Consider the following 51654-nt stretch of genomic DNA (forward strand, 5'->3'; position numbering starts at 1 on the left):
CCTGGAGCGGGACCTCGCCGGCAACCCCCACCAGGTGCTCGTCTCGGGCGACTTCAACGCCGGCGCGTCGATGCGCGACCTGGACGGCCTGCGCGCTCCCGTCGGGTCTGCGCCCCGGGGGCCCCACCTCCGTGATCACCCCCACCCGGCTGGTCCTGCGCGCCTCGGCCTGACCGGCCTCGGCCGGACGGGCTGGACCTGACCGGCGGGCACCTGACCGGCCGGGGCCTGGGCGGTCGGGCGCTTCGCTGTCCCGCCGGAGTAACCCTTTCCACCCCCGCGTTCAAGGCCTGAACGCGGGTCGACGATATCCCGGAGATTACGTTCGGGTTTCGGCCTCTTGACCATCGCGCCGCCCGCACGGCACTCTCCTCTCAACGCACTGAGAGCGCTCTCAAGAGCGCTCTCAGAACCCGTTCGACGCACCGCCCCGCGCCCCTCGTCCGCGCACCCCCACACCCCCGCTCGCCCCGCGCCGCCCGAACCGCACCCCACCCGCCCCGCCAGGGAGTCCTCATGCGCCGCTCCGCCGCCGTGCTCGCCAGCACCGCCCTCGCCGCCACCCTCCTGCTCACCGCCTGCGGCAGCTCCGCCGGATCGGCCGACGCCGCCGACGGCAAAGTGACCATCACCGTCGACCTCTTCGGCACCTTCGGCTTCAAGGAGAGCGGCCTCTACGAGGAGTACATGAAGCTGCACCCCAACGTCACGGTCAAGCAGACCGACACCCAGGACGAGGGCCAGTACTGGCAGGCCCTGCAGACCAAGCTCGCGGGCGGCGGCGGACTGGCCGACATCCAGGGGCTGGAGGTCGGCCGGGTGGCGAGCGTGCTGCAGAAGCAGGCCGACAAGTTCACCGACCTGAAGACCCTCGGGCTCGGCTCGGTCAACGACGAACTGGTGCCCTGGAAGGGCGCCGCGGTGAAGACCGCCGACGGCCGGGTCCTCGGGGCCGGTACCGACATCGGCCCGGAGGCGATCTGCTACCGCACCGACCTGTTCAAGGCGGCCGGCCTGCCCACTGACCGCACCGAGCTGGCCCAGCGCTGGTCGACCTGGCAGGGCTACCTGGACCTCGGCAAGCAGTACGTGGCCACGGCCGGCGCCGGCAACACCTGGACGGACAGTGCGGCCGGGCTCTTCACCGCCGAGGTCGGCCAGCAGAAGGTGCGCTACGCCGACGAGAGCGGCAAGCCGGTCTTCGACAGCAGCCAGGCCGTGCGGACCGCCTGGGCCGACGCCGGCCGGCTGGTCGCGGACGGGCTGAGCGCGAAGCTCCCGCAGTGGACCCCGGAGTGGAACAAGGCCTTCAGCACCGGGAAGTTCGCCACCCTGAGCTGCCCCGCCTGGATGCTCGGCTACATCAAGGGCCAGGCGGGCGAGGCCGGTTCGGGCAGCTGGGACGTCGCCCCCGGCCCCGGCCGGACGGGCAACTGGGGCGGCTCCTACCTCGCCGTGCCCAGGACGGCCAAGCACCCCAAGGAGGCCGCCGCGCTGATCGCCTGGCTGACCGCCAAGGAGCAGCAGACCACCCTCTTCACGAAGCAGGGCTCCTTCCCGTCGTCCACCGGCGCGCAGGCCGCCATCAAGGACGTGACCGACCCGTACTTCAACAACGCGCCGATCGGCCGGATCTTCAGCGAGTCGGCGGCCGCCATGCCGGCCCAGGTGCTCGGCGTGGACGACGGCGTGATCGGCAAGGCCTTCACCGACGCCCTGGGCGAGGTCGAGCGGACCGGCACCGCCCCGGACACGGCCTGGAAGCACGCGATGGACAACATCGCGAAGGCCAACGGAAACTGACGAGGTATCGGCAGATCACCACGATGGCCATCACCTCCGCCGCCCGCCTGCCCGCGGCCGACCCGGCGAAGCCCCGGGCCCGCCGGGCCGGCCGGCTCGCGCCCTACGGCTTCCTCGCCCCGTTCTTCGTCCTGTTCGCCGCCTTCGGGCTCTTCCCGCTGCTCTACACCGCCTATGTCTCGCTCCACCGGGTCGAGTTGCAGACCACCGACCGGATGGACTGGGTCGGCGCGCAGAACTACACCCGCCTGCTGGCGGACCCGTTCTTCTGGAACGCGCTGCGCAACACCTTCACCATCGGGGTGCTCTCCACCGTGCCCCAGCTGCTGATGGCACTGGGCCTGGCCCACCTGCTCAACTACCGGCTGCGCGGCCGGTCCTTCTACCGGGTCGCGATGCTGCTGCCGTACGCGACCTCGGTGGCGGCCGCCACGCTGGTCTTCGCCCAGCTCTTCGGGCGGGACTACGGCCTGATCAACTGGGTGCTGGGCCAGGCCGGCCTGAGCCCGGTGGACTGGCAGGCGGGCACCTGGGCCTCGCAGTTCGGCGTCTCCGCGATCGTCACCTGGCGGTGGACGGGGTACAACGCGCTGATCTACCTGGCCGGCATGCAGGCGATCCCCGGCGAGCTCTACGAGTCGGCGGCGGTCGACGGGGCCTCCCGGTGGCAGCAGTTCCGCCACGTCACCGTCCCCGGCCTGCGCCCCACCATCGTCTTCACCGTGGTGGTGTCGACCATCGGCGCCACCCAGCTGTTCGGCGAACCGCTGCTCTACGAGGGAAACGCCGGCGGCGGGATCTCCCACCAGTACCAGACCCTCGGCCTCTACCTCTACGAGCAGGGCTGGAGCTTCTTCCACCTCGGGCGCGCGGCCGCGGTGGCCTGGGTGATGTTCCTGCTGATCGTCGTCCTCGCCCTGCTGAACGCGGCGATCGCCGCCCGGCGCAACCGTACGGACCGGTGACCCGCATGCGACCGAACCCGCGCTCCCCGCTGCACGGCGGCCCGCTCGTCCACGTGGTGCTGATCACCGCCACCCTGGCGTTCGCCTTCCCCTTCTACTGGACGCTGGTGGCCGCCAGCCGCTCCAACGCCGAACTCAGCTCGGCCTCACCGGCACTGACCCCCGGACCGAACCTGCTGCACAACATCGGCGCGGCGCTGGAGCAGGCGGCGATCGGCGACGCGCTGCTGAACTCGCTGATCGTCGCGGCCACCGTCACGGCCGGGGTGGTGCTCTCCTCGACGCTGGCCGGCTTCGCCTTCGCCAAACTGCGCTTCCGCGGCCGCGGCCTGCTGCTGGCGGTCACCGTCGCCACCATGATGATCCCGCCGCAGCTCGGCGTGATCCCGCTGTTCATGGTGATCGTCCGGCTCGACCTGCAGAACACCCTGCCGTCGGTGATCCTGCCCTCGCTGGTCTCGGCCTTCGGGGTGTTCTTCATGCGGCAGTACCTGGTCCAGGCGCTGCCGGACGAACTGGTCGAGGCCGGCCGCGTCGACGGCGCCTCGCTGCTGCGGATCTTCCGTTCGATCGTGCTCCCGGCCGCCCGCCCGGGCATGGCGGTGCTGGGCATGCTGACCTTCATGGCCACCTGGAACGACTTCTTCTGGCCGGTCGTCGCCCTCAGCTCGCAGAACCCCACCGTGCAGGTCGCGTTGAAGTCCCTGGGGCAGGGGTACGTTCCCGACCAGTCGATCGTCATGGCCGGCACCCTGATCGGCACGCTCCCCGTCCTGCTGGTCTTCGGCGTCCTCGGCCGGCAGATCGTCGGCGGCATCATGCAGGGCGCCGTCAAGGGCTGACCCCGACCCACACCACCGGAAGGTGACATGACCGACCACGCCCGACCCCTCGTGTTCCCCGCCGACTTCCTCTGGGGCGCGGCCACCGCCGCCTACCAGATCGAGGGCGCCGCCGGGGAGGACGGCCGCACCCCGTCCATCTGGGACACCTTCAGCCGGACGCCCGGCAAGGTCCGCAACGGCGACACCGGTGACATCGCGACCGACCACTACCACCGGTTCCGCGAGGACATCGCGCTGATGGCCGAACTCGGCCTGCCCGCCTACCGCTTCTCGATCGCCTGGCCGCGCGTCCAGCCCGGCGGCAGCGGCCCGGTCAACAAGGCCGGGCTCGACTTCTACGACCGGCTGGTCGACGGGCTGCTGGAGCACGGCATCACCCCGGTGGCCACGCTCTACCACTGGGACCTGCCGCAGGAGCTGGAGACCCCGGCCGGTGGCGGCCCCGCCGCGGGCGGCGGCTGGACCGACCGGTCGACCGCCCGGCGCTTCGCCGAGTACGCGGCCCTGGCCGCCGCCCGGCTGGGCGACCGCGTCGACTCCTGGACCACCCTGAACGAGCCGTGGTGCAGCGCCTTCCTCGGCTACGGCAGCGGCGTCCACGCCCCCGGCCGCACCGACCCGGCCGCCGCCCTCACCGCCCACCACCACCTGCTGCTCGCCCACGGCCTCGCCGTCGGCGCGCTGCGCGCCGAACTCCCGGCCACGGCCCGGGTCTCGCTCACCCTCAACCTGGCGGCCGTGCGCCCGCACCGCGACGACCCGGCCGACCGCGAGGCCGCCCGGCGGATCGACGGGCTGGCCAACCGGATCTTCCTCGACCCGGTGTTCCACGGCCGCTACCCGGCCGACGTGCTCGCCGACACCGCCGGCGTCACCGACTGGTCCTTCGTCCGCGACGGCGACCTCGCCGAGATCTCCCGCCCCCTCGACGCGCTCGGCATCAACTACTACACCCCGACGGTGGTCGCCGCCGACGACCCGGCCGACCCGGCCCCGCGCCAGGACGGCCACGGCGGCGAGCGTTCTCCCTGGCCCGCCGACCACGGCATCCGCTTCCTGCCGGCCGAGGGCGAGCGCACCGCGATGGGGTGGCCGGTCGACGCCGAGGGCCTGTACGAGCTGCTCACCCGGCTCCGCGACGAGCTGCCCGGCCTGCCCCTGCTGATCACCGAGAACGGCGCCGCCTACGACGACTACGGCGACCCCTCGGGCGCGGTGCGCGATCCCGAGCGGATCGCCTACCTGCGGTCCCACCTGGCCGCCGTCCACCGCGCGATCGCCGCCGGCGCGCCCGTGCGCGGCTACTTCCTCTGGTCCCTGCTGGACAACTTCGAGTGGGCGTACGGCTACGGCAAGCGGTTCGGCATCGTCCACGTGGACTTCCCCTCGCAGCGCCGCACGCCCAAGGACAGCGCCCGCTGGTACGCGGAGGTGGTCCGCACCGGCGAGCTCCGCGCGGCCGACCCGCCGGCCTGAGCCCCGCCCGCCGTCCTGGGTCCGCGCCGTGACCCGGCGCCGGTGACCCCGGCGCCGGCGCGCCGGGAATGCGGTCCCGGACGGTGGTGGTTGCCGCTGAGGTGACTACTGCCGCGCCTGCGATCCGCCTCTCGGTGCTCGACCGTTCCCGGACGAGACGGGGGGAGGAGCCCGCGCGGGCGCTGCGGGACACGGTGGCGTTCGCCCGGCACGCCGAGCGGCTCGGCTACCACCGGTTCTGGGTGTCGGAGCACCACGGCGTCCCCGGCGTGGCCGGGTCGGCGCCCACCGTGCTCGCCGCGGCGGTGGCCTCGGCCACCGACCGGATCCGGGTCGGCACGGGCGGCGTGATGCTCCCCAACCACCAGCCGCTGGTCGTGGCCGAGCAGTTCGGGGTGCTCGCCGCGCTCTTCCCCGGCCGGATCGACATGGGGCTGGGCCGCTCGGTGGCCTTCACCGACGGCGTCCGGCGGGCGCTCGGCCGGGACAAGGACGCCGCGGACCGCTTCGGCGAGCAACTGGCCGAGCTGCTCGGCTACTTCGACGGGTCGGGGCGCACCCACCGGGACGTCCACGCCCGCCCCGCCGAGGGCCTGGACGTCCCGGCCTTCGTCCTGGCCACCGGCGCGGGCGCGGACATCGCCGCCGAGGCCGGGCTGCCGCTGGTCATCGGGGCCGTCCGCGGCGAGGACCGGATGCTGGCCGCGATCGACCGCTACCGCGCCCGGTTCCGCCCCTCCGCACAGGCGGCCCGGCCGTACGTGGTGGTCTCCGGCACGGTGGCGGTCGCCGGAACGGCCGAAGAGGCCGAGCGGCTGCTGGTCGCCGAGGCCTGGGCGAGCGCCCACGCCCGGACCCACGGCGAGTTCCCGCCGCTGGCCCCCGCCGAGGAGGTGCTCGGCCGGGAGATGGGCCCGCGCGAGCGTGCGGCCTACCAGCAGTCGCTGCGCGGCCACATCGCCGGGACCCCGCCGCAGGCCGCCGCCGAGCTCGCCGCGCTGGTGGCCCGCACCGGGGCCGACGAGTTCCTCGTCACCACCAGCACGTACGACCGCGCGGCGCTGTTCGACTCCTACCGCCTGCTCGCCGAGGCGGTCCGCCCGCGCTGACCGGCGCTCCGCCGGGGAGGCGGCCTCACCCCGGACCGGTCAGTGCTGGACGGTGACGGCCTCGACCCGGCTGAAGTCGGCGGCGGCCAGGTCCTCGTCGCGGATGACGTAGTAGAGCGGGCACCCGGTGAACTCCGGGCGGCCCGCCGCGAGCAGGATGCGCTCCGGACCGCGGCCGCGCGGCGGTACCACGTACTGGTCCGTCTCCGGATCGGGGCCGAGCAGCACCATCCAGGCACCGTGCCGCGGCGCGACGTCCAGGGCGGCGGACGGCAGCGCGGTCAGCCGGTCCACCGCCTCCTCCGGGAGGTCGACCGGGGGATCGTCGTGGAACCGCACGGCCTGCGCCAGCATGGCCTTGCCGGCGGCGTACAGCGGCGCGGGCGGCCCGGTGAACTCCCACGGCGGGGCGCCCCAGCCCGCCTCGGGATCGGCGAACGCCGGATCGGAGGCCACGTCGTAGGGCGCGGTGCCGTCGGCGGTGGCGTCCGGGAAGTGCAGCACGGTGACGGCGTCCCGGCCGCCGAAGCCGTCGTGGCCGGGGAAGAAGAAGTAGAGCAGGCCGCGGGGCGGCAGCAGGTGGTTGGCGTCCGCCGGCGCGACCTCCGCCAGGTCGATCTGGGCGACGAAGCAGTCCGGCAGCGCGTCCGGCCCCGGCTCCGCCCCCGGCCAGACGAAGCCGGGCGGCACGGCCGGTACGCCGCCGCACCGGGAGAACGGCTCCGGCCCCCGGTGGCCGGCGGGGCGCGGGCCCAGGGCGATGCCGTGCTCGGCCAGCCCCATCAGCTCACCCTCCCAGGGTCCGAGGCCGGCGTCGCCGATCAGCCGTCGAAGCGTCCGGCCGTCGTCGGCGGTCACAGGATTGGGGCGCGTCATGGCGCCACTCTAGAAGCAGCCGCCGACAGCCGGGATCGGGGCCCGGCCCCGACCCCGGGGGCCGGGTCGGTCCAGGCCGGCGGGGTGGCCGACAATGGCAGCGTGAACGACATGGACTACCAGCTGCTCCTCCAGGAGGCGATGGAGGCGGCCCGGGGGGCGCCCGCCCGGGGGCGGGTCGCCGACTACATCCCGGCCCTCGCCCAGGCCGACCCGACGGCCTTCGGGATGGCCATCGCCACCGTGGACGGCGCGGTGTTCGGCGCCGGGGACTGGGAGCACCCGTTCTCGATCCAGTCGGTGTCGAAGCTGTTCACCCTGGCCCTGGCGCTGGCGGACGGCGGCGACGAGCTGTGGCGCGGGGTCGGCCGCGAGCCGTCCGGCAACCCGTTCAACTCGCTGGTCCAGCTGGAGTCCGAGAACGGCATCCCGCGCAACCCCTTCATCAACGCCGGCGCGCTGGTCGTCACCGACCGGCTGCTGAAGCTGACCGGCGACGCCGTCGGCGCGGTCCGGGACTTCCTGCGCGCGGAGTCCGGCAACCCGGCCGTCGCGGTGGACGACTCGGTGGCGTCCTCCGAGGCCCAGCACGGCCACCGCAACGCCGCGATGGCGCACTTCATGGCCAGCTACGGCAACCTGCGCAACCCGGTCGACAGCGTGCTCGCGCACTACTACGCGCACTGCGCGATCGAGGCGAGCTGCCGGGACCTCGCGCTGGCCGGGCTCTTCCTCGCCCGGCACGGGACCCGCGCCGACGGCTCGCGGCTGCTGTCGCGCAGCGAGGCCAAGCGGATCAACGCGGTGCTGCTCACCTGCGGCACCTACGACGCGGCAGGGGAGTTCGCCTACCGGGTGGGGCTGCCGGGCAAGAGCGGGGTCGGCGGCGGCGTGCTGGCGGTGCTGCCGGGCCGGGGCACGGTCTGCGTCTGGGGCCCGGGCCTGGACGCGGCCGGGAACTCGGTGCTGGGGGTCGCGGCCCTGGACGCGCTGACGACGGCCACGGGCTGGTCCGTCTTCTGACGCCGGGCACGCCGGGCATGCCGGATCCGGTCGCACCGCCGGATCCCGCCGCGTCGCCGGATCCGTTCGCGTCGGCGGCCGGAGTGAACGATCGGCCCCCGGGAGCGCCCGGTCCTGTGGTACTGATCGACGGGTACCGGTCACCGGGGGAGCGGCCGCCCGCTCGCCCGCCCAGCAGGGAGGAAGCCCCAGCATGGCGCCGCGCACCACCTCGCCCTCCCCGCCGCCCGCCCACGGCGCGCCTGACGGCCCGTCCGCGAACGCCCCGACCGGCCCCGGCGGTTCGTCGCCGCGGCCGTGGGACGAGGTGGTCGCCCTGGCGAGCGACCTGATCAGGTTCGACACCACCAACACCGCGGACGCGGGCGGTTCGGGCACCGAACGCCCGGCGGCCGAGTACGTGGCGGCCAAGCTGGCCGAGGTCGGCTACGACGTCACCTACGTCGAGGCCGGCGCCCCGGGCCGGGGCAACGTCGTCGTCCGGCTGCCCGGGGCGGACCGGGAGCGCGGCGCCCTGCTGATCCACGGCCACCTGGACGTCGTCCCGGCGGACCCGGCCGAATGGCGCGTGCACCCGTTCTCGGGGGAGGTCGCCGACGGCTACCTGTGGGGCCGGGGCGCGGTCGACATGAAGGGCATGGTGGCCATGATGCTGGCCGTGGCCCGCGGTCACCGGCGCGACGGCGTCCTGCCGCCGCGCGACCTGGTCTTCGCCTTCGTCTCCGACGAGGAGGCGGGCGGCTTCCAGGGCGCCCGGTGGCTGGTCGACCACCGGCCGGAACTCTTCGAGGGCGTGACCGAGGCGGTCGGCGAGGTCGGCGGATTCTCCGTCAGCTTCGGTGACGCCACCCGGGCCTACCTGATCGGGACGGCGGAGAAGGGGGCGGTCTGGCTGCGCCTCAAGGCGCGGGGCACGGCCGGCCACGCCTCGCTGCTGCACGACGACAACCCGATCGCCAGGCTCGCCGCCGCCGTCACCCGGCTGGAGTCGCACCGGTTCCCCGTCGTCCTCACTCCCGCGGTGCGCGAACTGCTCGAAGGGGCCGCGGAGATCACCGGGGTGCCGTTCGACGAGAGCGACCCCGAGGCGGCGCTGGCCCGGTTCGGGCACGCGGCCCGGCTGATCGGGGCCAGCCTGCGCGACACCGCCAACACCACCCGCTTCGATGCCGGCCACAAGGCCAACGTGGTGCCCTCCACCGCCCACGCGGAGATCGACGCACGGGTGATCCCGGGCCGGGAGGAGGCTTTCCGGGCCGAGGTCGCCGCGCTCCTGGGGCCCGGCATCGAGCAGGAGTGGAACAGCCTGCCGGCCGTCGAGACCGCCTTCGAGAGCCGACTGGTCGACGCCATGGCGCTGTCGCTGGCGGCCGAGGACCCGGGCTCCCGGGTGCTGCCCTACATGCTGTCCGCCGCCACCGACGCCAAGTCGTTCCAGCGCCTGGGCATCCGCACCTTCGGCTTCGCCCCGCTCCGGCTGCCCCCGGGACTGGACTTCGCCGCGCTGTTCCACGGGGTCGACGAACGGGTCCCGGTGGAGGCCCTGGAGTTCGGCACGCGTGTCCTGGACCGCTTCCTGCGCCACTGCTGACGCCGGGCGCCCGGGCGGTCCCTCAGGCCGGCGGCGCGGCGGCGAGCCGCTCGGTCAGCGCCGTCAGGGCCGGTCCGAGCGGGAGGTCGACCAGGATGTCGGCGCGGTCGTCGCCGCGCGTCGAGCCCTGGTTCACGATCGCGACGGGCTTCCCGGCCCGGGCGGCGTGCCGCACGAAGCGCAGACCGGACATGACCGCCAGCGACGAGCCGAGGACGAGCAGCCCGCGCGCCCCGTCGACCAGGTCGAAACAGTGCCGGACGCGCGGCGTGGGCACGCTCTCGCCGAAGAAGACCACATCGGGCTTGAGGATCCCGCCGCACGCCCCGCAGGCCACCACCCGGAAGGACGCCACCAGGGCGTCGGGCAGCTCGACGTCCCCGTCGGCGTTGCGCAGGGCGCCGTCCTCCGGGAAGGCGCCGTTCAGGGCGCGCAGGCGCCGGTCGAGGTCCTCCCGCGCGCTGCCCCGCCCGCAGCCGAGGCAGACCACCCGGTCGAGCCCGCCGTGCAGTTCCACCGCGTCCACGGTGCCGGCCGCCCGGTGCAGGCCGTCCACGTTCTGGGTGATCACCGCCGACACCAGGCCGCGGCGGCGCAGCTCCTCGACGGCCAGGTGCCCGGCGTTGGGGCGGGCCCCGGCGATCGAGCGCCACCCGGCGTGGCTGCGCGCCCAGTAGCGGCGCCGGGCCTCGGGACTCCCGACGAACTCCTGGTAGGTCATCGGCGTCCGGCGGCGCAGGCTACCGGTGGGGCCCCGGTAGTCGGGGATGCCCGACTCGGTGGACAGCCCCGCGCCGGTCAGCACCGCCACGCTCCGGCCGGCCAGTAGCCGGGCGACCTCGCCCAGGGTGTCGTCCGTCGGGTCGGCCGCGCCGACCGCCGGCGGCTCGGGCAGCGGATCCAGGGGCATGCCCACAGCCTAGCGACGCGGCCGGGGCGGTGCGGGGGGACACCACCGCACCGCCCCGGCCGGCCGGGTCAGTGTCCGGGGGTGGGGACGGCCGCCACGTCGGCGCGCAGCGCCGGCAGGTCCGCGTACATCGTGCCGCCGGGGCAGTCGGTGGCCAGCCAGTCGCGGTGGCCGCTGATCATCTCGACCGGCTTGGTCACGCCGTTGACCGGGTTCACGAAGGTGACGTGCGCCTGGGGGTCCAGGTTGTGCGCGCGGGTCAGCACGGCGAGCAGCGCGGTCAGCGACGCGCGGGCGGGGGCGGTCGGCGCCTGGCTGCTGAGGGTGCCCAGCAGGGCGATGCCGATGTTGCCCGAGTTGAAGCCGGCGGTGTGGAAGGCCGTCACGGCGTTCCCGGCCGCGTCGTGCGCAGGGATGCCGTCGTCGCCCGACCAGCGGCCCTCGTAGATCCGTCCGGCCTCGTCGATCAGGAAGTGGTAGCCGATGTCGCCCCAGTCGTTGGTGATCGCGTGGTACTCGTAGATCGCCCGCACGGTGGCCGCCGGGTCCGGGTCGGCGTTGGCGGTGTCCGTGTGGTGCACCGTCAGGGTCTGCAGCGGGTAGTACTTCGCGGGGGAGTTCTCCACGCCGTTCTTGAAGCGCTTGGACTCGTCGGCGCCCCAGGCCGCGCGGGAGAGGTACTCGACCCCGCAGAAGGTGACGGGCGTCGTCGGGGCGAGCGAGACCGTGCGGGCCGGGCCGTGCACGGTGTCGATGGCGGCGGAGCGGACGTTGGCGGCCCCGTCGGGCAGGCGCAGGTCGTAGCCGGGCGCGCCGTCGGCGGCGATCAGCGCGGTGGCGGTCCCGACCGTGCGGTCGGCGCCGTCCGGGCCGCCCGCGCAGCCGGCGGGCAGCGGCTGCCACGCCCCGCGGGTCGCGTCGTCGCGGTGCAGCCGGATGGCGGCGCCGCGGGCGGGGCCGTCCCAGCTGACGCCGACGTAGCGGATCGGGAAGTCCGCCCGCACGGTGGTGGCCTCGCGGCCCACCGCGGACAGCGCCCGGGTCTCGGGGACGCGGGCCGTCCGGGCAGCGAGCGGCTGGGCCCCACCCGCGCCGGTGCCCGCGGCGTTGCCGGCGCCGGCGCCGCTGCCGGCGGCAGCCGACGCGGCGGGGGTGACGGCGAGCGCGGCGGCGGTGGCACCGATCGCCGTGACGAGGGTGCGCCGGGTGACGGCGGGCTTCGGGTGGGGCATGGGCGGTCCTGTCTCGGGCGTGTGCGGGAACGGAGGGCCCGAGGATCGGCCCCGGATGCAGCGCCCCCCGCTGACAGAAGTTCAGTCAATGCCGAATGTACACAATTGACCGTGTCCATCCTGACGATCCGGGGTGATCTTTGCCCGAAAGTGCAGGTCGGACCGGGGATCGGCGGCCGGGGGCAGCCGCGCCGACCGCCGATCCCCGGCCCGTTCCCCGTGCCGTCGAGGCGGCCCCGGCCCTCTCGACCGCGGCGTCGAACCGGCCTGTCATGAGGTCCCCTCCGAGGGGGTGTGCGGGTGACGTCCCGTCACCGTCACGGGCGGGAAGGGCGATGACGCCGGGCGCGGCCTTGCATAGACTCGGTCGCCATTCGTCCGGGCGAGTCCAGGAGAGTCAGCGCATGACCAACCCGTCCCCCAGTTCCGCCGTCGGCACCTCGGCCACGCCCCTGCTGGACGACACCATCGGCGCGAGCCTCGACCGCGCGGTCCGCGCCTTTCCCGGCCGGGAGGCCCTGGTCGACCTGCCGGCCGGCCGTCGGTGGACGTACCGGGAGCTGGCCCAGGAGGTGGACCGGGTCGCGCTGGGGCTGCTGACGCTCGGCGTCGGCCGGGGCGACCGGGTCGGGATCTGGGCGCCGAACTGCGCGGAGTGGGTGTTCACCCAGTACGCCACCGCGCGGATCGGCGCCGTCCTGGTGACCGTCAACCCCGGCTACCGGGCGCACGAACTGGAGTACGTCCTACGGCAGTCGGGCATCCGCACGATCGTGGCCGCGGCCGCCTTCAAGACCTCCGACTACGCGGCCATGCTGGCCGAGACCGCCCCGCGCTGCCCCGCGCTGAAGGACGTCCTGCTGATCGGCTCGCCGGCCTGGAGCGACCTGCTCGCCCGGGCCGAGCACGCCGACCGCGGCCCGCTGCACGCCGCCGCCGCGGCGCTGGGCCCGGACGACCCGATCAACATCCAGTACACCTCGGGCACCACGGGCTTCCCGAAGGGCGCGACCCTGTCGCACCGCAACATCCTCAACAACGGCTTCTTCGTGGGCGAGTTGTGCGGTTACTCGGAACACGACCGGATCTGCGTACCGGTGCCGTTCTACCACTGCTTCGGGATGGTGATGGGAAACCTCGCGGCGCTCTCGCACGGCGCCTGCGTGGTGATCCCGGCCGCCGGGTTCGAGCCCGCGACCACCCTGCGCGCGGTGGCCGCCGAGCGCTGCACCTCGCTCTACGGCGTCCCGACCATGTTCATCGCCGAACTCAACGACCCGTCCTTCGCCGAGCACGACCTCTCCAGCCTGCGCACCGGGATCATGGCCGGGTCGCCGTGCCCCACCGAGGTGATGAAGCAGGTCGTCGAGCGGATGGGCATGCGCGACGTGTCGATCTGCTACGGCATGACCGAGACCTCCCCGGTGTCCGTCCAGACCCGGACGGAGGACCCGCTGGAGCGCCGGGTCTCCACCGTCGGACGGGTCGGCCCGCACCTCGAAGTGAAGGTCGTCGACCCACGGACCGGCCGCACGGTGCCCCGCGGCACCCCCGGCGAACTGTGCACCCGCGGCTACTCGGTGATGATCGGCTACTGGGAGCAGCCCGACCGGACCGCCGAAGTCCTGGACGCCGACGGCTGGATGCACAGCGGCGACCTCGCGGTGATGGACGAGGAGGGCTACCTCACCATCACCGGGCGGATCAAGGACATGGTCATCCGCGGCGGCGAGAACATCTACCCGCGGGAGGTCGAGGAGTTCCTGCACGCCCACCCGGACGTCCTCGACGCCCAGGTCATCGGCGTCCCCGACGCCACGTACGGGGAGGAGCTGATGGCCTGGATCCGGCTGCGCCCCGGCGCCCCCGAGCTGACCGCCGAGGGGCTGCGCGCCTTCTGCGCCGGCCGGATCGCGCACTACAAGATCCCGCGCTACGTGCACCTCGTCGACGAGTTCCCGATGACCGTCACCGGAAAGATCCGGAAGGTCGAGATGCGCGAGCAGGCCGTCGTCCTGCTGAACCTCGCCGCGGCGGCCGCCGAGGGGCACGCCTGACGGACCCTCGGCCCGGATCGGACGGATGTCCGCCCCAAGGGTGTGGAGCGGCGCGTCCGGGGCAGCCGGGGTGCGAGGACGCGCCGCCCGGGACGGTCCGGGCGGCACCGAGCGGAAGGAATCCGGCATGAGCGACACGAGCGACATCGACATCTGGGCGTTCCGGTCGACCTCCGGCCACGTCGCCGACGGCGACCTGGTCGGCTTTCACGTGGAGGCGACCGACGGGCCGATCGGCAAGGTCGACCGGCACTCGCCGGACGCCGGCTCGCAGTACCTCGTCGTCGACACCGGCCCGTGGATCTTCGGCCGCCAGGTCCTGCTGCCGGCGGGCACGGTGCTGCGCGTCGAGCAGGACGAGAAGAAGGTCTACGTCGACCGGACGAAGGACGAGATCAAGAACGGCCCGACGTTCGAGCCGATCGGGTACGACGAGGACATCGCCTACCTGGAGACCTTCGGCGCCTACTACGGCCCGTACTACGGCGGGCGGTACTGAGCGCTCCACCGCGCCGCACGCCCACCCGTCGCCATCCCGGACGAACCGCACGACACGTCTCGGTACCACCCGACACGTCTCGGTACCACCCGACACCACCCGACGACACTCCGAAGGGACGGAGTCAGCGCCATGACGAACATCGCACATCTGCCCGGGGCCCTCGACCACCGGTGGGACTGGCAGCGGCACGGTGCCTGCCGGTCCGCCGACAGCGGTCTCTTCTTCCACCCGGTCGGCGAACGCGGCGAGGCCCACGACTCGCGTGAGAGCGCCGCGAAGGAGGTCTGTGCCGGCTGCCCCGTACGGCGCGAGTGCCTGCGCTACGCCCTGGAGGCGCACGAGCGGTACGGGGTCTGGGGCGGCCTCGGCGAGGGCGATCGCCTGCGCCTGCGGCGTCAGGCCCGGAAGGTGCGCCGGTAGGCGCCCGGCGGCACGCCGATCGCGGAGTGCAGGTGCTGGCGCAGGGACGCGCCGGTGCCGAAGCCCACCCGCTCGGCGATCCGGTTGACCGGTAGGTCGCTGCTCTCCAGCAGGTGCCTGGCCAGGTCGACGCGCTGCTGGGTGAGCCACTGGCCCGGGCTCAGCCCGACCTCGGCCCGGAAGCGCCGGGTGAAGGTGCGCCGGCTCATGCCCGCGTGGCCGGCGAGGTCGGTCAGCTGGAGCGGCTCGTGCAGCCGGTCGAGGGCCCACGCCCGGGTGGCGGACGTCCCGGCGTCCGTGCTCTCCGGGACGGGCCGTTGCACGTACTGGGCCTGGCCCCCCTCGCGCTGCGGCGGGACGACGCAGCACCGGGCGACCAGATTGGCGACGGCGCTGCCGTGGTCGGAGCGGATCAGGTGCAGGATCAGGTCGATGCCGGCCGCGGCGCCGGCCGAGGTGAGGATCCGCCCGGTGTCGACGAACAGGACGTCGGGGGCGAGGTCGACCTCCGGGTAGAACCGCCGGAACCGGTCGGCGTGCCGCCAGTGGGTGGCGGCGGCCCGGCCGTCGAGCAGACCGGCCGCGGCGAGCACGAAGGTGGCGATGCAGATCCCGGCGATCCGTGCGTCGGGGCGCAGCAGCGCCAGTGCCTCGGCGACGCGCGGCGGCAGGGAGTCCCGGTCGACGATGCCGGCGAACTCCTCGGAGGCCGGGATCACCAGCGTGTCGGCCCCGGCGAGCGCGCTGCGGTCGTGTTCGACGCTGATGGAGAAGTCGGCGGAGGTACGGACGGGCCGGCCGTCGAGCGAGCAGGTGACCACCTCGTAGAGGGGCCGGCCCTCGGTGTCCGTGGCGGCTCCGAAGAGCCGGGAGGCGAGGCTCAGCTCGAACGGGATGACTCCGTCCAGGGCCAGGACGACGATGCGGTGCATGGCCCAATTCTTGCACAGCATGACCTTCGGGCCGCTATCCGCGCTGGTCGGGGCTGGAGCATCCTGGATGCATGAGCGCCATGAAAGCCATCACCCAGTACACCTACGGCGGCAGTGACGTCCTGCGCGAGGTCGAGACCGAACGCCCGGAGCCCGGTCCGTCGGAGGTCCTCGTCCGCGTCCGGGCCGCGGGCATGAACCCCACCGACTGGAAGCACCGCCAGAACCCCGGTTTCCTCGACCGCCTCCCGCTGGTCCTCGGCTGGGACGTCTCCGGCGTCGTCGAGGCGGTCGGCCCGGGCGTGACGATCCACCGCCCCGGCGACGAGGTCTTCGGGATGCTGCCCTACCCCTACGGCGTCGGCGCGTTCGCCGAGTACGCGTTGGCCCCGGCCCGCGCGCTGGTCCGCAAGCCGGCCGGGGTCGACCACGTCCAGGCGGGCGCGATCCCGCTGGCGGCGCTGACCGCCTGGCAGGTGCTGGTCGACGCGGCGGGCGTCCGGCCCGGCGAGCGCGTCCTGATCCACGCGGCGGCGGGCGGTGTCGGCCACCTCGCCGTGCAGATCGCCAAGACCCGCGGCGCGTACGTGATCGGCACGGCCAGCGCCCCCAAGCACGCGCTGCTGCGCGAACTGGGCGCCGACGAGCTGATCGACTACCGCACGGAGGACTTCACCCGGATCGCCCCGGTCGACCTCGTCCTGGACACCATCGGCGGCGACACCGCGATCCGCTCGCTGGACACCCTGAAGCCGGGCGGCCGGATGATCAGCATCGCGCTCGGAGCGCTGCCCGCCGACCTCGCCGAGCAGGCCGCGGCCCGGGGCGTCGAGGCCGTCCCGCTGCTGGTCGAGGCCGACCAGGCCGGTATGCGGGCGATCGCCGGGCTGGTCGAGGCGGGTGAGCTGCGGGCCGTCGTGGAGGCCGTCTTCCCGCTCGCCGACGCCGCCAAGGGGCACGACCTGGGTGACACCGGCCGGGTCACCGGGAAGGTCGTGCTGACCGTCGGCGAGTAGCGCCCGTACGCACCGCCGGCCGTACGCACCGCCGCCCGGCCCGGCCCGCCCCGACACTCGGGGCGGGCCGGGCGGGCGGCATCGCGCCGCCTCGCCGCCGGTGAGCCGCCCCTGTGAGAGGCTCGCCCCATGGAACAGCGTGTACTCGGCCGCACCGGCCGACCCGTCTCCGTCGTGGGGCTCGGTACCTGGCAGCTCGGCGCGGACTGGGGTGACGTCCGCGAGGAGGACGCGCTCGACGTCCTGGACACCTCCGTCGAGGCCGGCGTCACCCTCTTCGACACCGCCGACGTCTACGGCGACGGCCGCAGCGAGCAGCTGATCGGCCGCTACCTGAAGGGCCGCCCGGACGCCGGGGTCTTCGTCGCCACCAAGTTCGGCCGCCGGGCCGAGCAGCGCCCGGAGCACTACAACCTCGCCAACTTCCTTGCCTGGTCCGACCGTTCCCGCTCCAACCTGGGCGTGGACCGGCTCGACCTGGTGCAGCTGCACTGCCCGCCGACGCCGGTCTACTCCGACGACGAGGTGTACGACGCCCTGGACACCCTGGTCGCCGAGGAGCGGATCGCCGCCTACGGCGTCAGCGTGGAGACCTGCGCGCAGGCCCTGACCGCGATCGCCCGGCCCGGTGTCGCCAGCGTCCAGATCATCCTGAACGCCTTCCGGCTGAAGCCGCTGGAGCTGGTCCTGCCCGCCGCCGCGGCCGCCGGGGTGGGCATCCTGGCCCGCGTGCCGCTCGCCTCGGGGCTGCTCTCCGGCCGCTACACCGCGCGGACCGCGTTCGCCGCGGACGACCACCGCACCTACAACCGGCACGGCGAGGCCTTCGACCAGGGGGAGACCTTCTCCGGCGTCGACTTCGCGACCGGCGTCGAGGCGGCGGCGGAGTTCGCCGCACTCGCGCCCGGGGAGGCGACCCCGGCGCAGACCGCACTGCGCTGGATCATCCAGCAGCCGGGCGTCACGACGGTGATCCCCGGTGCGCGCAACCCCGAGCAGGCCCGGGCGAACGCCGCCGCGGCCGACCTCCCGCCGCTGCCCGGGGCGACCCTCGCCGCCGTCCGGGACCTCTACGACCGCCGGATCCGCGCCCAGGTCCACGAGCGCTGGTGACCTCCCGCGCAGGGGTGTGCCACCCGACCGGGCGGCACACGCCTGCGCGGGAGCCGCGCCTCAGCGGGCCTCCAGGCCCTCCAGCATCGCCGGCAGCTCCCGGCTGTGCACGACCCCGAGGCTCTTCGTCGCGCGGGTGAGGGCGACATAGAGGTCGTTCCCGCCGCGGGAGTGCGCCGCGAGGATCTCGTCGGGCTCCACGACGAGGACGGCGTCGAACTCCAGCCCCTTGGACTGCGCCGCCGTCATCAGCACGACCGGCGAGTCCAGCGACGCCGGGCCGTCGGCACGCGCCACACCGGCCAGCCCGGCCAGCTCGTCGACCAGCTCGACCGGGAAGCCGGGGGCGTGCAGGATCGCCATCCGGCGGCCGTCCAGCTCCGCGATCTCCCGCTCGACGACGGCGCGCAGGGCCGCGCCCCGGTTCTCCTCGGGGATCCGCAGGCTCCACGGAACGGTCCCGCCGGCGCGCACCGCGGTCGGGGCGGTGAGCGCCGGGTCGACCGCCCGCAGGACGCCCTCGGTGACCCGCATGATCTCGGCCGGGGTCCGGTAGTTGATGGTGAGTTCCACCGTGCGCCAGCGCCCGGCGGTGTACTCGTCGAGCGCCTCGCCCCAGGAGTTCAGCCCGGCCGGGGCGCCGGTCTGGGCCAGGTCGCCCACGATCGTCATGGACCGGCCGGGGCAGCGGCGGGTCAGCAGCCGCCAGGCCATCGGGGAGAGCTCCTGCGCCTCGTCCACGATGATGTGCCCGAAGCCCCAGGTCCGGTCCTCGGCCGCGCGCTCGGAGAGCGGCCGGAACTCGCCCTCGCCCTGGTACTGGCGCGTCAGCAGCTCCGCGTCGATCTCGGCCAGCCCCGCGCCGAAGTCCTCCAGGACGACCTTGGCGAACTCCAGCCGCTCGGCCTCGGCGGCGGCGTCGGCCCGGCGGGTGACGGCGCTGCCCGGCAGCGGGCCGAGGAGTTCGGCGGCCTCGTCGAGCAGCGGCACGTCGTCGGTGGTCCAGGGAGCGGCCGGCTCGTCCGGACCGGGCCGCTCGCGCAGCAGGGCGGCGCGCTCGGCCTCGGAGAAGTCCGGCATGGCGTCCGCGAGCAGCTGCGGGGAGGCGAACAGCGCGGTGAGCAGTTGCTCCGGACCGAGCAGCGGCCACAGCTTCTCGGCCAGGGCCTGGAAGTCGCGCTCGACGACGAGCGCGTCGGCGAGGTCCACCACGTCGTCCAGCGCCATCTCACCGCCCCGGTCCCTGGCGATCCGCAGGGCCAGCTCGGAGGAGAGCCGCTCCACCAGGGCGGCCCGGGCCGCGTTGTGGGGCTCGCCGGTCCGGTGCGCGGCGGCGTGCGCCCGCTCGCAGAGCGCCCGGCCGATCACGAGCTCCTCCTGGTGCGGCGAGCTGCGGCCGACGGTGATGGTCCAGGGCTCCTCTTCCTCCGGGAGCTGCCGCAGGCCCTCCAGCGCGGTGGCGAGCACCCGCGCCATCCGGGCGTCGCCCTTCACGGCGGCGGCCTCCGGCGTCTCGGTGTCCGTCCCGGTCACGCCCGGGTAGAGGGCGCCGATGCTGCTCAGCACGACCTCGCTCTCGCCGAGCGCGGGGAGCACCTGGTCGATGTAGCGCAGGAACGTCCTGTTCGGCCCGATGACCAGCACACCGCGCTTGGCCAGGCGGTCGCGGTGGGTGTAGAGGAGGTACGCGGCGCGGTGCAGGGCGACCACGGTCTTGCCGGTGCCCGGGCCGCCCTGGACGACCAGCACGCCGCTCAGCTCGGAGCGGATCACCCGGTCCTGCTCGGCCTGGATGGTCGAGACGATGTCCCCCATCCGGCCGGTCCGGGCCGCGGTCAGCGAGGCGAGCAGGGCGCTCTCCCCGCTGAGGCCGGAGCCGTCCCGGCCCTCCAGGGCGCCCATCGCGAAGGCGTCGTCGTCGAAGTCGACGACGGTCCGCCCCTTGGTCCGCAGGTGCCGTCGCCCCGTCACCCCGCCGGGCGCGGCCGGCGTCGCGCGGTAGAACGGCTCCGCGGCCGACGCCCGCCAGTCGGTGAGCAGCGGCTCGTGGTCGTCGTCCGCGAGGGCGATCCGGCCGATGTACTGCCGCTCGCCGTCGGCGGTGTCGAGCCGGCCGAAGCAGAGCCCGTACTCCGCGGCGTACAGCTCCGCCAGCCGGCGGGTGTGGTGGAGCTCCATGGTGTCGCGCTCCAGGCGGGACTGGAGCGTGCCGCCCTGCTCCTGGCGGTGGACCGCGCGCAGCCGGGCCGTCGCGAGTTCGCGCCGGCTCTCCAGGCGGTCGTAGAGCCGGCCGACGTAGGCGTTCTCCGCCCGCAGCTCCCGGGCCCGCCAGTCGTCGGAGGGCAGGGCGGCGCGGCCCGCCCCGGTCCCGGCTCCGGCATCGACACCGGCGGGACGTTCGGACGAGGACGACGACGTGGGGACCATGGCCAGCTCCATTGACTCAGGGGTCCTCGACCGACCGGGCGACCGAGGGTGGCGGTGCGAGGACCGCCGTGTGCGACACGGGAAGGCCCGGGGCCGGGGCCTGCGCTCGGCCGGCGGCCCGGGACGGGGACACTCAGGATAATGATCTTGGGAAACGGCGGACCCGGAAGCCGGTGCCGCCGAGCGCCGCGGGGGCGCGAATCCGGGCGGCTGCGCCTCCATATCCGCAGGTCCCGGCCTCGGCGGACAATTCTGCGGTACGACGGGGGCCTTGCCGCAAGCCCCCCGGTGCGCTATACGTTGGGAGTGGAAAGGAGTGGGTCGACCTCCTTCCCGTTTATCGTCCGCAGTGGTCGGACACCCCCGTACGAAGCGCGGTGAGCCCGCGTCCGCCCGTGCCGTCCGTTGCCGCCGCGCCGGTGCCGCGCCCGTCCGGACGGGTCGGCCGGGGGCATGCCGGAGTCCCCCGGAGCCTCTCACACTCCGCGGCGCGGGTGGGCGGCCCCGGCCTGCCGCCGGGCACCGCGGGCGGCCCGGGATGCCGCCGGTGCGGCGGAGCCCGGTACCAGAGGCCTCCGCCCCCCGCCCATAGGTTGGCTCTATGAGGTCATAGCTCCGGACCCCCTACAGCAGTGCAGACTGCAGAGGTTTGCTACGAACGTCCGTCTGCCGCTCGCCCGTCCGGAGGAACGCCCGCCATGTCCCGCCCGATCCGCATCGCGATCGTCGGAGCCGGCCCCGCCGGCATCTACGCCGCAGACGCCCTGCTCAAGTCCGACGCCGCCCAGGCCCCGGGCGTCTCCATCGACCTGTTCGAGCGGATGCCCGCGCCGTTCGGCCTGATCCGCTACGGCGTCGCCCCCGACCACCCCCGGATCAAGGGCATCGTCACCGCGCTGCACCAGGTCCTGGAGAAGCCCGGCATACGCCTGTTCGGCAACGTCGACTACCCGAACGACCTCACCCTGGACGACCTGCACCGCTTCTACGACGCGGCGGTCTTCGCCACCGGTGCGACGGCCGACCGGGCACTCGACATCCCCGGCGTCGGCCTGGACGGCTCCTACGGCGCCGCCGACTTCGTCTCCTGGTACGACGGGCACCCCGACGTCCCCCGGACGTGGCCGCTGGAGGCCCGCAAGGTCGCCGTGCTCGGCGCGGGCAACGTGGCGCTCGACGTGGCCCGCATCCTCGCCAAGACCGCCGAGGAACTGCTCTCCACCGAGATCCCGCCGAACGTCCACGCCGGCCTGACGGCCAACCAGGCGCTGGAGGTGCACGTCTTCGGCCGACGCGGCCCGGCCCAGGCCAAGTTCAGCCCCATGGAGCTGCGGGAGCTCGACCACTCCCCGACCATCGAGGTCGTCGTGGACCCCGAGGACATCGAGTACGACGACGGCTCGATCGCCGAGCGCCGCGCCAGCAAGCACGCCGACATGGTCGCCTCCACCATCGAGAACTGGGCCATCCGCGATGTCGGCGACCGCCCGCACCGCGTCCACCTGCACTTCTTCGAGTCGCCCGTCGAGGTGATCGGCGAGGACGGCCGGGTGAGCGGCCTGCGCACCGAGCGCACCGAACTCGACGGCACCGGCAACGTCCGGGGCACCGGCCGGTTCACCGACTGGGACGTCCAGGCCGTCTACCGCGCCATCGGCTACTACTCCGACGAGCTGCCGAAGGTGCCCTTCGACCCGATCAGCGGCACCGTCCCCAACGAGGCCGGCCGCGTCCTGACCGCCGACGGCTCCCACCTCACCGCCACCTACGTGACCGGCTGGATCAAGCGCGGCCCCGTCGGTCTGATCGGCCACACCAAGGGCGACGCCAACGAGACCGTCGCCTGCCTGCTGGCCGACCACGCCGCCGGCCGCCTCCCCGGCGCCGTCGCGCCCGAGCCCGACGCGGTGGTGGCCCACCTGCGCGGCCAGGGCGTCCGCTTCACCACCTGGGACGGCTGGAAGGAACTTGACGCGCACGAGCGCGCCCTCGGCGCGGCCGAGGGCCGCGACCGCGTCAAGGTCGTCGACCGCGAGGAGATGCTCCGCCAGAGCGGCGCCTGACGCCCCGCCCGGGGCCGGCATGCCGGGGGTGCCGGCCCCGGCGCACATGTTCCTGGCCCCGGCGGACCGCCGGACTCGACGGCGGCGGGACCGCGGGCGGGTGCGGCGCCGCGCAAGCGTCGGCCTTCGGACCGGGCGGCGGGACCCGGCATCCGGGTCAGCCGGTCGGGGTGGCGAGCGCGGCCGTGAAATGGGCGGGCAGGCTGCCGGCGGTGAGGGCGGCGGCCAGGTCCTTGGCCTCGTCCTCGGTGAAGGTGCCGCTGATCACGGCCGATCCACCGGTGATCGCCTCGGCGACGTAGGGGGCCGAGAGGACCGTGCCGTCCACCGTGACGGCCATCTGGTTGGCGGGCTCCGGCTGCGGGGCGATCCTGCCGGTGAGGGCGGCGAAGGCGGTGCCGCCCTGCGGGGTGAAGTCCACCTGGACCTGCCAGCGGCCCACGGTCTGGCTGTCGAGCACTGCCGAGGCCTTCGCGACGTCGCTGCCCTGGAGGGCGGCCGGGGCCAGCGCGTACTTCATCACCACCGGGGCCGCCTTGGTGGCGGTGCCGCAGATCGCCACGGTGGCGCCCGGATCGACGGTGGCGGGGAGGGCGGCGGCCGGTGCGCCGCAGCTCAGCGCGGCGAACCCGGCGGCGAGTTCGGGCGGCACCGTGCCGGTCGGGGCGACCTCCGCCGCGCCGGGAGTCGTAGCAGCGGCCACCGCCACGGCCAGGACCGGGCGGAAGTCCAGCGCGGCCCGGCGGCCGAGCGCCGCGAGGCGGTCCCCGGCGACCTGTCCGGCGACCGAGAGCCGCAGCGCGGCGGCCGCCGGCTCGACCCGGGCGTCCAGCAGGCCGCGCGCCTCGGCGCGCTTGCGCAGCAGTTCGGCCGCCTGCTTCAGCTGCCCCTCGTCCAACGGGTGGTCAGGGGTGTAGACGGCGACGGTCCGGCCGGTGGGCGTGGCGGCCGACGGGGCGGGCGGCGGACCGGGCCGGGAGTCGCCGCCGGAGGAACACGCGGTGACGGCCGCCCCTGCTAGCAGGAGCGCGGCCGCCGAGAGGAACGCGTGGGAGCGGTGCCGGACCGTCGCGGAGGTGGTTGCCATGGCGTCAGTCTGCCAGCACGGCCGACGCGCCGGGGGCGAACGGCCGGGCGGGCAAAAGGCGTTCCGCTCCGCCGTGCCCGACCGCCGGTCGCGCCGGACCGCCGGGACCCCGGTCGGCCCCGGTCAGCCCGTGCGGTAGGAGAGCACGAAGTCGTCGAAGGCGTGCCGGCCGGGGCGGGCGGCCGCCTCATCCAGGGCGCGCCGGATGTCGTGGAGCTGGGCGACCGTCATCTGCAGCGGGGGCTCGTCGGGTTGGTAGGTGTACCGGATCGGGTAGTCCACGCCTGGCCGGTCGGTCATCTCGATGTGGCAGCCGAGCACGTGGCTGACCGGGTGGTCGGCGGCGAAGGCGATCAGCCGGTCGATCGTCGCGACGTAGGCGTCCCAGTCGGCGATGTAGAGCCGCCCCGGGTAGACGGTGTCGCCGGTGAGCAGGAAGCCGGTGAACGGGTCGTAGTAGGTGATGGCGGCCTCGTGGTGGCCGGGACTGGTCAGACAGGTCAGCGTCCGCCCGCCGAGGTCGAGCCGGGCCGGGAGGTCGGGATCGTCGCCCAGCCCGAGGAACGCCCGGACGGTGTCGGCGGCCGCGTCCACCACGACGGTGTCGGGCCGGTCGGCGAACTGCGCGTCCCCCGCGACGTGGTCGCCGTGGCCGTGACTGTGCAGGACGAGCAGTCGGTAGCCGGTGCGGGGGTGGCGGGCGAGCCACCGCGCGACCAGCTCGTCGACCACGCGGCGGAGCGGGAAGAGCTCGGGGGACGCGGTGGCGCCGGTGTCGATCAGTACCGCCCGCTCGCTGCCGAAGAGCAGGAAGAGGAACGGCGCCTCGTAGTTCACGGCCATGTTCTGCCGGAGGATCACGGTGTGCTCGTCGTAGTGGTGAACCTGGAGTTCCGGGTCGGTGTTGTGCTTCGCCGACTCCGAGCCGTGGATCCAGCGCACGTCCAGGGAGCGCCCGGCGGCGTGCTCGGCCAGGTTCGAGAAGTCGATCGGGGCCGAGAAGTCGATCGGGGCCGGGGGGCCGACCGGGGCCGGGGGCCGGCCGGGTCCGTGCAGGCGGTCGGGTGCGGGCCGGAGGTCATGCGCTCTCCCGTGGGTGTCGTTCGCACCGGCCGGGCGCGCCACCCGCCCCGTCCGGCGTCGGCTCGACCGGGAGCCGCCCTCGCGAACCTAGCAGCCGCCCCCGGCTCCGGGAGCCGGGCGGGCCCGGTCAGAAATCGTCGGCGCCGTTGCGCAGCTCGTACGTCCAGTAGCCGGTGGCCCAGGCCGCCGGGTCGACGGCGATGCCGCCGTTGCCGGGGGCCTTGACGGTGGCCGGGCCGCTGCCGCCGTCGAGGGCGACGGAGAAGGCGGTCACCGGCTCGTTGTTCTCGTGCACGCCGCCGTCGGACAGCTTCACGAGGGCGTAGGCCGGGGCGCCGGCGGTGAGGACGACTGGCGCGGCGGGCCTGCTCTTGGCCACGGCGGGCACGTTCTCGCGGTGGCTCTCCAGGAACCGGATCCGGGGGTACTCGCTGAGCCGGCAGCTGTGGCCGGAGGTGTTCTTCGCGGTCAGGACGAGATGCGTGTAGGGCGGACCGTCCTGGAGGGCGGCGCTGATGGCGACATCCTTGACGGCGCAGAGCGGCGCGGACGCCGCCGCCGGATCGGCGGGTGCCAGCGTGGCACCGGTCGGCCGCGCGGAGGGGGTGCTCGTCCCGGCGCCGGCGCCGGTCTTGGCACCGGAGGGGGCGGCGGTGTTCGGCGCGGTGCCGGCGGAGGTGGTGGTGGCCCCGGTGGCGGCGGGCGTGGACTGCGCGGCCGTCGTGGGCGCCGGGGCGGCGGCGGTCCCGCTGTCCGCGGGATTCCCGCCGCAGGCGGTGAGGACGAGGGCGAGCGCGGCGGTGCCCGTCGCGGCCAGGGCGGTGGTGCGTCGGCGGTGAGTGGTGCGCATGGGAGGCCCCCGGTGTCTGTGGTGCGGTGCGGAACCCGGTCTGCCGGGTCTGGGCTCGACCTTGGCCCGGGGGCCGTTCCGGCCGCCAGGGCCTGCCGCTGATTCGGGACGCTGGAACGTTCTTCGGCCTCTGACCTGCGTGAACGTGGCGGCCTGGAACGGCCGCGCGGAACGGCCGGGTCGGGCGGAGCGGCTCGGGCGGGGTGGGGGGAGGAGGATCGGCGCCGGCCGGGAGAAATACCCCCTCGGGTATATTCGGGAGGGCGGCCGGTCCGGCCGCCCCGAAGAAGAAGGAGGGCGTCATGTGTCGACGCGTCGTCTGTCGGTCCTGCGGAAAGCCGGGCTACGCCGGGTGCGGCATGCACGTGGACCAGGTGCTGGCCGGGGTACCCCGGGCCGACCGCTGCGCATGCGGGAAGGACGGCGGCCGGGCCGCCGGAGGCTGGCTGGGCAAGCTGTTCGGCCGCCGCTGACCGGCCCGGCGGGGCGCGGCCGAAGGGGCGAGGCTCGGCCGCGACCGGTGGAGCCGTGGGGTGCGGTGGGGAGCCGCGGTCAGGGGGTGCGGAGCGGGAGGGTCCGGAGGTGGCCGCCGAGGTTCCCGTCGTCGGTGCCGAGCACGGTGTCGCTGGTGTCGGGCAGGCACTCCACGCCCTCGACCGTGCGCCCCGGGAAGGCCGCCAGGACGGTCGGTGAGGTGCACCGGCGCGGCGGGCGTCGCCGCGCTCCTCGCCGGGTAGGGAATTCCGGGGGTGAGTCCATGCGGGGTGCGGCGGGGGCGTCGTTCGTGGTGGTGTCGGGGGTCTGCTGGCTGGTGCCCGCGGTGCTGAGCGCCTGGGGGATCCTCGAACTGCGGGACCACGGCCCGGCGCTGGTGGCCGCGGGCTGCTTCGCGGCGGTCGTGCTGGGCTGCGTGGCCGCCGTGGTCCGGTTGGCCAAGGGGAACGCGGAGCGGACGGCGGCCGCCCTGTTCGGCCTGCTGGCCTCCTGGATCGGCCTCCTCGTCTGCGGGTTCGGCATGCAGGAGCAGCAGCTGCTGCACGACCGGGGGGTCACCTCCGAGGCCGAAGTGGTCCGGACGGTCGTCGGCTCGGACCCGATGGCCGGTCAGGGGCCGGCCGTGACCGGGGTCGACGTGCGGCTGGCCGACGGGACCGAGGTCACCGGCATCGGGACCGGGGGCAGGCGCGTCGCCCTCGGTGACCGGCTCCAGGTGACCGTGGACCCGCGAGGCACCGTCGACCCCCGCCTCGGCCCGCGCCCCGATCCGGCGGACCGCACGGTGGCCGTCGTCCTGCTGGTCGTGATGGCCGGGCTCGCCCTCTTCGGGGGTGCCTCGATGGCCGACGAGCTCTGAACCGACGAGCCCTGAGCCGGCGAGCTCTGGGCCGGTGAGCTCTGAACCGACGAGCCCTGGGCCGACGAGCTCTGAACCGACGAGCTCTGGGCCGACGGGGTCGGCCCGGGGGGATCGGCGGAATCAGCGGGGGGCCGGCCCGATCTCGGTCGACCCGCCAGCGCACGGGGGAGCGGCGCGCCGGCACTCCCGGGGCGGGCAGTCCGCGACGGGTGCCGCGGCCGGCTCGTGGCGGGTGAGCAGGGACCAGAGCACCCAGCCGGTGACCCCGGTGCGGATGACCGCGACCTGGCCCCAGCGGGTGCCGAGCGGTGAGGTCCAGGTGTCCAGGACCTCGACCCGGTCGCCGCAGTGCGTCAGGCCGAGCACCGTGTCGTTGACCGAGTGGTCGCGGCGGACGTTGGCGGCGCCCGCCGCGACCTCCCAGCCGGTGCGGCCGTTCTCGGGCGGCCGGGCCACGGGGTCCGCGTCGGCCGGCCGGTCGCCGCCGGCGGCCACCGCCGGGAGGACCAGGATCGTCAGGGACAGGACCGCCGAAGCGGTCCGTCCGATCAGGCGCACCGGGACCCCGGTGGATCGGTCTGTGTGGGCATGTACGGCAGAACGAGCGAGCGATGCGTGTGCGGACCGTTTCCGCCGCGCGCCACCCGGACGGCGGCCGCCGACTCGGTCGATCGGGTGGCGTCCCGTGTCCCGGCCCGGCGGGGTGCGGGGTCCGGGGGGCGCAGCAGGCCCGGTGGGCCGGGGTGCCGGGGGCCGGTCAGCCCCGCGGTCGCCGGCCGACCCGCAGGGCCCACAGGATCAGCGGCACCTGGAGCGGCAGCCGGGCCACGGCGAGGGCGGGCAGCGGGGCCGGCCGGTGCCGCCAGTCGTAGGCCATCTTCACGTTGGCCGGGAACACGGCGGCGAAGAGGCCCGCCGCGGCCAGGGCGCCGACCCGCCGGGTGCGCGGTACGGCGACCGCCGCGCCGATGGCGAGTTCGGCGACGCCGCTCGCGTACGTCCAGCCCCGCCGGCTGCCCGGGAGCCGCTTGGGCACGATCGCCTCGAACGGGCGGGGCGCGGCGAAGTGCAGCACCCCGGCGCCGAGCAGCAGACCGCTCAGGAGCCGGGTGGAGAGTCTCGATCGCTTCACGGTCACTCCTCGGACGATGTGATGCCCCGGGCGCGGTCGGCGGGGCGTGCCGGGAGCCGCGCCCGGCCATGGTTACCGAACAGTAGCGTCCCGTCGTCCGGGCGGGAAGGCGCCCCCGGGACCGCCGGTGTGCCACGCGCCGTCCGGGAGGCGGGTCATTGACAGGCGGTGCCGTGGCTCGGTGTAATCCGGAACGCAGGATGACGGGCGGTGCTGGTTCGACCACCTGCCGGGCCCTCGGGGAAGGCGGGACGTCGTGGACGCGGACACCGGAGCGGCCCCGGCCGGGGAGTCGGCGATCGACGCGCTGTACGCCCGGGACCGGGCCTGCCACGCGCTGGGCATCACCCTCGACGAGGTGTCCGCCGGACGGGCGCTGATGCGCATGCGGGTCGGCCCGGACATGGTGAACGGCCACGGGACGGCGCACGGCGGCTTCCTGTTCCTGTTCGCCGACGCGGCGTTCTCCTACGCGTGCAACAGCCACGGCCCGGTGACCGTGGCCCAGGCCGCGCAGGTGACCTTCCTGGCCCCGGCCGAGGCCGGCGACGAGCTGGTCGCGGAGGCGGTGGAGCGGGCCCGCGCCGGGCGGCAGGGGATCTACGACGTGACCGTCCGGCAGGCGACGGGCAAGGTCGTCGCGGAGTTCCGCGGGCAGAGCGTCGTCATCGCCGGTCGGCCACCGGCGGGCTGACCGGCCCGCCCGGCGGCCCACCAGCGACAGACCGGCGGCCCCGCCCGCGGCGCTGAGTCCCGGGGCCGCCCGTGCTGCTCAGTCCCGGGGCCGCTCGTCCACCACCTGACGGAGCTTGCCCGTCCGGGGGTTGGTCGCCAGCTCGGCGCGGGGCACCCACTCGACGGCGAGGTGGTGGATCGCGCCGGACGCCACCTCGGCCGGGTAGAGCGGCACGGCCGCGTACACGGCCGCGACCAGCCGTTCACCGAGCCCGCCCGGCGCCGCCGGCGGCGGCCCGGTGTACCCGAGGCGCAGCACGAGGCCGTCCCGGCCGTCCCAGCGGCGCTGCACCAGCTGCAGGCCCGAGATGACCCGGTCGGGGTCGGCGGCGAGCAGCACCGCGCGGATCTCCTCGGTCGGCAGGGCCACCGTGCCCACCCGGGCGCCCTCGTTCGACCGGCCGACCAGCCGGAACGTCCCGCGCTCCGGGTCGACCCACTCGGCGCGGTCCCCGGTCGGGTACCGGAGGATCGGCATCAGGGTGCGGAACAGATTGGTGACCACGACCCGGCCGGGCACACCCGCGGCCGTGACCGGCTCGCCGGTCACCTCGTCGACCAGCTCCACCACCGTGCGGTCCGGGAAGGCCTCGTGGACGCGGACGTCGTCGCCCGGCACCGGCGCGCCGACCAGGCCGGCGTCGTTCGAGGCGTAGCCGACCGAGGAGACGGCCGCCTTCGGGAAGGCCCGGGACAGGATCGGCCGCAGGTCGGCGAAGAGCAGGTCGCCGCCGAAGAGCAGCAGTTCCACGGAGTCGGCGCTGCGCCCGCGCCGGACCAGGCACTCGGCTACCGCGCTGAGCTTCATCGGCTCGCCCGCGAGGACGTGCACGCCGAAGCCGGTGATCAGGTCGACCACGTAGTCGTCCGGCGCGGCGCAGCCGACCGGCAGGCGGACGTTCTCCACCGGCGCGTGGTGCAGCGCGTTCTCGATGTAGAGGAAGCCGCCGTAGAGTTCGCCCGCGCAGAACAGGTTGGCCACCCGGTGGCCGGGTTTCAGACCGGCCCGGACCATGCCCGCGCCGAAGGCGGTGACGGAGTCGGCGTGCTCGGTGCGCGACCAGGGGGAGAACTTCGGGACGCCGGTGGTGCCCCCGGTCTTGTAGACGCCGGCGTCGGTGAGCGGGCCGGTCAGCAGCCGGTTGTCCGGCCAGGTGTTGGCGGCCCAGAACGCGGTCTGGTCGATGAGGGGAAGTTCGGTGAGGTGCGAGATCGTCCGGGGGACGTCGCGGTACGCCTCCGCGTAGAACGGCGAGTGGCCGCGGGCGAAGTCGACCAGCTCCTGAAGCGGTTTCGCGGGCACTGCTCCTCCTGTCGATCGGTGGTCCGGAAAGCTGCTGATGGTCCGTCAATTCGGTGTCAGGCCGGGAGGTGCGGGTACCCGATCCAGCTGTGGGCGAGGCGCTGCACGGTCGAGCCGTCCCGGTCGGCGAGCTTGTGGTCCAGGTGGGCGGCGGACCACGCGTTGGTGGGGACGCGGAAGGCCGGACGCTCGGCGAGCAGGGTCCGGACGACCACCTCGGCCACCTCCCGGGCGGGCTGGCCGGCGGCCTCCCAGCCCTGGGCGCCGAGCCGGTCGAGGTAGTCGGCGAAGGTGCCCGCGTACGGGCCGGAGGCGGCCAGCAGGGTCGAGCGGTCGATGTCCGGGAACACGCCGAACTCGGTGTCCGGGACGAAGCCCGGTACGACCACCGACACCCGCACACCGTGCGCCGCGGCGACCGGGGCCAGGCTCTCCATGAACCCCTCGACGGCGAACTTCGCCGCGCAGTACGCCTCGTTGAACGGCTGGCCGACGACGCCGTGCACGCTGCCGATCGTGACCAGGCGTCCGCAGGCGGCCCGCAGCAGCGGCATCGCGGCCCGGCTGACCGCGACGACGCCGAAGAAGTTCACCTCCAGGTTGGCCCGCAGCGCGGCCGCGGTCGACATCTCCAGGGTGGGATCGGAGTTGGAGACACCGGCGTTGTTGACCACCGCGTCCAGCCGGCCGTACGCCCCCCGCACCTCGTCGAGGCAGGTGGTCACGGAGTCGGCGTCGGTCACGTCGAGGCGGCGGACGTCCACCGCGACGCCGGCGCGGTCGGCGGCCGCGCGCAGGGCGTCGGCCCGGCCGGGCTCGCGTACGGTCGCGACCGTGCGGAACCCGGCCCCGGCCGCGGTCACGGCGGTGGCCAGCCCGATGCCCGAGGACGCCCCGGTGACCAGCAGGACACCCCGGTCCGGCGTCATGAGGTCTGCTCCGCCGGGGCGGGCGGGGTGGCGGTGGCCGGTCCGGCGTCGGCGGGCGGCTCCTGCGCCCCTTCCCGCTCGGTCGCGTCGAGCAGCGGCTGGATGCCGAGTGCCGGCAGGAAGGAGAGCGCCGCCAGCAGGGTGCCGCCGGCCATCACCGTCCGGGCCGCGTCCAGGATCCCCAGCGGACCGGTCAGCAGCGAGACGGCCAGCCCGCCGGCCAGGGCGGCGAGCGGGATCACCCCCCAGGTGACGGTCCGGAAGGCGGCGTGCATCACCCCCTGGTGCCGCGCCGACATCCGGGACTGCCGGGTGGGGGCGCTGCAGACGTTGATGCAGGACATGAAGAAGCCGTAGCAGCCCATCGTCACGGCGATCACCGGTCCGGCCGGCAGCGCGGGCGCGGCGAGCACCCCGAGGCCGACCAGGCAGTGCAGCAGCAGCGACCAGGCCAGCGTGCGCCCCAGGCCGAGGCGTTCACTGATCCTCGGGGCGACGACCGCGCCGGCCAGCGCGCCCACCGCGGCGACCGACATGGCCGCGCCGAAGACGCCGACCGAGACGTCGAGGCCCCGGTAGGCGAGCACGGGCAGCACCGTGACGAAGATCGGCCCGCCGCAGTTGAGGGTCACCGCGGCCGCCACCACCCGGCGCAGCACCGGGTCGGCCCGGTTGAGCCGGAAGCCCGCCGTCAGCCGTTCCCGCACGGAGCCGGTGGCGACCGTCCGTTCGCCCCAGGCCGGCATCCGGCGGAAGCAGGCGGCGGAGACCAGGTAGCTGGCCGCGTCGACGAGCAGGGCGGCGACGCCCAGCGCGCTGTAGAGGCCGGCCGCGATCGACGGCCCGGCCACCTCCGACACCGAGCCGCTGCCCTCCAGTCTGGAGTAGGCGCGGACGAGTTGGTCCTTCGGCGCGACGGCGGGGACGGCGACGAGGTAGCCGACGTTGAAGAAGATCGTCGCGCCGCTGATCACCGCCACGCAGCCCACCAGCAGTGGCGTGGAGAGCGCGTCCAGCCAGTACGCCAGCGGGACGGCCGCGACGGCGACCAGTCGGACGAGGTCGCAGACCAGCATCGTCCGGCGTTTGTCCCAGCGGTCGACCAGCACGCCGGCGACCGGGCCGAGCAGCGGGATGCCCAGGTACTGGGCCATCGCCACGACGCCGACCTGGAGGGCGCTCGCGTGCAGCACGAAGATCATCAGGGTCGGGACGACGAACACGGTGACCCGGTCGCCGACCGTGCTGACCGTCTGGCCGGCCCAGAACAGGTTGAACCCGCGCCCGAGCGAGACGGGCCTGCGCGGCTTCACGGGCCCTCCCGGTTTCACGAGCCCTCCCGGACGACGAGGCCGGCCGTCTTGCCCGTCCGGCCGTTGCTGACCAGCTCGTCCACCCGGCGCACCCGGAAGGACTCCGGATCGTGCTGGAAGGCGGTGCTGAGCGTGAAGGTCGCGGACAGCACGGCCCTGCGCAGCCGCTCGGTGTCGGGCGGTCCGCCCGGGCCGGCGAGCAGCAGCAGCTCGACCGTGGCGGCCCGGCCGTGCTCCTCGGTGATCACCACCTGGGCCCGGGACACCCCCGGCTCCCGCTCCGCCCGTGCGATGACCTCGTCCACGTGCAGTCCCAGCCCGCGGACCTGCACCACGCTGTCCCGGCGGCCCAGGACCCGCATCGCGGAGCCCGGCCGGCCGCACGGACAGGCCAGCAGCGTCCCCGCGTCGCCGGTGCGGTAGCGCAGCACCGGGTTGAGCACCGCCGGGTCGAGCGTGGTGAAGTCCAGCAGCTCCGCCGCGCCGACGTGCACCAGCTGCTCGGGCAGCGGGTGGAAGGTGTCGGCCGGACAGTCCGGGGTGTTGGTCCCGACCACCCAGGTCTCCGTACTGCCGAACATGCCCCACCGGCGCGCCCGCGGGGCGACCGCGGCCAGGTCCGCCTCCAGCTGCGGCTGCCACGCCTCGCCGAGCCAGAGCACCTTGCGCAGCGCCGGCAACTCCAGCCCGGCGTCCCGCGCCCGGGCGAACCAGAGCCGGAGCACGCTGGGTGTCCCGCCGATCGCGGTGACCCGGGCGGTCGCGAAGAACCGCAGCCAGTCGGCGTACTCGTCGGTGGCGACCGAGCCCACCGCGAGGATCCGGCACCCGGCGAGGTCGGCCAGCGCGGCGGCGAGGAAGTGCGCGCCCCACATCCGGCCGGCCCCCCAGGCGTTGACGAAGACGTCGTCGCGCTCCAGCGGCCGCCACCGCGCGTGCACCCCGGCCATGTAGAAGCCGGTGGGGGCGTGGCCGACCTTGGGCGCTCCGGTGCTGCCGCCGCTCTGGAAGAGCCAGGTCGCCCCGGCGCCCGGGGCGGCCCGGGGTTCGAGGTGCGCGAGGGCGGCGTTCAGGCCGTCCTTGTCCAGCGGCGGCAGCGCGGCGAGCCCGTCGAGCGTGCGCGGGGCCGCGCAGTCCGCGTAGCGCTGCGCCAGCCCCGGTACGCCGCGCAGACGTTCGAGGGTGCGCCGGGCGACGTGCAGCCGCGGCTCGGCCGCGTCCGGGGGGAGTGAGAACGGCTCGGTCATCGCGTCCGGGTCTCCGTTTCCGAGATGGGCGTGGCCGGTTCGCCGCCGCGGCCGGCCAGCCAGGCGGCGTGGGCGTCCCGGTAGGCGGTGAACCGGGCGCGGGTGATGTCCCGTTGCAGGGTGCGCTGCGGGTCGTCCAGGTCCGGGGCGATCACCCCGTCCGGTTCGAGCTCGGAGAACCAGTACCGTTCCCCGTCGAAGAGGAAGTCGACGCAGAAGAACGGCATCGGCAGCCGCTCGGCGAAGTAGGCGGTGGCGGCGGCGAGTTCGGCCGGGACGGCCGGGAACTCCATGGCGCCGCCCCGGCTGGCGTTGGCGACCGGCGAGCCCGGCTCCGGGATCCGCTTCATCACGGCGTACGGCTCGCCGTCGACCACGTACACCCGGTAGTCGACCGTCCCGTCGCCGAGGTAGGGCTGGACCACGAGCGTGGTGTCCCCGCCCTGCGCCAGGCTGGCCAGGCCCCGGAGGTCCTCGGCGCTGCGGGCCAGGTTGATCCCGCCACCACCGCACCAGCCGGCCGGCTTCACGATGGCCGGGTAGGTCATACCGCCCAGCGCCACCTCGTACTGGTGCTTGGCGATGTCGCGGCCGGTGCCGATCCGCACGGTCGGGACCGGGGGGACGGGGGAATCGGCGAGGTGCAGCAGGGTGGCCAGCTTGTCGTTGCCGATGAGCGACATCAGCGGGGGGAACGGCAGGTAGAACCCGGCCTGTTCGAGCACGGCGTAGAGCGCGTACTGGTTGAAGACGTCCATCGACTGGTACGGCAGCGAGTAGAGGGCGGTCACGAAGAGGGTGTCCTGCGGCGAGACCGCCTCGTCGTCCACGTAGACCACCGGCCGCCCGCGTACGGTGCCGTCGACGGTGACCGCGTCGGGGGCGTGCCTGGTCCAGCTCATCCCCAGGCTCTCGGCGACCTCCGCGTAGAGGTCCCAGAAGAAGGGGCGCCAGGTCGCCGCCATCCTGGTCGACTCCCGGTCGGGGAAGATCCAGCACATCCGGCGCAGCGGCCCGGCGCCGGGCGCGGTGGGGGGTGGGGTCACGGCGTGTCCTTCCGAGGGGGTGCGGACGAGGGGGTGCCGGGCTGCTCGGACCACCAGCGGCGGCCCGGCTCCGGGAGGGTGTCCACCGGGTCGTAGTACAGGTGGCGCCGGTCGAGCACGGCGTCGAGGTCGGTGCTCTCGCGGGCCTCCGGCGCGGTGCGGTAGTCCTTCGTCCAGGAGGAGATGCCGCGTTCGCGGTCGTAGGCGACCGCCTGGTGCACCCAGCGCTTGCCGAGCTGGGGGACGTCGCAGACGATCCGCGGGGTGGCGTAGCCGGGCAGGTAGCCCATGATCGCCTCCTGGAGCCGCTGGGCCCGGTGCACCGGAGTGCGCCAGTGCTCGGCGCCCGGGATCATGTCGCAGAGGTAGAAGTAGTAGGGGAGGATGTTCGCCTCGCCCTGGAGGGCGAAGCAGAGGTCCAGCAGGTCCTCGGGGGTGGCGTTGACCCCGCGCATCAGCACGCCCTGGTTGCGCACGTCCCGCACGCCCGCGTCCAGCAGCGCCCGGGCCGCCTCGGCGACCAGCGGCGTCACCGACTGCACGTGGTTGGCGTGGGTGTGCACGGCGAGGCTGACCGACCGGCGGGCCGCGACGGCGGCCACCCGGCCCAGCCCCTCGACGATCCGCGGCTGGAGCCAGTGCTGCGGCAGGCCGACCACCGCCTTGCTGGCCAGCCGGATGTCGCGCACCGACTCCAGCTCCAGCAGCCGCAGCAGGAACGTCTCCAGCTGCGGCCAGGGCACGTTGGCGAGGTCCCCGCCGGAGACCACCACGTCGCGCACCGACGGGGTGCGCTTGAGGTGGTCGAGGATCTGCTCCTGCCGGTCCACCGGCCGCAGCGCCAGCCTGGTCTTGGTGACCTGGGGGGTGGAGTTGCCGACCAGGTCCATCCGGGTGCAGTGCCCGCAGTACTGCGGGCAGGTGGCGGTCAGTTCGGCCAGCACCTTGGTGGGGTAGCGGTGGGTGAGCCCCTCCACCACCCACATCTCGGCCTCGTGCAGGGAGTCGCGTTCGGCCTTGGGGTGGCTCGGCCAGCGCGGGTGGCGGTCCGCGCGGACGGGCAGCATGTAGCGGCGGACCGGATCGGCCAGGAAGGCCTCGGTGAACGCCTGCGGTACGGTCGGTGCGTGCGGCGCCATGGTGTTCAGCATCTGCGGCGGCAGCAGCATCGACATGGTGGCGAACCCGGCCTGGTCGGCGGCGAGTTCGTCGTAGAAGCGGTCGGTGAGCAGCGCTCCGACGACGCCCCGCAGCTGCCGGGCGCTGCGCACGCAGTGCGCCCGCTGCCACTGGGCGTCCCGCCACTGCGCCGCGGTGACGTGGCGCCAGCCCGGCAGCCGGCGCCAGTCCGGCTCGGCCAGCGCGGTCCGGACGTACTGGTAGGGCTGCCGGGTGGGTTGGCGGTCCATCGGGCGCTACTGGCCGGTGAAGCGGGTGGCGAAGCGGGTCCGCAGTTCGCGCTTGAGCACCTTGCCGGTCGGCCCGAGCGGGAAGTCCTCCGGTGTCCGGGCGATGCTCACCGCGGCGAGCGTGGCCAGTCCGGCGCCGGCGAGCGCCTTGTTGGCAGCCTCCTGGACCTCCTCGGCGGTCGCCGCTGCGGCCTCGGTCTGCAACCGGACGACGGCGAGCGGCCGTTGGCCCTCGCCCGGCGACCCGGGCACGCCGATCACCGAGCAGTCCTGGACGAGCTCGCCGCAGTCGGCCAGCAGCACCTCCTCGATCGGCAGGCTGTAGACCGGGCCGGCCGCGGTGTCGATGACGTCCACCGTCCGGTCGAGGTGGTAGAAGTTGCCCTCGGCGTCGCGGCGCGCCACGTCGCCGGTGAGCCAGTGGCCGGCCAGCTCGAAGCTCGCGGTGAGCCGGGGGTCGTTCCAGTACCCCGGGGTCCGCGAGGGGGAGACGACACCGAGCAACCCGACCGTGCCGTCGGGGAGTTCCTCGCCGTCCTCGCTGAGGATCGAGGCCCGCCGGACGACCTCCAGCGGCTTGCCGACACAGCGGTCGTCGCGGGCGCTCTCCGGTGTGGTCACCTGGCCGAACAGCGCCATGCCCATCTCGGACGAGCCCAGGCCGTCGATGAACTGCGAACCGGGCAGGTCGGGTTGTTCGGCCCGCTGCCGGGGCAGCAGCCACGGCCGGATCAGCCCGGCCGGCCGCCGCCCGAGCCGCACCAGTCGCCGGATGTGCCCGTAGTGCGCGCTGTCCCCGGTGTTGAACCAGGAGTGCACCTCGGCCGCGCCCCTGGTGGGCGGTTCGCCGGTGGCCAGCTCGACGAAGGTGCGCGGGAAGGAGGCGACCATGGTGGGCCGGAAGGCCTCCATCACCGGTTCCACGACCGCTCGCCGCCAGTCGGACATCACCACGGTCGGCAGTCCGAGCAGGGTGGCGGTGAGGAAGTAGCTGAGGCCGCCCGCGTGGGTGTGCGGCATCATCGACATCAGCCGGTCGTACGGCTCCGCGGGGAAGCGCACCATCCGCGGCTGCTTGCCGTCCCAGAACTGACGGTGCGCCAGCATCGTGGACTTCGGCGTGCCGGTGGTGCCCGAGGAGTGGATCAGGGCGACCACGTCGGCGTCGGCGTGCCGGTACGGGTAGACCTCGGGGAGCCGGGCCGCGCCGGCGTCGAAGGCCCGGATCTCGGCGGCCGGCACGATGAACCGGGGGCGGCGGCTCGGGGCCTCGCGGTAGGCCGAGGCGAGGCGGGTGGGATCGTCCGCCACGATGCCGACCACGCCCACGTGGTCGAGGTAGCGGACCATGACGTCGTGCCGCATGGCGTCGTTGACCAGGGCGGGGACGGCGCCGAGGGCGGTCAGCGCGAGGAAGTGCAGCAGCGGTTCCAGGCCCTCGCCGACGACGACGCCGACCGGCTCGCCGGGGCGCACGCCGTTGGCCCAGTACCAGCTGGCGTAGCAGTCGCGCAGGGCGGCGAGGTCGAGCAGGCTGTGGCCGCGCAGGACGACCGCGCCGCGGTGGTCGGTGTGGTGGCTGTAGGCGAACGGGACCGCGCGGTTCGGGTTGACCGCGAGGGCGTGGTCCAGGAAGTTGCCCGCGCCGAGGGCGGGTTCGGTCATCAGCCGTTCCCGGGCGGCGAGGGGCGCGAGGGGACTCCGGTCGCTCATGGCGGTCTCCTGGGGGAGTGGCCCGGCGGGGTCCTTGTGGAACCGGGCCGGGCGACGGTGGGGGGCCGGCCCGCGCTGCGGCGTGGACCGGTTGGTGCGGGCGTGCGGGCGTGCGGGCGTGCGGGCGTGCGGGTACGGCGGGGCGCCGGGTGGCGGTGCCCCGGGGCGGGGACGGCTGCCGGTGCGCCTTCGTGAACGGCCCGGCCGGGGCGGGGCCGCGGTGGCTGCCGGGCTGGGCACCCGGCTGGGTGCCGGGGTCAGTCCCGGGCGAGGATCTCGGCGACGACCCGGTGGCCGGAGCGGACGGCGCCCTCCATCAGCCCGAAGTACTCGGTGCTGGTCTCGGTGCCGGCCCAGTGCACCCGCCCGTGCGGTGCGGTCAGCGTCGGCCCGTACCGGAGCCAGTCGCCGGGCCCCCGCAGCGCCGCGTAGCACCCCTGGCTGTACCGCTCGTCGACCCAGTCGGTGATGTGCAGGCCGGTCGGCGGCGGGAGCATCGGGAAGATCCGGGCGGCCTGCTCCACCACGGCCGCGCGCTGCCGCCGCGGGCTCAGCGCGCCGAACCGCCGGGCCTCGGCCCCGGTGACGAAGCCGGTCAGGACGCCGACCCCGCCGTCGGCCGGCGAGTCGTCCACCGTCGACAGCAGCGGGCCCTCGGCGTTGACCGACCAGCCGGAGAGGCCGTGCGCGCGCCAGAGCGGCGCGGGGTAGACCAGGGTCGCCTTCACGGCGCAGCCCCGCGCCGTCCGGTCGCCCGCCCGGGGCACCGTCGGCACCGGCCGGTGCTCGACGGCGTCGGCGAGCAGCGGCGGCAGCGCCAGCACCGCGACGTCCGCCCGGTGGGCGCCGGCCGTCGTGTGGACGGTGACCCCGGCGTCGTCCTGGTGGACCGCGCGGACGGCCTCGCCGAGCCGCACCCGGCTGCCCAGCCGGCCGGCCAGCCGCTCGCACACCTGGTGGGCGCCGCCGGTGATCCGGTCCTGCTGGGCGCCGCCCTCGAAGGCGTTGAGGTAGCGGACGCCACCGCCCGAGCGGAGGTAGAACGCCATGTGCAGCACGGAGACGTCGGCCGGGTCGGCGGCCATCATCTCGCCGAGGAACAGCGGGAAGAAGAGCCGGGCGTCCGGGTGGGTCAGCCGCCGGTCGGCCCATTCGGCGGCGGTGAGGGTGTCCAGCCGCTCGGCGTCCGGAGTGAGCCACGGCGCGTCGGGGCGGACGGTCGCGGTGAGTTCGTCCAGCAGGTCGAAGAGGTCGCCGAGTGCCACCGCGTTGAGCGGCGGGAACCGGCCGTCCCGGGTGGTGCCCTCGGGGCCGAGGACGAACCGGCTGGCGCCCCGCATCGTGGTCGGCGTGGTGTCCAGGCCCAGTTCCTCGACCAGGGCGAGGAGTTCGGTGTGCCGCTCGCCCAGGTAGGCGGCTCCGGCGTCGACCTGGCAGCCGGGCGCGACCGGCAGGCCGCGGGTGCGTCCGCCGACCCGGGTGCGGGCCTCCAGCACGGTGACGTCGATGCCCTGGGCCGCCAGCCCGGTGGCGGCGGTGAGGCCGGCGAGCCCGGCGCCGACCACGACGGCGGTCCTGACCCGGCCGGGCTCCCGAGGTGTGGGTGCCGCCGCGGCGTCGTCGGGGTCGGTCATCTGCCGGCCGCGATCTTCTCGGCGAGCGCCCGGGGCGTCGGCGCGAGCAGGAAGTCGTCGAAGGACAGCTCCACGCCGTGGTCGCGGGCGATCGCGCTGAGCACCCGGGTGGCGATCAGCGAGTCGCCGCCGAGCTGGAAGAAGTCGGAGTCGGCCGCGACCTCGGGTGTCTCCAGCACCCGGCGGAAGAGGGCCACCAGGCCGTCGACCCAGGCGGCGGAACGCTCCGCGGCGGCTGCCGGTATGCCGTGGACGGCGGTGGAGAGGGTGGCGTCAACGTTCATCGAGGGTCTCCTTTGACCTGTTCGGGGGCCGCGTACCGGCGGTGCGAGCCGCCCCGGTCGACCTTTCCGCTCGTGGTGCGCACCAGTTCGGGCACCACGGTGATCCGGCTGGGCACGAGATGGCCGGGGACCTCCGCGCGCAGGTACGCCAGGACGTCGGCGTCCAGCGTTCCTCCCGTCGCGTCCGCCCGCGCCACCACATAGGCGACCAGGGCGGACCGGCCGGCGAGCGTCGCCGCGGCCACCGCCACCGCGTGCACCCCGGGGTGGCCCGCGATGTGCGCCTCCACCTCCGCCGGGTCCACCCGGATGCCCCGGACCTTGACCTCGCCGTCCAGCCGGCCGCGGTGGGTGAGGAGGCCGTCCGGGGACCCGCTCACGAGGTCGCCGGTGCGGAAGCAGCGGACGCCGTCGACGACGGTGAACCTGGCGCCGGTGGCCTCGGGCAGGCCATGGTAGCCCAGCGCAACGGACGGCCCCCCGATCAGCAACTCGCCCTGTTCGCTGATCAGTTGAACGACGTGGGGGAGCGGGCGGCCGATCGGCGCCCGGGCGCCGCCGGGCCAGTCCCAGCCGGCCGGGGGCGCCTGCGGGCCGTGCAGGTCGACGGCGTGGGTGATCAGCGTCGTCTCGGTGCAGCCGTAGGTGTTGACCAGGCGGATCCGCCCGGTGTCCAGCGCGGTCCAGTCGGACAGCCGGGCGGGGCTCGCCGGCTCGCCCCCGATCACCAGCACCCGTACGCAGTCGGGCAGGGGTGCGCCCTCCTCGGCCAGGTGGAGCACCAGCTCGTGCCAGAAGGCGGTCGGCAGGTCGAGGACGGTGATCCGCTCGCGCTCGACCATCCGCAGGAACCGCGGGAAGGACCCGCGGTGCGCCTCGTCGTCGAACACCAGGGCGGCGCCCGCGGTGAGCGTCGGCAGGATCTCCTCGAAGCAGGTGTCCCAGTTGAGGGAGGCGAACTGCAGCACGCGGTCGTCGGGCGTGAGGCCGAAGAGCTCGCGCAGTGAGGGCAGCACGGCGGCGAGGGCCCGGCGGGGGGTGAGGACCGGTTTCGGCTGTCCGGTGGAGCCGGAGGTGAAGAGGAGGTAGGCCGGTTCCCCGCCGGTGGTCCCGCTCCGAGTCCCGGCGCCGTCGCGGGCGTCGCTGTGGCCGGTGGCCGCGTTCCGGCCGGCGTCCGCGCTCCGGCCCGGCTCCGCCGGAGGCGGGCGAAGGGCGTCCGGTGCGGTGCCCGGAACGGCGTCCGGCGCGGTGCCGGGCGAATTCGGAACGCCCGCCCGGGCCGTTCTCCCCAGGTTTTCGGAGAATTCCGGCAGGGGGGCCGGGGCGATCCAATCGAGGCCGAGTCGGTGCGCCGATCCGGGGTCGGCCGCGACCATTGTGCGACAGCCGACCGCCGAGAGCATCGTCTGCGACCGGTGGGCCGGGAATGCCGGATCGGTGGGGCAGTAGACCCCACCCGCGGCGAGGATGCCGAGCAGCCCGACAACCGTTTCCGGAATGTGGTGCGCCTGCACGGCGACCACCCCCGGGTCGGGCCCGAGGCGCCTGGCCAGGTCGCTCACCGCCGCGTGCAGACGGGCGTAACCGATGGCCCGGCCGTGCCGGACAATCGCCGGGCGCTCCGGAAAGCGGCCAACGGTTTCCGTGAACGCGTCAAGTAAGTCGGAAGGAACTCCAGTGGTGCTGTTGTCATGTGACATGCCCGCCCCAAAGAATTGCTCGCAAGCGCTCATTCGCGCTCGGCGGACCGGGACTCTACCTTCGAACATGCGGTGTCACAATGGCTGTTGAGGATATTGCGGCGCCGTGGTGTGGTCGAATGGTGAACGAAGCCGCGCTGCCGAAGAATGTCCGCCGTCGCCGGATTGACGTCGGTGGCGGTGGGAAAGAATGGCGCCGAGCCATGTCCCGGTGAACGTCCGCCGGCCGTTCGTGCCGGGTCCGACGGAGCCTCGTGGGTGGGGTCCGCCGCCGGCGCGGCCGGGCGCGGGCGCACCGCCGGTCCGGGCGGCGGCGCCGCCCAGGAGGTCGCGGTGCGGCGCGGTGGCGACCGCTGCGGTGTTCGGGGCCACGCCGCCGGTCGCGGGGCCTCTCCCGGGCCGTGACGACGCGGTCGCGGCCGGTGCCGCCGCCCGGACCGGTCCCGGTCGCCCGCCGCCACCGGTGCGTCGGCCGGGCTCCTCCGGGGTCGGCCCGTTCCGACGGTGGCGCGGGGTGCCGCCGCCTGGCCGGCGGTCGCGCCGCGCCCTGGCCGGCCGGTGGTGACCGGTTCCTGCCACGGTGGGCCGGCGCAGGCCTGGCTGCGCGCCGACGGGGCAGACGAACCCGCAGCGTTGCCCCGGGCGCCCGGGTCGGGCCCGGTTGCCGATCACCAAGGAGGAGTCGCCGTGAGTGATGCCGTACCGCCCTCGCCCTCGCTGTCCGTTGCCGAACTGTCCTCGGAGGCGGCCGAGTTGCTCAGCGCCGCGGTGCGCAGCGGTGCACCCGGGGGAGCGCCCGGCCTGGTGCTCCCGGGGGACGCGGTCGAGGCCGTCGCCGCGCTGGCCGGGGTGACCGCCCGGCTGCCCGAACTCCTGGACCAGCTCGCCTCGTTCCTCAGCAGTGAGCAGGCGGCCGGGCGCGTCGGTCCGGCCCGCGGCGAGGGGCTCGACGGGGAGCGGGCCCACGAGGCCCTGCGGGCCGCGCGCGACGCCCGTGAGCACCTCTACGAGGCGGCCCGCACCGCGGCGCTGGTCGCCGAGGCGGTGACGGCGGCCGCGACCGTGCTGGCCCCGCTCGGCACGGCCCATCCGGCGGGTCGACCGGTCGAGCCGCACGCCTGAGGGTCACGGCCGGGCCGACGCGCCACTGCGTTCCGTGCACTCCGGGGGCGCCCGCCCGGTCGGCTCGGCCGGCGGAGTCCGGAGGCCGGCGCTACGGGAGGATCGGTCCGATCGAGACTTGGGTGGTGTAGACCCGGCTGTTGCCGCAGTTGGCGGTCGCGGTGCCGTCGCCGAGCCGCAGGCCGCTGGTGACGGTGAGGCCGGACATGCACTTGGCCGAGACGGACCAGGCCCGGCGGGGTTCGAGGCCGGAACAGACGCCGACGCCGAACGGGCCCGAGGGGTAGGCGACGCACGAGCCGGTGGTCGGGTTGTCGGCGCCGGCCCGCGCCTCGGCGGCGGTCGGGGCGGCCAGCGCGGCGGCGGAGGCGAGCAGGGAGGTCAGCAGCAGGGCGGTGGTGCGGCGCATGGGGAGTCCTTCCGGGGGCGGCGGCGGCGCGCGAGGGCTGCACGGGCCCGATGGGGTCCGACGGTTTCCGCTGCGCTCCGACGGGTCGGTGAGGTGCCGTCAGTTGTGTGGGGCGGGTGAAATCCTGAGGGAGGTGTGTGATGACTGTCAACGGTGTGTGACATGAGCAGGCGACTTCGCGCCACCGGGTGAGACTGCCCGGCGGTCCGCCACGGGGCGCCCCCGACTCTCGTGGGCCACGTGTCGGTCAGGCGGCCGAACTGCTGGAAATGGCGGGTGGCAGACACCCGGGGCTGGTCCGGGCTCCGCCGCGCGCTCGCGGACCCGACCGGGCGCCAGATCCTGGAGGCCCTCGGCGCCGACGGCCTCGCGAGCCGCTGAGGCCGGAGCGCCGCCCGGCCCCGGGGCCCCTTTCGGGGCCGCCCCGGTCGAGGGGCGCGTGGCGGATTCCCGCGCCCCTTCGCGCCACCGCGCGCCGCAGGGCGGTCGGTCCCGGCTCTGGGCGGCGGCGGACGGCTCTGGGACCGTGGCGGGACACACCGCACACGAGGTCAGGGGGGCCGTCATGGCACGACGTTGGCTGGTCACGGGTTGTTCGTCCGGGCTCGGACTGGCACTGGCGAGAGCGGTGGCGGCCGCCGGGGACACCGTGGTGGCGACCGCCCGCAAGCCGGTGGCGCTGGACGGCCTGGTCGGCGAGCACCGGGGCCGGGTCGTCCCGGTCGCCCTGGACGTCCGTGACCCCGGGCAGTGCGCGGAGGCCGTCGCGGTGGCGGTCGACCGCCTCGGCGGCCTGGACGTCCTGGTCAACAACGCGGGCTGCGGGCTCTTCGGAGCGGTCGAGGAGGTGGGCGACGACGAACTCCGGGACCAGCTGGAGATCCTGGTGGTGGGCCCGTGGCGGCTGGCCCGCCTGGCGCTGCCCGTGATGCGCGCGCAGCGCGGCGGACACATCCTCAACGTCTCCTCGCTGGCCGGCCGGACGGCCTTCCCCGGCCTGGCCGCGTACGTCACCGGCAAGCACGCCCTGGAGGGCATGACCCAGGCGCTGGCGGCCGAGGCGGCCCCGTTCGGCATCCGGGTCGCCGCGCTGGAGCCCGGCGGCTACGCCACCCGGTACGGCTCCTCGCTCGCCGACGCGGCCGGCCGCTCGCCGGACTACGCGGAGTTCACCGGCCCGATGCGCAGTGCGCTCGGTGCGCTGGCCGAGGTGCCCGGGGTCGGCCGGCCCGAGGACTTCGCCCGGCAGGTGCTCCGGATCGTCGAAGCCTCCGGACCGCTCCCGGTGCGGATACCGGTCGGGCCCGGCAGCGCCGAGCACCTGACGGCGGTCGAGGAGGCGGCCCGCGCCGAGATCGCCGCCGCCCGGGCCCTGTTGGCGCCGCCGCGGACCTGAGCCGACGACCGGCCCGGTCGCGCCGGACACCGCGACCGCCCTCCCGGGCGGCCCCCTCCGTCGTAGCCTGGCCCACGGGGACCCCGCTACGGCGACCGGCCGGCGGGGTGGCGGCAACGGTGCGAGCCGGGGGGCGGCATGCGGAACACGGTCAACGGCGGGACGTTCTTCCACGCGGTGGTGCAGGGCCGGAACGTCACCATCCAGCTGCCGGCGCCCCAGGACCCGGCCCTTGCGGGACTGCCGGAGCCGAACGCGTCGTTCGTCGGCCGCGCGGCGGAGGCCGCCGCACTCCGGGAAGCCCTGGAGCCCGGAGCGGGCGGCGGCCCGACACCGGTCGCCCTCGTCGCCGGGCTGGCCGGGGCGGGCAAGACCGAACTCGCCCTTCAGATCGCCCGGCAGGCCTGTGACGAGCCCGGCTGGTTTCCCGGCGGCGTGCTCTTCGTCGACCTGTTCGGCTACGACGACGACCGCCGGGTGCCGCCCGAGCGCGCGCTGGAGGGGCTGCTGAACGCCCTGGGGGTGGCCGACGGGAACCTGCCCACCGGCGTCCAGGACCGCAGCAGGCTCTACCGGTCGCTGCTCCGGGCGTACGCCGCGAGCGACCGGCGGGTGCTGGTCGTCGTCGACAACGGCCGGTCGGCCGCCGAGGTGGAACCGCTGCTGCCCACGGACGGCGTCACCGCCGCGCTGGTCACCTCGCGCCACACCCTCGACCTCGGCGCTCCCGTGCACGAGATCGGCGAGCTGTGCCCGGCGGACTCGGTGGCGCTGATCGGCGCGGCGGTACGGCAGTTGCGCCCGGCGGGGGACACCCGGGTCGACGACGATCCCGCCGCGGTCGGGCGGATCGCCGAACTGTGCGGGCACCTGCCGCTCGCCCTGCGGATCTGCGCGGCGCTGCTGGCGGAGTCGCCGACCCGCACGCCGGCCGCACTGGCCGGGTCGCTCGCCGACGAGTACCGCCGGCTCGACCGGCTCGGGCGGGAGGAGCGCCGGGTGAGGGCCGTCTTCGACCTCTCCTACCGCCAGCTGGACCCCCGCACCGCCCGGGTGTTCCGGATGCTGCCGCTGGTGCCCGGCCCCGACCTGTCGACCGGCTCCGCCGAGCGGCTGCTGGCCGGGGACGAGGCGGAGGTGGAGCAGGCCCTGGTGGACCTCGCCCGGGCCCACCTGGTGGTGCCCGGCGAGGTCTGGGGCCGCTGGCGGCTGCACGACCTGGTGCGCCTCTACGCGGACGACCGGGGCCGGGCGTGCGCGGAGCAGGACGACCGGCAGGAGGCGCTCGGCCGACTGCTCGGACACTTCGTCAGCAGTGCCTGGGAGGCCGAGAGCCTGCTGTCGCGTTCCGGCGAGGTCGGTGTGACCTCGCGGTTCAGGAGCCGCGACGAGGCCGCGGCGTGGCTGGACGAGGAGTGGCCGGGGCTGCTGGCGGCCGCGATCGACGGAGCCGCCCTGGGCTTCCCCAGCATCCCCGTGCTGCTCGCCGCGGTGCTGCACCGGCAGTTCGTCCTCCGTCGTCGGGCGGGGGAGTGGCTGGCCGTGATCGACGCGGCCTCCGCGCAGCTCACCACGGCCGGGCAGGCCGACGTCTCCGCGCTGACCGCGGGTCTGACCTCCGCCCGGGGGATGGCGCTGATGCTGGCCGGCCGCCACGAGGAGGCGGTGGCCGTGCACGGCCGGGCGAGCGAGCAGTTCGGCGCCCTCGGCGACCGCAGGCAGGAGGCGGCCGCGCTGATCAGCCGGAGCACCGCGCTGCGGACGCTGCACCGCTTCGCGGAGGACCGGGCCGACCTGGAGCGGGCGGCGGAGATCTTCACCGAGCTGGGCGACGCCTGGGGCATGGCGATGGTCCGGAGCAACGTGGGCGACGCCCTGCAGACGCTGGGCCGGCTGCACGAGGCCCTCCCGGTACTGGCCGCGGTGGCGGACGAGTTCGGCGCGCTGGCCGATCCCTGGGAGGGCTGGGCGCTGCACAACCTCGGCGTCGCCCAGCTCGGCAGCGCCCGGTACGAGGAGGCGGCGGGGACCTTCACCCGGGCCCTGGAGTGGTTCCGGGACGCCGCCAACGCCCAGGACGCGCTGGGCGAGGTGATGGTCCTGGACCACCTGGCCGAGGCGCTGGAGCGGGCCGGGCACCCGGCGGAGGCCGTCCGGGCGCGGCGGGCCGCACTCGACGCCGCCCGCCGTACGGGCCGGCCGGTCCGCTGGCCCTTCCTGCGGCTCGCCGTGACGCTCAGGGCGGCGGGCCGCGCCGACGAGGCAGTCGACGTCCTCGACGAGGCCGCCGCGGTCTTCGCGGACTCGGGGGACCCAAAGGGCCGGGCCGCGGAGCTGACCGCGCGCGCCGCGGTGCTCGGTGAGCTCGGGCGGCTCGACGAGGCCGTCGCGGCCGGCACCCGGGCCGCCGAGCTGCAGCGGGCCTGCGGCGAGGGCGAGGGCGAGGCCTCGGCGCTCTACAACCTGGGCACCATGCTGGTGCGGGCGGAGCGGCTCCGGCCGGCCGAGGACGCGCTCGGCCGGGCCGCCGAGGTCTTCCGGGCCATCGACGACGACCACGGGCGCGGGGAGTCGCTGAACAACCTGGCCTACGTGCTGATGCTGCTGGGCCGCTTCGGCCGGGCCGCCGCCGCGCAGGCCGAGGCGGCGGAGCTGTTCCACCGCAGCGACGACCACGCCTCGGAGGCGATCGCGGTCGAGGGCCTGGCCGCTCTGCGGGCCGTCCGCCCGGGCCTGCGCGCCCGGGCGGTGCCGGACTGCGGCATCGCCCGGGCGCTGGCCTCGACCCGCCGGTTCACCGCACCGCCGTGCGCGCGCTGACGCCGCGTGCTGCTGCCTGCCGCCGCCTGCGTGCCGACCGACGGGCTGCCGCGTCGCGCCGGGCGCTGGGCCGTTCGCCGGGGCGGCTCACCCGACCGGGGCATGTCTGTCACCCGTTCGTACCGCTCGGGTGGCGAGAAGGGCGACTTGCCCGCGTTCGTGTGCAAACGTCTCCCCGGTGCCCCTCACCGGGTGCCTCTGGGGCCCGTTCCGGGCCCGGCCCGTTCGTGAGGGCGGGTGGCAGAGCAGTGATGACCTTGGAAGGCGTGAGATGTCCGTGCGTGGAAACCTTGGCAAGTTCGTCGTCACCGCGGTTCTGGCGGCCGCGGCCGTAGTGGCCGTGCCGACCGCGGCGCTGGCGCACAGCGAGCCCCAGCCGTCGTCGTCGTCGTCGGGTCTGGCGGCGGGCGCGGCCTCGGTCGGCCTCTTCGGCCCGAAGCTCAGCTGGCTGGAGGCGTTCAGCAAGAGCAACGGCTGACCGACGGCTTCCCGACACCCGGGCGCCCCGGCCGCATCGAGCGGTCGGGGCGCCCGGCGTCGTGCCGGTGCCTAAGGGTGCGCGCCGTTCGGCTGGGCGGGGTCGGACTGCTCGCCGGGGTCGAGCTCCTCGGCGAGGGGCTCGACGGCGCTCCCGGCCGGCAGGACGAGGGAGGCGACGGCGCCGCCGTCCGGGTGGTTGGCGAAGGTCAGTTCCGCGCCGATCACCCGGGCGTGGCCCTGGGCGATGGTCAGGCCGAGACCGTGTCCGCGCCCGCGCTCGCGCACGCTGGTGCGGAAGCGCTGCGGTCCGTGCCGCAGCAGGTCATCGGGGTAGCCGGGGCCGTGGTCGCGGACGGTGATCCGCAGCCCGTCGACGCTCAGCAGCACCGGGCCCCGGCCGTGCCGGTCCGCGTTCACCAGCAGGTTGGCCAGGATCCGGTCCAGCCGGCGCAGGTCGGTGCGCACCACCGGTCCGTCGGCACCGGGTGCCGGGTCGGTCGGGGTGTCGCCCTCCGCCCGCACGGACAGGCCGACGGTCAGGCCGGTGATCGTGACCGTCCGCCGGACGGCCCGGCCGAGCGGCACGGGGGACAGGTACGGCGTCTCCGCGTCCGCGTCCAGCCGGGAGACCTCCAGCAGGTCCTCCACCAGGGAGCGCAGCGCCTGGACCCGGTTGCGGACCAGCTGGGTGGGCCGCCCCGGAGGGAGCAGTTCGGCGGCGGTGACCAGACCGGTGAGCGGGGTGCGCAGCTCGTGCGCGACGTCCGCGGTGAACCGCTGCTCGTCCTCCAGCCGGCGGTGCAGCGCCTGGGACATCGAGTCGACGGCGGCGGCGAGGTCGGCGACCTCGTCCCGGCCGTCGCCCAGTTCGCCCATCCGGGTGTCCGTCCGCCCGGCGGCGATCTCGCGGGCGGCCGTCGCGGCGGTGCGCAGCCGGCGGCTGATCCGGTCGGCGACGAGCACGCCCGCCAGGACGGTGGTGAAGACCGAGGCGGTGACCGTGATCAGGATGATCCGGTCGAGGTCGCCGATGGCGCCGCGGTCCGCGGTGAAGTCCACCCGGACGGACAGCACCGCGCCGTCGACGGGCGCGGCCGCCCACATCGCCTCGCCCTGCGGGCCGGTGGCCAGGACGGAGCCCTGGCGGCCGTCCGCCGCGAGCGCGCGCAGCCGGGGCGGCAGCGCCGGATCGTCCAGCGTGACGCCCGGGCGGGCGGGTTCGCCGTTGCGGCCGTACGCGGTGAGGGCGGAGTCCAGTGCGCCGAGCGCGGACCGGCGGGCCTGGTCGACGTGCTGACGCACCATCGCCTGGTGGACCAGCAGACCGACGCTCAGCGCGACCAGGACGGAGATCGCGGCGACGGCGGTGGCGATCTGACGGCGCAGGGTCATGCCGGGCGCCGCAGCTTGTAGCCGAAGCCGCGGACGGTCTCGATCCGACCCGAGCCGATCTTGGCGCGCAGCCGCTGGACATGGACGTCGACCACCCTGGTGTCGGCCCCCCAGTCGTAGTCCCAGACCCGTTCGAGCAGACCGGAGCGTTCCAGCACGGTGCCCGGCGCGGCGGTGAACTCCAGCAGCAGCCGCAGTTCGGTGGGGGTGAGCGGGACGAGGCGGCCGTCCACCCGCACCTCCATGCTGTCGGTGTCCACCTCCAGTCCGTCGATGGCGCGCACCGTGCGGGCCGCCGGCGCCGGTTCGGCGTCGGCGGGTGCGGAGGCGGGTGTCGCGGTGGGAGTGGCGGGTCCGGCGGGTGTCGCGGCCGGCGCTCCGGTGCCGGCCGCCGGTTCGGGCGCGGGTGCCGCTCCGGCCGGCGCCACCGGGACCCGGCGCAGCACCGTGCGGATCCGGGCCACCAGCACGGCGCTCTCGAACGGCTTGACGACGTAGTCGTCCGCCCCGGCCTCCAGCCCCGACACCACGTCGACGGGGTCGGTGCGCGCCGACATCATCAGGATCGGCAGCTGGCTCTCCTCGCGGATGCGCCGGCAGAGGCCGACCCCGTCGAGGAGCGGCAGCATCACGTCGAGCAGGATCAGGTCGGGGCGGGCGGTGTGGAACGCCTCCAGCCCCTCCAGCCCGTCGGCGGCCGTGCTGACGGGGAATCCGTAGCGTTCCAGGGCCATCCGGGTGGCCTCGCGAATCACCTCGTCGTCCTCGACGATCAGGATGTGCGGGTGGACGGGGGCGGGAGTCATCGCTTCGCTTCCGGGGCGGCCGGGGTCGGGGGAGCCGTGGTCGGCACCGCCGTGCCCGGGCGGGGGGCGGGGACCGGGACCGCCTGGTCGGGGCGGCGGGGCTGGCTCACCCCGCTGGAGGGCGAGACCGCGGGCTTGGCGGAGAACGGCGCGGCACTCGGCTGGCCGGCTCCGGCCGGCTCGGAGGGCCGGTCGGCGGGGGTGGGGCCGTGGCCGGGCGCCGTGACCGGACCGATCGCCTCGACCCGCTGCTCCAGCAGGACGAGCCGGGTGCCGTTCCAGCCGTAGTGGCTGATGGTGCGGGAGGAGGGGGTCGTCGCCTCGTTCAGCCAGAGGTCGGCGGCGAGGGTCTCGGCGCTGAACGCCCGGAGCACCGCCACCCGGAGGACGGGCACGACCCCGCCGCCGCCCAGCGTGTAGACGTGCAGGACGACCGAGCCGCCGGTGGCGACCGCGGCGATCAGCTCGGGGCGGCCGTCACCGGTGAGATCGCGGAACTCGGGGTCGCGGACCCCGCAGTCCGGACAGCCGGTCAGGGCGCGCCGCTCCTCCGCGGACAGGGCCGGGTCCTTGGCCAGCAGGGCGCCCAGGTCCACCGAGGTGAGGTCCGGGCCGGGCACGGCGACACCCGGCACCGGTACCGGTGGCGGCTCGGCGGGGTCCGTCTCGGACGCGGCGGGGGAGGTCGGCGACGGCGCCGCGGCCAGCGCCGGCCAGAGCGGCTGCGGCTTGGGGGACGGCGTCACGGGCCGGGCGGCCCCCGCGTCCCGCAGTTCCCCGGGGGTCGCGCACCCGGCCAGCGCCACGAGCAGGCCGAGGACGGCGACGGCGGATCCGCGCGCCGCCGCCCGGGGCCCTCGGCGGGGTGGGTGTGCTGCTGCCACGGTGGTCGTCCTCTTCCTGGTCTGCGGCGAGGCGTCGGTTCGCCCACGGTGATAGGTCGCCCGAACGCTATCGGGTGGTTCCGCCCGCCCGGGCACCGCCCACCTGCGGGGAGACCCCGGCGGCCGGGTGCCGGGGCCGTCACGCGGGCGCGACGGCCGCGGCACCCGGCCGGGGCCGGTCGGGGCCGGTCGGTTCGTTCGGTCCGGTCCCTTGCTCGGGCCGGACCGGTCGGCCGGTCGGTTCGCCCGGTCAGCTCGCCGGGGCGCCCGGGGGGACCAGGTCGGCCAGGACGATGATGTTGTCCGTCCAGTGGCCGTCCGAACCGATCCGCCCCCCGCAGGTGATCAGCCGGAGCTCCGGCGCGCTGGTGTTGCCGTAGACCGTCTCGGTCGGGAACCGGTCCTTGCCGGCCTGGAGCAGGGAGCGGACCCTGAACTCCACGGTGCTGCCGTCGGCGCGGCGCACCTGGACGAGGTCGCCCGGGCGGAGCTTCGGCAGACCGGCGAAGACCGCCGGGCCGTGCACGGTGTCGTAGTGGCCGATCAGGACGGCCGGGCCGGTCTCCCCGGGGGTCGGTCCGTTGCGGTACCAGCCGACCTCGTCGGCCCGGTCGGCGGACGGGACTTCGACCGTGCCGTCCGGGTTCAGACCCAGCCCGGAGACCGGCGCGTCCACCCCGGCCGAGGGGACGACCAGCCGGGTCGGAGCCGACGCGGCGAAGGGCCGCGGCGCCGGGGTGGCCGCCCCGCTCGCCGCGGCCGGTCCGGTGGCCGGCCCGCCCGCCCGGTCGGCGGCCGGGACGGCGGGGTCCGCCCGGTTCACGGAGGGCTGGATGCGCACCACCGGGGTCTGCGTGCCCGACAGCGCGACGGAGGCGCCGAGGACGAGGCAGAGCAGGCCGCCCGCGCCGAGCGCGGCCCGGCGAACGCCGACCGACCCGGAACAGCCGGTCCGCCGGGGCCGCCGGCCGCCGGACCACCGGGTCGCGTCGCGCCGGGCCCGGCGGGTGGTCGGCCCGTTGCCCGAGCCGGTGTCCGAGTCGTTGCCCGGCGCCCGCTCCCGGCCCGGGTCGGGGGCCGGCTGCGCCTGGTGATCGGTTCCGGGCCCGGCTCCGGCCCGGCCGGGACCGTCGCCCGGCCCGCGTACGTCGCCGTACGCGGGC

General features: G+C 75.2%; 46 protein-coding genes. 21 read left to right on the top strand and 25 right to left on the bottom strand.

The genetic code is table 11. The annotated features are described in order from the left end of the window. The 6 genes from ABZ495_RS29105 to ABZ495_RS29130 all read left to right on the top strand — a co-directional run. On the top strand, window positions 1-202 hold a 202-nt coding region (locus ABZ495_RS29105; protein WP_359838842.1), incomplete at its 5' end, for a hypothetical protein. Between the two features lie 314 nt (window positions 203-516). Next, on the top strand, window positions 517-1803 hold the full coding sequence (locus tag ABZ495_RS29110; protein ID WP_359838844.1) for an extracellular solute-binding protein: 1287 nt from the start codon (window positions 517-519) through the stop codon (window positions 1801-1803). 23 nt (window positions 1804-1826) lie between these two features. After that, window positions 1827-2768 (top strand): sugar ABC transporter permease, encoded by a 942-nt coding sequence (locus tag ABZ495_RS29115; RefSeq protein WP_359804811.1) that lies wholly within the window; start codon window positions 1827-1829, stop codon window positions 2766-2768. Between the two features lie 5 nt (window positions 2769-2773). Beyond that, window positions 2774-3610, top strand: a complete 837-nt coding sequence (locus ABZ495_RS29120; protein WP_359804813.1) for a carbohydrate ABC transporter permease — start codon at window positions 2774-2776, stop codon at window positions 3608-3610. A gap of 27 nt (window positions 3611-3637) precedes the next feature. Then, complete coding sequence (locus tag ABZ495_RS29125) at window positions 3638-5089, top strand: GH1 family beta-glucosidase (protein WP_329491467.1); 1452 nt, start codon at window positions 3638-3640, stop codon at window positions 5087-5089. Between the two features lie 101 nt (window positions 5090-5190). Further along, a complete protein-coding gene (locus ABZ495_RS29130; RefSeq protein WP_329491468.1) occupies window positions 5191-6198 on the top strand; it encodes an LLM class flavin-dependent oxidoreductase in 1008 nt (335 codons plus the stop codon). A 39-nt stretch (window positions 6199-6237) separates the two neighbouring features. Here the strand turns inward: ABZ495_RS29130 and ABZ495_RS29135 are convergent, their stop codons facing one another. Next, a complete protein-coding gene (locus ABZ495_RS29135; RefSeq protein WP_359804817.1) occupies window positions 6238-7074 on the bottom strand; it encodes a DUF1963 domain-containing protein in 837 nt (278 codons plus the stop codon). A 111-nt stretch (window positions 7075-7185) separates the two neighbouring features. On the opposite strand from ABZ495_RS29135, the gene ABZ495_RS29140 reads away from it, so the two are divergent. Beyond that, the gene (locus tag ABZ495_RS29140; protein ID WP_359838889.1) at window positions 7186-8097 is read left to right on the top strand and encodes a glutaminase; all 912 of its coding nucleotides are present in this window, start codon (window positions 7186-7188) and stop codon (window positions 8095-8097) included. Window positions 8098-8290: 193 nt separating this feature from the next. After that, window positions 8291-9688 (top strand): M20/M25/M40 family metallo-hydrolase, encoded by a 1398-nt coding sequence (locus ABZ495_RS29145; RefSeq protein ID WP_359838846.1) that lies wholly within the window; start codon window positions 8291-8293, stop codon window positions 9686-9688. Between the two features lie 22 nt (window positions 9689-9710). Here the strand turns inward: ABZ495_RS29145 and ABZ495_RS29150 are convergent, their stop codons facing one another. Continuing rightward, a complete protein-coding gene (locus ABZ495_RS29150) occupies window positions 9711-10598 on the bottom strand; it encodes an NAD-dependent protein deacetylase (RefSeq protein ID WP_359838848.1) in 888 nt (295 codons plus the stop codon). 68 nt (window positions 10599-10666) lie between these two features. Further along, complete coding sequence (locus ABZ495_RS29155; RefSeq protein ID WP_359838850.1) at window positions 10667-11830, bottom strand: peptidoglycan recognition family protein; 1164 nt, start codon at window positions 11828-11830, stop codon at window positions 10667-10669. Between the two features lie 404 nt (window positions 11831-12234). Here ABZ495_RS29155 and ABZ495_RS29160 point away from each other — a divergent pair, with 404 nt between their 5' ends. The 3 genes from ABZ495_RS29160 (at window position 12235) to ABZ495_RS29170 (ending at window position 14809) form a co-directional block, all read left to right on the top strand. Then, the gene (locus ABZ495_RS29160) at window positions 12235-13887 is read left to right on the top strand and encodes an AMP-binding protein (protein ID WP_359838852.1); all 1653 of its coding nucleotides are present in this window, start codon (window positions 12235-12237) and stop codon (window positions 13885-13887) included. Between the two features lie 127 nt (window positions 13888-14014). After that, window positions 14015-14386, top strand: coding sequence for a PRC-barrel domain containing protein (locus tag ABZ495_RS29165; RefSeq protein ID WP_359838854.1), 372 nt, complete (start codon window positions 14015-14017; stop codon window positions 14384-14386). Between the two features lie 132 nt (window positions 14387-14518). After that, entirely contained in the window at window positions 14519-14809 is a 291-nt protein-coding gene (locus ABZ495_RS29170) for a WhiB family transcriptional regulator (RefSeq protein WP_329491475.1), read from the top strand. Here ABZ495_RS29170 and ABZ495_RS29175 read toward each other — a convergent pair. Continuing rightward, window positions 14785-15741 carry a helix-turn-helix domain-containing protein gene (locus ABZ495_RS29175; protein ID WP_329491476.1) on the bottom strand — a complete coding sequence of 319 codons (957 nt, stop codon included), beginning with the start codon at window positions 15739-15741 and terminating at the stop codon, window positions 14785-14787. The two genes, ABZ495_RS29170 and ABZ495_RS29175, sit on opposite strands and share 25 nt — an antisense overlap. A gap of 80 nt (window positions 15742-15821) precedes the next feature. Here ABZ495_RS29175 and ABZ495_RS29180 point away from each other — a divergent pair, with 80 nt between their 5' ends. Beyond that, window positions 15822-16757, top strand: coding sequence for an NADP-dependent oxidoreductase (locus ABZ495_RS29180; protein ID WP_359838891.1), 936 nt, complete (start codon window positions 15822-15824; stop codon window positions 16755-16757). 129 nt (window positions 16758-16886) lie between these two features. Beyond that, window positions 16887-17870 carry an aldo/keto reductase gene (locus ABZ495_RS29185; protein WP_359838856.1) on the top strand — a complete coding sequence of 328 codons (984 nt, stop codon included), beginning with the start codon at window positions 16887-16889 and terminating at the stop codon, window positions 17868-17870. Window positions 17871-17930: 60 nt separating this feature from the next. Here ABZ495_RS29185 and ABZ495_RS29190 read toward each other — a convergent pair whose 3' ends face one another. Further along, window positions 17931-20297 (bottom strand): ATP-binding domain-containing protein, encoded by a 2367-nt coding sequence (locus ABZ495_RS29190; RefSeq protein ID WP_359838858.1) that lies wholly within the window; start codon window positions 20295-20297, stop codon window positions 17931-17933. A gap of 698 nt (window positions 20298-20995) precedes the next feature. On the opposite strand from ABZ495_RS29190, the gene ABZ495_RS29195 reads away from it, so the two are divergent. Then, window positions 20996-22360 carry an FAD-dependent oxidoreductase gene (locus tag ABZ495_RS29195; protein WP_359838860.1) on the top strand — a complete coding sequence of 455 codons (1365 nt, stop codon included), beginning with the start codon at window positions 20996-20998 and terminating at the stop codon, window positions 22358-22360. 157 nt (window positions 22361-22517) lie between these two features. On the opposite strand, the gene ABZ495_RS29200 is transcribed toward ABZ495_RS29195, so the two are convergent. The 3 genes from ABZ495_RS29200 to ABZ495_RS29210 form a co-directional block, all read right to left on the bottom strand. Beyond that, the gene (locus ABZ495_RS29200; protein ID WP_359838862.1) at window positions 22518-23447 is read right to left on the bottom strand and encodes a hypothetical protein; all 930 of its coding nucleotides are present in this window, start codon (window positions 23445-23447) and stop codon (window positions 22518-22520) included. A 123-nt stretch (window positions 23448-23570) separates the two neighbouring features. Further along, window positions 23571-24572 carry an MBL fold metallo-hydrolase gene (locus tag ABZ495_RS29205; RefSeq protein ID WP_359838864.1) on the bottom strand — a complete coding sequence of 334 codons (1002 nt, stop codon included), beginning with the start codon at window positions 24570-24572 and terminating at the stop codon, window positions 23571-23573. A gap of 85 nt (window positions 24573-24657) precedes the next feature. Beyond that, a complete protein-coding gene (locus tag ABZ495_RS29210; RefSeq protein WP_359838866.1) occupies window positions 24658-25380 on the bottom strand; it encodes a DUF4232 domain-containing protein in 723 nt (240 codons plus the stop codon). Window positions 25381-25682: 302 nt separating this feature from the next. Here ABZ495_RS29210 and ABZ495_RS29215 point away from each other — a divergent pair, with 302 nt between their 5' ends. Further along, window positions 25683-25853: a hypothetical protein gene (locus ABZ495_RS29215; protein ID WP_352295687.1), complete on the top strand. Its 171-nt coding sequence runs from the start codon at window positions 25683-25685 to the stop codon at window positions 25851-25853. A 284-nt stretch (window positions 25854-26137) separates the two neighbouring features. Further along, window positions 26138-26734, top strand: coding sequence for a hypothetical protein (locus ABZ495_RS29220; RefSeq protein WP_359838868.1), 597 nt, complete (start codon window positions 26138-26140; stop codon window positions 26732-26734). Between the two features lie 123 nt (window positions 26735-26857). Here ABZ495_RS29220 and ABZ495_RS29225 read toward each other — a convergent pair whose 3' ends face one another. Next, window positions 26858-27295 carry an SH3 domain-containing protein gene (locus ABZ495_RS29225; RefSeq protein WP_359838870.1) on the bottom strand — a complete coding sequence of 146 codons (438 nt, stop codon included), beginning with the start codon at window positions 27293-27295 and terminating at the stop codon, window positions 26858-26860. 199 nt (window positions 27296-27494) lie between these two features. Beyond that, window positions 27495-27869: a MauE/DoxX family redox-associated membrane protein gene (locus tag ABZ495_RS29230; protein ID WP_359804847.1), complete on the bottom strand. Its 375-nt coding sequence runs from the start codon at window positions 27867-27869 to the stop codon at window positions 27495-27497. A 256-nt stretch (window positions 27870-28125) separates the two neighbouring features. Here ABZ495_RS29230 and paaI point away from each other — a divergent pair, with 256 nt between their 5' ends. Continuing rightward, entirely contained in the window at window positions 28126-28563 is a 438-nt protein-coding gene (gene paaI / locus ABZ495_RS29235; RefSeq protein ID WP_352295698.1) for a hydroxyphenylacetyl-CoA thioesterase PaaI, read from the top strand. Window positions 28564-28641: 78 nt separating this feature from the next. Here paaI and ABZ495_RS29240 read toward each other — a convergent pair whose 3' ends face one another. From ABZ495_RS29240 to ABZ495_RS29285, 10 genes are all read right to left on the bottom strand, one after another. Continuing rightward, window positions 28642-29907 (bottom strand): phenylacetate--CoA ligase family protein, encoded by a 1266-nt coding sequence (locus tag ABZ495_RS29240; RefSeq protein ID WP_359804851.1) that lies wholly within the window; start codon window positions 29905-29907, stop codon window positions 28642-28644. Window positions 29908-29963: 56 nt separating this feature from the next. Beyond that, entirely contained in the window at window positions 29964-30836 is an 873-nt protein-coding gene (locus ABZ495_RS29245; RefSeq protein WP_359838872.1) for an SDR family NAD(P)-dependent oxidoreductase, read from the bottom strand. Continuing rightward, window positions 30833-32149: an MFS transporter gene (locus ABZ495_RS29250; RefSeq protein WP_359804855.1), complete on the bottom strand. Its 1317-nt coding sequence runs from the start codon at window positions 32147-32149 to the stop codon at window positions 30833-30835. The genes ABZ495_RS29245 and ABZ495_RS29250 overlap by 4 nt, the downstream gene beginning before the upstream one ends. A 14-nt stretch (window positions 32150-32163) precedes the next feature. After that, window positions 32164-33396: an AMP-binding protein gene (locus tag ABZ495_RS29255; RefSeq protein ID WP_359804857.1), complete on the bottom strand. Its 1233-nt coding sequence runs from the start codon at window positions 33394-33396 to the stop codon at window positions 32164-32166. Continuing rightward, window positions 33393-34442 carry a hypothetical protein gene (locus ABZ495_RS29260; protein WP_359838874.1) on the bottom strand — a complete coding sequence of 350 codons (1050 nt, stop codon included), beginning with the start codon at window positions 34440-34442 and terminating at the stop codon, window positions 33393-33395. The genes ABZ495_RS29255 and ABZ495_RS29260 overlap by 4 nt, the downstream gene beginning before the upstream one ends. Next, window positions 34439-35851, bottom strand: coding sequence for a lysine 2,3-aminomutase (locus ABZ495_RS29265; protein ID WP_359838875.1), 1413 nt, complete (start codon window positions 35849-35851; stop codon window positions 34439-34441). The genes ABZ495_RS29260 and ABZ495_RS29265 overlap by 4 nt, the downstream gene beginning before the upstream one ends. A gap of 6 nt (window positions 35852-35857) precedes the next feature. After that, a complete protein-coding gene (locus ABZ495_RS29270; protein WP_359838877.1) occupies window positions 35858-37564 on the bottom strand; it encodes a class I adenylate-forming enzyme family protein in 1707 nt (568 codons plus the stop codon). A gap of 257 nt (window positions 37565-37821) precedes the next feature. Further along, window positions 37822-39198: an FAD-dependent oxidoreductase gene (locus ABZ495_RS29275; protein ID WP_359838879.1), complete on the bottom strand. Its 1377-nt coding sequence runs from the start codon at window positions 39196-39198 to the stop codon at window positions 37822-37824. After that, entirely contained in the window at window positions 39195-39482 is a 288-nt protein-coding gene (locus ABZ495_RS29280; RefSeq protein WP_359838881.1) for an acyl carrier protein, read from the bottom strand. The genes ABZ495_RS29275 and ABZ495_RS29280 overlap by 4 nt, the downstream gene beginning before the upstream one ends. Beyond that, window positions 39479-41251, bottom strand: coding sequence for an AMP-binding protein (locus tag ABZ495_RS29285; RefSeq protein ID WP_359838882.1), 1773 nt, complete (start codon window positions 41249-41251; stop codon window positions 39479-39481). The genes ABZ495_RS29280 and ABZ495_RS29285 overlap by 4 nt, the downstream gene beginning before the upstream one ends. Before the next feature lie 618 nt (window positions 41252-41869). Between ABZ495_RS29285 and ABZ495_RS29290 the strand changes: the two genes are divergently transcribed. Then, complete coding sequence (locus tag ABZ495_RS29290) at window positions 41870-42304, top strand: hypothetical protein (protein ID WP_329491497.1); 435 nt, start codon at window positions 41870-41872, stop codon at window positions 42302-42304. Between the two features lie 91 nt (window positions 42305-42395). Here the strand turns inward: ABZ495_RS29290 and ABZ495_RS29295 are convergent, their stop codons facing one another. Continuing rightward, window positions 42396-42713, bottom strand: coding sequence for a hypothetical protein (locus tag ABZ495_RS29295; protein WP_329491498.1), 318 nt, complete (start codon window positions 42711-42713; stop codon window positions 42396-42398). Window positions 42714-43278: 565 nt separating this feature from the next. Between ABZ495_RS29295 and ABZ495_RS29300 the strand changes: the two genes are divergently transcribed. From ABZ495_RS29300 to ABZ495_RS29310, 3 genes are all read left to right on the top strand, one after another. Next, window positions 43279-44109: an SDR family oxidoreductase gene (locus ABZ495_RS29300; RefSeq protein ID WP_329491499.1), complete on the top strand. Its 831-nt coding sequence runs from the start codon at window positions 43279-43281 to the stop codon at window positions 44107-44109. A gap of 138 nt (window positions 44110-44247) precedes the next feature. Then, window positions 44248-46929 carry a tetratricopeptide repeat protein gene (locus ABZ495_RS29305; RefSeq protein WP_359838884.1) on the top strand — a complete coding sequence of 894 codons (2682 nt, stop codon included), beginning with the start codon at window positions 44248-44250 and terminating at the stop codon, window positions 46927-46929. 277 nt (window positions 46930-47206) lie between these two features. Beyond that, the gene (locus ABZ495_RS29310) at window positions 47207-47407 is read left to right on the top strand and encodes a hypothetical protein (RefSeq protein WP_359804874.1); all 201 of its coding nucleotides are present in this window, start codon (window positions 47207-47209) and stop codon (window positions 47405-47407) included. A gap of 71 nt (window positions 47408-47478) precedes the next feature. On the opposite strand, the gene ABZ495_RS29315 is transcribed toward ABZ495_RS29310, so the two are convergent. From ABZ495_RS29315 to ABZ495_RS29330, 4 genes are all read right to left on the bottom strand, one after another. Further along, window positions 47479-48801 carry a HAMP domain-containing sensor histidine kinase gene (locus tag ABZ495_RS29315; RefSeq protein WP_359838886.1) on the bottom strand — a complete coding sequence of 441 codons (1323 nt, stop codon included), beginning with the start codon at window positions 48799-48801 and terminating at the stop codon, window positions 47479-47481. After that, window positions 48798-49607 carry a response regulator transcription factor gene (locus tag ABZ495_RS29320; protein ID WP_359804877.1) on the bottom strand — a complete coding sequence of 270 codons (810 nt, stop codon included), beginning with the start codon at window positions 49605-49607 and terminating at the stop codon, window positions 48798-48800. Before ABZ495_RS29320 ends, ABZ495_RS29315 begins: the two co-directional genes overlap by 4 nt. Further along, the gene (locus ABZ495_RS29325) at window positions 49604-50491 is read right to left on the bottom strand and encodes a hypothetical protein (RefSeq protein ID WP_359804879.1); all 888 of its coding nucleotides are present in this window, start codon (window positions 50489-50491) and stop codon (window positions 49604-49606) included. Before ABZ495_RS29325 ends, ABZ495_RS29320 begins: the two co-directional genes overlap by 4 nt. A 250-nt stretch (window positions 50492-50741) precedes the next feature. Further along, window positions 50742-51654 (bottom strand): class F sortase (locus tag ABZ495_RS29330; protein WP_359838887.1); only part of this gene is annotated, 913 nt, incomplete at its 5' end.

The organism is Kitasatospora sp. NPDC005748, assembly GCF_040630735.1.
Lineage (GTDB): Bacteria > Actinomycetota > Actinomycetes > Streptomycetales > Streptomycetaceae > Kitasatospora.

Excerpts from the sequence above, each read along its gene's own strand:
- ABZ495_RS29110 (WP_359838844.1), top strand. The coding sequence starts at position 517 with ATGCGCCGCTCCGCCGCCGTGCTCGCCAGCACCGCCCTCGCCGCCACC.
- ABZ495_RS29115 (WP_359804811.1), top strand. The coding sequence starts at position 1,827 with ATGGCCATCACCTCCGCCGCCCGCCTGCCCGCGGCCGACCCGGCGAAG.
- ABZ495_RS29120 (WP_359804813.1), top strand. The coding sequence starts at position 2,774 with ATGCGACCGAACCCGCGCTCCCCGCTGCACGGCGGCCCGCTCGTCCAC.
- ABZ495_RS29125 (WP_329491467.1), top strand. The coding sequence starts at position 3,638 with ATGACCGACCACGCCCGACCCCTCGTGTTCCCCGCCGACTTCCTCTGG.
- ABZ495_RS29135 (WP_359804817.1), bottom strand. The coding sequence starts at position 7,074 with ATGACGCGCCCCAATCCTGTGACCGCCGACGACGGCCGGACGCTTCGA.
- ABZ495_RS29140 (WP_359838889.1), top strand. The coding sequence starts at position 7,186 with ATGGACTACCAGCTGCTCCTCCAGGAGGCGATGGAGGCGGCCCGGGGG.
- ABZ495_RS29145 (WP_359838846.1), top strand. The coding sequence starts at position 8,291 with ATGGCGCCGCGCACCACCTCGCCCTCCCCGCCGCCCGCCCACGGCGCG.
- ABZ495_RS29150 (WP_359838848.1), bottom strand. The coding sequence starts at position 10,598 with ATGCCCCTGGATCCGCTGCCCGAGCCGCCGGCGGTCGGCGCGGCCGAC.
- ABZ495_RS29155 (WP_359838850.1), bottom strand. The coding sequence starts at position 11,830 with ATGCCCCACCCGAAGCCCGCCGTCACCCGGCGCACCCTCGTCACGGCG.
- ABZ495_RS29160 (WP_359838852.1), top strand. The coding sequence starts at position 12,235 with ATGACCAACCCGTCCCCCAGTTCCGCCGTCGGCACCTCGGCCACGCCC.
- ABZ495_RS29165 (WP_359838854.1), top strand. The coding sequence starts at position 14,015 with ATGAGCGACACGAGCGACATCGACATCTGGGCGTTCCGGTCGACCTCC.
- ABZ495_RS29170 (WP_329491475.1), top strand. The coding sequence starts at position 14,519 with ATGACGAACATCGCACATCTGCCCGGGGCCCTCGACCACCGGTGGGAC.
- ABZ495_RS29175 (WP_329491476.1), bottom strand. The coding sequence starts at position 15,741 with ATGCACCGCATCGTCGTCCTGGCCCTGGACGGAGTCATCCCGTTCGAG.
- ABZ495_RS29180 (WP_359838891.1), top strand. The coding sequence starts at position 15,822 with ATGAAAGCCATCACCCAGTACACCTACGGCGGCAGTGACGTCCTGCGC.
- ABZ495_RS29185 (WP_359838856.1), top strand. The coding sequence starts at position 16,887 with ATGGAACAGCGTGTACTCGGCCGCACCGGCCGACCCGTCTCCGTCGTG.
- ABZ495_RS29190 (WP_359838858.1), bottom strand. The coding sequence starts at position 20,297 with ATGGTCCCCACGTCGTCGTCCTCGTCCGAACGTCCCGCCGGTGTCGAT.
- ABZ495_RS29195 (WP_359838860.1), top strand. The coding sequence starts at position 20,996 with ATGTCCCGCCCGATCCGCATCGCGATCGTCGGAGCCGGCCCCGCCGGC.
- ABZ495_RS29200 (WP_359838862.1), bottom strand. The coding sequence starts at position 23,447 with ATGGCAACCACCTCCGCGACGGTCCGGCACCGCTCCCACGCGTTCCTC.
- ABZ495_RS29210 (WP_359838866.1), bottom strand. The coding sequence starts at position 25,380 with ATGCGCACCACTCACCGCCGACGCACCACCGCCCTGGCCGCGACGGGC.
- ABZ495_RS29215 (WP_352295687.1), top strand. The coding sequence starts at position 25,683 with ATGTGTCGACGCGTCGTCTGTCGGTCCTGCGGAAAGCCGGGCTACGCC.
- ABZ495_RS29220 (WP_359838868.1), top strand. The coding sequence starts at position 26,138 with ATGCGGGGTGCGGCGGGGGCGTCGTTCGTGGTGGTGTCGGGGGTCTGC.
- ABZ495_RS29245 (WP_359838872.1), bottom strand. The coding sequence starts at position 30,836 with ATGACGCCGGACCGGGGTGTCCTGCTGGTCACCGGGGCGTCCTCGGGC.
- ABZ495_RS29255 (WP_359804857.1), bottom strand. The coding sequence starts at position 33,396 with ATGACCGAGCCGTTCTCACTCCCCCCGGACGCGGCCGAGCCGCGGCTG.
- ABZ495_RS29265 (WP_359838875.1), bottom strand. The coding sequence starts at position 35,851 with ATGGACCGCCAACCCACCCGGCAGCCCTACCAGTACGTCCGGACCGCG.
- ABZ495_RS29270 (WP_359838877.1), bottom strand. The coding sequence starts at position 37,564 with ATGAGCGACCGGAGTCCCCTCGCGCCCCTCGCCGCCCGGGAACGGCTG.
- ABZ495_RS29275 (WP_359838879.1), bottom strand. The coding sequence starts at position 39,198 with ATGACCGACCCCGACGACGCCGCGGCGGCACCCACACCTCGGGAGCCC.
- ABZ495_RS29280 (WP_359838881.1), bottom strand. The coding sequence starts at position 39,482 with ATGAACGTTGACGCCACCCTCTCCACCGCCGTCCACGGCATACCGGCA.
- ABZ495_RS29285 (WP_359838882.1), bottom strand. The coding sequence starts at position 41,251 with ATGTTCGAAGGTAGAGTCCCGGTCCGCCGAGCGCGAATGAGCGCTTGC.
- ABZ495_RS29295 (WP_329491498.1), bottom strand. The coding sequence starts at position 42,713 with ATGCGCCGCACCACCGCCCTGCTGCTGACCTCCCTGCTCGCCTCCGCC.
- ABZ495_RS29300 (WP_329491499.1), top strand. The coding sequence starts at position 43,279 with ATGGCACGACGTTGGCTGGTCACGGGTTGTTCGTCCGGGCTCGGACTG.
- ABZ495_RS29305 (WP_359838884.1), top strand. The coding sequence starts at position 44,248 with ATGCGGAACACGGTCAACGGCGGGACGTTCTTCCACGCGGTGGTGCAG.
- ABZ495_RS29315 (WP_359838886.1), bottom strand. The coding sequence starts at position 48,801 with ATGACCCTGCGCCGTCAGATCGCCACCGCCGTCGCCGCGATCTCCGTC.
- ABZ495_RS29320 (WP_359804877.1), bottom strand. The coding sequence starts at position 49,607 with ATGACTCCCGCCCCCGTCCACCCGCACATCCTGATCGTCGAGGACGAC.